The organism is Vagococcus lutrae (assembly GCF_003987555.1).
GTDB classification, from domain to species: Bacteria; Bacillota; Bacilli; order Lactobacillales; family Vagococcaceae; genus Vagococcus_A; species Vagococcus_A lutrae.
Map to the genome: position 1 here is coordinate 1 of NZ_NGJW01000013.1, position 57671 is coordinate 57671.

Annotated in this window: 48 protein-coding genes and 1 riboswitch (1 of these 49 running past the window's edge); of the genes, 39 read left to right on the top strand and 9 right to left on the bottom strand. The window is 36.4% G+C overall.

The genetic code is table 11. The features are described from left to right. Positions 1-185: 185 nt before the first annotated feature. Positions 186-2117: an LTA synthase family protein gene (locus CBF33_RS08565; protein ID WP_126763400.1), complete on the bottom strand. Its 1932-nt coding sequence runs from the start codon at positions 2115-2117 to the stop codon at positions 186-188. Between the two features lie 107 nt (positions 2118-2224). Between CBF33_RS08565 and CBF33_RS08570 the strand changes: the two genes are divergently transcribed. The 6 genes from CBF33_RS08570 (at position 2225) to CBF33_RS08595 (ending at position 8053) form a co-directional block, all read left to right on the top strand. Next, a complete protein-coding gene (locus tag CBF33_RS08570; RefSeq protein ID WP_126763402.1) occupies positions 2225-2947 on the top strand; it encodes a hypothetical protein in 723 nt (240 codons plus the stop codon). 103 nt (positions 2948-3050) lie between these two features. Beyond that, the gene (locus tag CBF33_RS08575; protein WP_126763404.1) at positions 3051-3920 is read left to right on the top strand and encodes an SAM hydrolase/SAM-dependent halogenase family protein; all 870 of its coding nucleotides are present in this window, start codon (positions 3051-3053) and stop codon (positions 3918-3920) included. A 27-nt stretch (positions 3921-3947) separates the two neighbouring features. Then, a complete protein-coding gene (locus CBF33_RS08580; RefSeq protein ID WP_126763406.1) occupies positions 3948-4496 on the top strand; it encodes an ECF-type riboflavin transporter substrate-binding protein in 549 nt (182 codons plus the stop codon). 89 nt (positions 4497-4585) lie between these two features. After that, positions 4586-6292 carry an ABC transporter ATP-binding protein gene (locus tag CBF33_RS08585; RefSeq protein WP_126763408.1) on the top strand — a complete coding sequence of 569 codons (1707 nt, stop codon included), beginning with the start codon at positions 4586-4588 and terminating at the stop codon, positions 6290-6292. Next, a complete protein-coding gene (locus tag CBF33_RS08590) occupies positions 6289-7119 on the top strand; it encodes an energy-coupling factor transporter transmembrane component T family protein (RefSeq protein ID WP_126763410.1) in 831 nt (276 codons plus the stop codon). The genes CBF33_RS08585 and CBF33_RS08590 overlap by 4 nt, the downstream gene beginning before the upstream one ends. Positions 7120-7213: 94 nt before the next feature. After that, positions 7214-8053, top strand: coding sequence for a DUF4767 domain-containing protein (locus CBF33_RS08595; protein WP_126763415.1), 840 nt, complete (start codon positions 7214-7216; stop codon positions 8051-8053). Between the two features lie 35 nt (positions 8054-8088). Here CBF33_RS08595 and CBF33_RS08600 read toward each other — a convergent pair whose 3' ends face one another. From CBF33_RS08600 to CBF33_RS08615, 4 genes are all read right to left on the bottom strand, one after another. Further along, the gene (locus CBF33_RS08600; protein ID WP_126763417.1) at positions 8089-9435 is read right to left on the bottom strand and encodes a uracil-xanthine permease family protein; all 1347 of its coding nucleotides are present in this window, start codon (positions 9433-9435) and stop codon (positions 8089-8091) included. Between the two features lie 2 nt (positions 9436-9437). Then, the gene (gene guaD / locus CBF33_RS08605) at positions 9438-10808 is read right to left on the bottom strand and encodes a guanine deaminase (protein ID WP_211329540.1); all 1371 of its coding nucleotides are present in this window, start codon (positions 10806-10808) and stop codon (positions 9438-9440) included. 185 nt (positions 10809-10993) lie between these two features. Next, positions 10994-11443 (bottom strand): GtrA family protein, encoded by a 450-nt coding sequence (locus CBF33_RS08610; protein WP_244919702.1) that lies wholly within the window; start codon positions 11441-11443, stop codon positions 10994-10996. Continuing rightward, positions 11427-12404: a glycosyltransferase family 2 protein gene (locus CBF33_RS08615; protein WP_126763421.1), complete on the bottom strand. Its 978-nt coding sequence runs from the start codon at positions 12402-12404 to the stop codon at positions 11427-11429. The genes CBF33_RS08610 and CBF33_RS08615 overlap by 17 nt, the downstream gene beginning before the upstream one ends. A 263-nt stretch (positions 12405-12667) precedes the next feature. Here CBF33_RS08615 and CBF33_RS08620 point away from each other — a divergent pair, with 263 nt between their 5' ends. The 4 genes from CBF33_RS08620 to CBF33_RS08635 all read left to right on the top strand — a co-directional run bounded on the left by CBF33_RS08620 (position 12668) and on the right by CBF33_RS08635 (position 18467). Beyond that, positions 12668-15364, top strand: a complete 2697-nt coding sequence (locus tag CBF33_RS08620) for a YfhO family protein (protein ID WP_170167780.1) — start codon at positions 12668-12670, stop codon at positions 15362-15364. A 14-nt stretch (positions 15365-15378) separates the two neighbouring features. After that, positions 15379-16956 (top strand): glycoside hydrolase family protein, encoded by a 1578-nt coding sequence (locus CBF33_RS08625; protein ID WP_126763425.1) that lies wholly within the window; start codon positions 15379-15381, stop codon positions 16954-16956. 99 nt (positions 16957-17055) lie between these two features. Further along, entirely contained in the window at positions 17056-17721 is a 666-nt protein-coding gene (locus CBF33_RS08630) for an ABC transporter ATP-binding protein (RefSeq protein ID WP_237662111.1), read from the top strand. Continuing rightward, positions 17706-18467, top strand: a complete 762-nt coding sequence (locus CBF33_RS08635) for an ABC transporter permease (RefSeq protein ID WP_126763428.1) — start codon at positions 17706-17708, stop codon at positions 18465-18467. The genes CBF33_RS08630 and CBF33_RS08635 overlap by 16 nt, the downstream gene beginning before the upstream one ends. 41 nt (positions 18468-18508) lie before the next feature. Here the strand turns inward: CBF33_RS08635 and CBF33_RS08640 are convergent, their stop codons facing one another. Then, positions 18509-19699 (bottom strand): coenzyme F420-0:L-glutamate ligase, encoded by a 1191-nt coding sequence (locus CBF33_RS08640; RefSeq protein ID WP_126763430.1) that lies wholly within the window; start codon positions 19697-19699, stop codon positions 18509-18511. Between the two features lie 128 nt (positions 19700-19827). Here CBF33_RS08640 and CBF33_RS08645 point away from each other — a divergent pair, with 128 nt between their 5' ends. The 11 genes from CBF33_RS08645 to CBF33_RS08695 all read left to right on the top strand — a co-directional run bounded on the left by CBF33_RS08645 (position 19828) and on the right by CBF33_RS08695 (position 30107). Then, on the top strand, positions 19828-20709 hold the full coding sequence (locus CBF33_RS08645; protein ID WP_126763432.1) for a LysR family transcriptional regulator: 882 nt from the start codon (positions 19828-19830) through the stop codon (positions 20707-20709). 137 nt (positions 20710-20846) lie between these two features. Continuing rightward, positions 20847-21647 carry an SDR family oxidoreductase gene (locus tag CBF33_RS08650; protein WP_126763434.1) on the top strand — a complete coding sequence of 267 codons (801 nt, stop codon included), beginning with the start codon at positions 20847-20849 and terminating at the stop codon, positions 21645-21647. Positions 21648-21670: 23 nt separating this feature from the next. Then, positions 21671-23536 (top strand): BglG family transcription antiterminator, encoded by a 1866-nt coding sequence (locus CBF33_RS08655; protein ID WP_126763436.1) that lies wholly within the window; start codon positions 21671-21673, stop codon positions 23534-23536. Then, entirely contained in the window at positions 23536-24012 is a 477-nt protein-coding gene (locus CBF33_RS08660; RefSeq protein ID WP_126763439.1) for a transcriptional regulator GutM, read from the top strand. Before CBF33_RS08655 ends, CBF33_RS08660 begins: the two co-directional genes overlap by 1 nt. A gap of 5 nt (positions 24013-24017) precedes the next feature. Continuing rightward, a complete protein-coding gene (gene srlA / locus CBF33_RS08665; RefSeq protein WP_126763441.1) occupies positions 24018-24569 on the top strand; it encodes a PTS glucitol/sorbitol transporter subunit IIC in 552 nt (183 codons plus the stop codon). Positions 24570-24590: 21 nt separating this feature from the next. Further along, a complete protein-coding gene (gene srlE / locus CBF33_RS08670; protein ID WP_126763443.1) occupies positions 24591-25598 on the top strand; it encodes a PTS glucitol/sorbitol transporter subunit IIB in 1008 nt (335 codons plus the stop codon). 21 nt (positions 25599-25619) lie between these two features. Then, complete coding sequence (locus CBF33_RS08675) at positions 25620-25976, top strand: PTS glucitol/sorbitol transporter subunit IIA (protein WP_126763445.1); 357 nt, start codon at positions 25620-25622, stop codon at positions 25974-25976. A gap of 11 nt (positions 25977-25987) precedes the next feature. After that, on the top strand, positions 25988-26641 hold the full coding sequence (locus tag CBF33_RS08680) for a transaldolase family protein (RefSeq protein WP_126763447.1): 654 nt from the start codon (positions 25988-25990) through the stop codon (positions 26639-26641). 124 nt (positions 26642-26765) lie between these two features. Further along, complete coding sequence (locus CBF33_RS08685) at positions 26766-27926, top strand: YcjF family protein (RefSeq protein ID WP_126763449.1); 1161 nt, start codon at positions 26766-26768, stop codon at positions 27924-27926. After that, positions 27916-29034 carry a YcjF family protein gene (locus CBF33_RS08690; protein WP_126763451.1) on the top strand — a complete coding sequence of 373 codons (1119 nt, stop codon included), beginning with the start codon at positions 27916-27918 and terminating at the stop codon, positions 29032-29034. The genes CBF33_RS08685 and CBF33_RS08690 overlap by 11 nt, the downstream gene beginning before the upstream one ends. 5 nt (positions 29035-29039) lie before the next feature. After that, positions 29040-30107, top strand: a complete 1068-nt coding sequence (locus tag CBF33_RS08695) for a VanZ family protein (RefSeq protein WP_126763453.1) — start codon at positions 29040-29042, stop codon at positions 30105-30107. 56 nt (positions 30108-30163) lie between these two features. Here the strand turns inward: CBF33_RS08695 and CBF33_RS08700 are convergent, their stop codons facing one another. Continuing rightward, positions 30164-30790, bottom strand: a complete 627-nt coding sequence (locus tag CBF33_RS08700; RefSeq protein WP_126763455.1) for an NAD(P)-dependent oxidoreductase — start codon at positions 30788-30790, stop codon at positions 30164-30166. A 125-nt stretch (positions 30791-30915) separates the two neighbouring features. Here CBF33_RS08700 and CBF33_RS08705 point away from each other — a divergent pair, with 125 nt between their 5' ends. The 11 genes from CBF33_RS08705 (at position 30916) to CBF33_RS08755 (ending at position 44265) form a co-directional block, all read left to right on the top strand. Then, positions 30916-31269 (top strand): winged helix-turn-helix transcriptional regulator, encoded by a 354-nt coding sequence (locus tag CBF33_RS08705; RefSeq protein ID WP_202585074.1) that lies wholly within the window; start codon positions 30916-30918, stop codon positions 31267-31269. An 80-nt stretch (positions 31270-31349) separates the two neighbouring features. After that, positions 31350-31447, top strand: a riboswitch (purine riboswitch). Between the two features lie 88 nt (positions 31448-31535). Continuing rightward, positions 31536-32126, top strand: coding sequence for a xanthine phosphoribosyltransferase (locus CBF33_RS08710; protein ID WP_126763457.1), 591 nt, complete (start codon positions 31536-31538; stop codon positions 32124-32126). After that, a complete protein-coding gene (locus CBF33_RS08715) occupies positions 32119-33441 on the top strand; it encodes a nucleobase:cation symporter-2 family protein (RefSeq protein ID WP_126763459.1) in 1323 nt (440 codons plus the stop codon). The genes CBF33_RS08710 and CBF33_RS08715 overlap by 8 nt, the downstream gene beginning before the upstream one ends. Positions 33442-33599: 158 nt before the next feature. Beyond that, entirely contained in the window at positions 33600-35030 is a 1431-nt protein-coding gene (locus CBF33_RS08720; protein ID WP_126763509.1) for a PTS transporter subunit EIIC, read from the top strand. A 61-nt stretch (positions 35031-35091) separates the two neighbouring features. Beyond that, on the top strand, positions 35092-35700 hold the full coding sequence (locus tag CBF33_RS08725) for a flavin reductase family protein (protein WP_126763461.1): 609 nt from the start codon (positions 35092-35094) through the stop codon (positions 35698-35700). A 150-nt stretch (positions 35701-35850) separates the two neighbouring features. After that, positions 35851-36840: a LacI family DNA-binding transcriptional regulator gene (locus tag CBF33_RS08730; protein WP_126763463.1), complete on the top strand. Its 990-nt coding sequence runs from the start codon at positions 35851-35853 to the stop codon at positions 36838-36840. A gap of 78 nt (positions 36841-36918) precedes the next feature. Then, positions 36919-38310, top strand: coding sequence for a sucrose-specific PTS transporter subunit IIBC (locus CBF33_RS08735; RefSeq protein ID WP_126763465.1), 1392 nt, complete (start codon positions 36919-36921; stop codon positions 38308-38310). Continuing rightward, a complete protein-coding gene (locus tag CBF33_RS08740) occupies positions 38297-39589 on the top strand; it encodes a glycoside hydrolase family 32 protein (protein ID WP_170167781.1) in 1293 nt (430 codons plus the stop codon). The genes CBF33_RS08735 and CBF33_RS08740 overlap by 14 nt, the downstream gene beginning before the upstream one ends. 655 nt (positions 39590-40244) lie before the next feature. Continuing rightward, entirely contained in the window at positions 40245-41507 is a 1263-nt protein-coding gene (locus CBF33_RS08745) for a PTS transporter subunit IIC (protein ID WP_126763470.1), read from the top strand. A gap of 17 nt (positions 41508-41524) precedes the next feature. Continuing rightward, positions 41525-43144 (top strand): sulfatase family protein, encoded by a 1620-nt coding sequence (locus tag CBF33_RS08750; protein ID WP_170167782.1) that lies wholly within the window; start codon positions 41525-41527, stop codon positions 43142-43144. 11 nt (positions 43145-43155) lie between these two features. Then, positions 43156-44265, top strand: a complete 1110-nt coding sequence (locus CBF33_RS08755) for a radical SAM/SPASM domain-containing protein (protein WP_126763474.1) — start codon at positions 43156-43158, stop codon at positions 44263-44265. Positions 44266-44281: 16 nt separating this feature from the next. Here CBF33_RS08755 and CBF33_RS08760 read toward each other — a convergent pair whose 3' ends face one another. After that, positions 44282-45166: a mechanosensitive ion channel family protein gene (locus tag CBF33_RS08760; RefSeq protein ID WP_170167783.1), complete on the bottom strand. Its 885-nt coding sequence runs from the start codon at positions 45164-45166 to the stop codon at positions 44282-44284. Positions 45167-45574: 408 nt separating this feature from the next. Between CBF33_RS08760 and CBF33_RS08765 the strand changes: the two genes are divergently transcribed. The 6 genes from CBF33_RS08765 to CBF33_RS08790 all read left to right on the top strand — a co-directional run bounded on the left by CBF33_RS08765 (position 45575) and on the right by CBF33_RS08790 (position 55578). After that, positions 45575-48886 carry a MucBP domain-containing protein gene (locus CBF33_RS08765; RefSeq protein ID WP_126763478.1) on the top strand — a complete coding sequence of 1104 codons (3312 nt, stop codon included), beginning with the start codon at positions 45575-45577 and terminating at the stop codon, positions 48884-48886. Positions 48887-48946: 60 nt separating this feature from the next. Continuing rightward, entirely contained in the window at positions 48947-49723 is a 777-nt protein-coding gene (locus tag CBF33_RS08770; RefSeq protein ID WP_126763480.1) for a WxL domain-containing protein, read from the top strand. Positions 49724-49811: 88 nt separating this feature from the next. Then, on the top strand, positions 49812-50846 hold the full coding sequence (locus tag CBF33_RS08775; RefSeq protein WP_126763482.1) for a WxLIP family cell surface protein: 1035 nt from the start codon (positions 49812-49814) through the stop codon (positions 50844-50846). A gap of 33 nt (positions 50847-50879) precedes the next feature. After that, on the top strand, positions 50880-54281 hold the full coding sequence (locus CBF33_RS08780; protein ID WP_126763484.1) for a WxL domain-containing protein: 3402 nt from the start codon (positions 50880-50882) through the stop codon (positions 54279-54281). A gap of 27 nt (positions 54282-54308) precedes the next feature. Continuing rightward, positions 54309-54605 carry an LPXTG cell wall anchor domain-containing protein gene (locus tag CBF33_RS08785; protein WP_170167784.1) on the top strand — a complete coding sequence of 99 codons (297 nt, stop codon included), beginning with the start codon at positions 54309-54311 and terminating at the stop codon, positions 54603-54605. Between the two features lie 58 nt (positions 54606-54663). Then, positions 54664-55578 (top strand): WxL protein peptidoglycan domain-containing protein, encoded by a 915-nt coding sequence (locus CBF33_RS08790; protein WP_170167785.1) that lies wholly within the window; start codon positions 54664-54666, stop codon positions 55576-55578. A 74-nt stretch (positions 55579-55652) separates the two neighbouring features. Here CBF33_RS08790 and CBF33_RS08795 read toward each other — a convergent pair whose 3' ends face one another. Beyond that, complete coding sequence (locus CBF33_RS08795) at positions 55653-56510, bottom strand: helix-turn-helix domain-containing protein (protein ID WP_170167786.1); 858 nt, start codon at positions 56508-56510, stop codon at positions 55653-55655. Between the two features lie 246 nt (positions 56511-56756). Between CBF33_RS08795 and CBF33_RS08800 the strand changes: the two genes are divergently transcribed. Beyond that, positions 56757-57671, top strand: partial view of a glycine C-acetyltransferase gene (locus tag CBF33_RS08800; RefSeq protein WP_126763493.1) — the 5' portion only. 273 nt of this gene lie beyond the right edge of the window; the window shows 915 of its 1188 coding nt (coding positions 1-915); it begins with the start codon at positions 56757-56759; its stop codon lies off the right edge, out of view.

The following is a 57671-nucleotide window of genomic DNA, read 5'->3' on the forward strand; positions in this document are numbered from 1 at the left end:
CTCTATGATTCGTAGTAATTTTTTGATATCATTAGACATGAGCATATCGCCTCCCGTTTGGTTTTTTGTCGTAAATTAATCATATAGGAGAACGGTATGCTTTTTAATACCTAAAATTAAGAAAATTGAAAAAGGGCTGATGAATCAATTTTTTGATTCATCAGTCCTTTAAATTATAGAGCCTTTTATTCAGTTATTTGGTAGAAACTGTCAGACAAGTAGTTTTTTCCAGTTGTTTGGTCATATTGAACTAAATTAAAATCATTAATTAACGTCTGTATTTTCTTATTGCTGTCGCTAATCTTAATTTTTTCACCATCCACGATGCAATACTCTTTATCGAACCAAGTAACATTATTACTTAATAGTTCCTCTAGGATCGCATAAAATGGTGAAATTTTACTATTATTAGCTCTTGCCACAATATTTGTGAAGAATTGTGGGCTTAAAGACTCATAGTTTTGATGATGGTTTTCTTTTTTTGTATTATATACAAAAAATTCTGTTTGGTAATAAATAGGATCATTTTTATCAATATTTAGGTCTAAGTAGAAATATGGTAAATGATCTCCATAGAATAAAACAGTAACGTTCTCATCGATCTCATTTAACTTGTTGAGAAAGTTTATAGTTTCATCATCCGTGATGTTTAAACCTCTCATATAATTGTTAATACGTGTGATATTTTCTGGTTTTATCTCGTCATTGTTAACTTCAGAGATTTCTCGGTTATCAAATTCTCTGTAATTAGGACCGTGATTTTGCATCGTGATAATTTGAATGAAATTAGTATCTTTATATTCCTCTAAAGTTCTTAGAGATTCATTGTAGGCTGATTTATCAGAGTAATAATTAGACTCTCCAATTAGTTCTAACTCGGCAAAGTCGTCTTCTGTAATAAAGTCTTTGAAGCCAAATTTATTGAAAGCTTCTTTTCTCCTATATAGATTAGGTGTATAAGGGTGGATAGCATATGCATTAGGATTTTTATACAATTGTAAAATCGATTTAGCTTCTTGTTGTTGAGGAAGTAATGTTGTGTAAGGTATCGTCATTTGTGGATTAAACAAATTTAGATTAAGACTCGTCAAGGAAGAATACTCTATATTAGCTGTTCCTCCTCCAATTGAACTAGCGACCATTGTTCCGCTCTGAGTCTTCTCTTTAATATCTTTAATTTGTTTTATAGGACTATCAGAAATGTTTAGATAGTCTATTTTACTAGGATCGCTAAAGGATTCACTTAAAATATAAATAATTTTTTGTGAATTAAAGCTATCTTCGCGAGATTGATTAATTAACTTACTTTTGTTTAAATAACGATTTTGAATACTCTCTATTTTTTCTTTACTGTAGTCTGGAAGTTCACTCATCGGTTCTGTTTTAGTGTGAAAAAGAAAACCAGTAATGAAACCGTATCTTTGATAAACTATTCTTGGGTTAAAAGAGTACTGTACTTCATCCTCTAAATGGATCATCTTTTTTATGGTATTATTGTAATTAAAATTAATAGATAAGAAAAGCAAGCCACTTGTCGATGCAAGAGTAAATAATCGAATGAATAATAGTGTGTATTTTTTTCTTTTTAAAAATTGCTCTCTTATATCAGGTTCAAGTAATGAATCATAGGCATGAATCATTATAGGACTTACTTTCCAATAAAATAAAACTAATATTGCACAGGTTATTAAAAAATACACGATGTATAAGCTTATAGATTTGGTATCCACCATAGTAAGTAAATCTTTAATATTGAATATTTCTATAAGTTCGTTAGGATAAATAGGTTCATTTCTTTGTAAGAATTTTTGATGATTAGCATAAAACAAACTGAGAATAGAAGAAGAATATATTAGTAAGGAGATTAAATATCTACCTGTTAGCGACCATAAGAATAAAAAAAGTATAATAAGAATACTTGTTTGATAAAGAGCTGATTCAAAGAAAAATAATTGAGTATCAAACAAAGAAAGATCTTCTTGCATACTTTTTTGTAGCAAGTAATTAAAATAAAAAGATATAGAGATAGTACTGATGATAGATAATAAGAACTGTAACAAGTATATAAATAAATATTGAGATTTACTATTACCGACTCGTTTGTTAGTTGAAGACATACAAAAACTCCTTTTTACTAATGTATTCAAATTTTAGCACTTTTAAATATAAAATCAAATGAAAATAAAAAATAGTAGTAGACATAAAATATAGAAGGAAGATAATAGTGGAAATTAAAATCAAGTTATTAGACGGAAAAAAGAAGATATCAATAGAAGATTCATCAAGAGAGTGGTACTTATTGGAAAGTAAAACTAGTCTTAAAAGTTGCGGACTTATATTTATTTTTGACCCACACTATTTAAAAACCGTCTGTCTGACGAATGATTTACCATCAAAAAAACCAAAAGACGAACGATGGTTGTGTTTGCCGTTTAGTGATAGTGAAGTGCTAGATAATATCTACGATAAGATAAAAAAAGAGCCGTTATGGATGGAAACAGACGTTTCTCCTTGGATGAGCGATTTGAAACAACTTTTACCGATACTAGGTTTATCTTTAGAAAAATCCCCTAATAATAAACCAGCGAAAGCACGTCATAAATGGACGAAAGAGATAAAGGATATTCCTTTTAATGTGACGTACAGAGGAAGTAGTGCCACTGTTTATTGGCAAAAAAGACAAGAGATGTGTATTGTAGCTGGAGCTAAACTTGTTCAAGAGGCTCCGCTGAATAAAGATGGGTCAGTAGGGTTTGCTGCTAAAGTAGGCGACAAATTGCGTCTAGAACAAGCAGATAAGATTCAAAACGGCTATACAATAGAAGATGTCATATTAAAAAGCGTTAATGAAGTCGGCTTATTTCTCTATTATGGTGGGACTAATGGCTGGCAAGTGTTGGTGGACTCAGAAGGAAAATCAATCGACGAATGGACAAGAGTTGGTTAATGACGAACTAAAAAGTATATATGCAACAAAACATTCGCTTTATTGTTGAGTCACTGATGATTTCATGATACATTTAAGAAGAAAAGGAAATGGAGTGTGAATTATGACAAATTGTTTAGTGCTACAGACAGATTTTGGTTTAGTAGATGGTGCAGTCAGTGCAATGTATGGGGTTGCGTATACCGTGGATCCGACTATTCGGGTTCAAGATTTAACCCATGAAATTCCACCGTATGATATTTGGATTGCTTCGTATCGTTTATATCAAACGGTTAAGTATTGGCCAAAAGGCACTGTTTTTGTTTCAGTAGTGGATCCGGGTGTGGGAAGTCATCGCCGCAGTATCGTATGTAAAACCACGTCTGGTCATTATATTATTACCCCAGATAATGGTTCCATTACTCATATTCAGCATTACGATGGAATTGAAGAAATTCGTGCGATTGATGAAGTTAAGAGTCGCTTGCCTCATTCAGAAGAAAGTCACACATTCCATGGACGTGATATCTATGCTTATAATGGTGCGCGTTTAGCTGTGGGAGAGACCACGTTTGAAGAGCTAGGGTCACCGATTGAACCTGACACGCTCGTTACGTTGCCTTTAATCGAAGAATCACAAACAGGCACTATTTTGAGAGGCAGTATCGACGTATTAGACGTACGTTTTGGTTCATTATGGTCGAATATCTCATCTGATAGTTTGAAACGCATTAATGTGAAACCAGGCGACCGTGTGCAAGTCACTATCTATCATAAAGAGAATAAAGTCTATCAAAATATTTTGTTATTTGCTCGTTCATTTGCAGATGTCAATATCGGTGAGCCACTTGTTTATATTAATTCACTCGTCAATGTTGGGGTAGCTGTTAATCAAGATTCATTTTCAAAACTTTATCATATTGGGACTGGGATTGACTGGACATTAGAAATTCGCAAGGCACCGCGTGTTATCTATGAAGAAGACGTGTTATAATAATTAAAAAGAATAGGTGGAGAAATCATGAAAAAAGAGTTTTCGGTTCAGACGATTGTCGCCATTGGTATTGGGGCAGCCGTTTTTGTTATTTTGGGTCGATTTGTTGTGATTCCGACAGGATTCCCGAATACTAATATTGAAACAAGCTATCCATTTTTAGCTTTAATTGCGAGCTTATTTGGTCCAGCTGCAGGATTTTTAATTGGTTTTATTGGGCATACGATTAAAGATTTAACAACTTATGGTGCGTGGTGGAGTTGGATTATTTGTTCAGGCGCGATTGGCTTTGCATATGGTTGGATAGGTAAACAGCTAAAATTAGAAGAAGGACTTTTTCCAAAAAAAGATATCATTCGCTTTAATGTTTTGCAAGTTATTAGTCACTTAGTAGTCTGGGGTGTATTAGCACCTGTATTGGACATTTTAATTTATAGTGAGCCAGCGAATAAAGTTTTCACACAAGGTGTGATTGCGGCGGTGAGTAATAGTGTGGCAGTGGGGATTATAGGCACATTATTAATGAAAGCATACGCCTCTTCACGTACGAAAAAAGGTAGCTTAACAAAAGAATAAATATGATAAAATAGAGACAGTGAGAAAGTTGAATGTGAGTTCAACTTTCTTTTCCTATAAGAAAGAAACAAAAGATTTGAGGCTAAAAAATGAAACCTTTAATTGAATTTAAAGATGTGTCGTTTCAGTATCATAGTCAATCTGAACCGACACTTCATGATTTAAATATCGCTATCTATCCAGGTGAGAAGATATTAGTGGTCGGACCAAGTGGGAGCGGGAAGTCCACGTTTGCTCACTGTATGAATGGGTTGATTCCACATATGTATTCTGGTGCGCTAACAGGTAGTGTTCAGGTCAATGGCAAGGATGTTTCGACATCTTCTTTGTCCAGTTTGTCTTTTGATATTGGAACAGTTTTACAAGACACTGATGGACAATTTATTGGGCTAAGTGTTGCAGAAGACATTGCTTTCTCTTTAGAAAATGAATGTGTAGCCCAGTCAGAAATGAAGCATGCCGTAAAGAAAATGGCAGAAACAGTGTATTTAACCGACCATTTATCACATCGACCGCAAGATTTATCGGGCGGACAAAAACAACGTGTTTCAATGGCGGGTGTGTTAATTGATGAAGTGCCAATTTTACTGTTAGATGAACCACTTGCTAATCTTGACCCAAAAACGGGGAAAGAGTCGATGGTGTTATTAGATGAATTGAACGAACAGTACGGTGCGACGATTATCATCGTAGAACACCGTTTAGAAGATGTTTTATACCGAGATGTTGACCGCATCTTAGTGTTTTCTGAAGGTCAGATTATTTCTGATTCATCACCTGACGAATTATTAAAACAATCTTTACTAGCAGATGTTGGAATTCGTGAACCATTGTATATTTCAGCCATGAAGTATGCAGGGGTTGACTTATCGCAAGTTGAAAAAATAGCTTCACTTTCAGACGTGACCGCTCCCAAGCTGAAAACGCAAATGCAAGAGTGGGTTTCAGACTTACCACAACCGCGAGTTATGGAAAAACAGTCACCATTATTGTCTATCAAAGATTTAACCGTTCGTTACGAAGCGCAAGGTAAACCAGTTCTTCAGGATTTATCTGTCGATTTTCATACTGGAGAAATGGTCAGTATTGTTGGAGAAAATGGTGCAGGTAAATCGACATTGTGTAAAGCTATCTGTGGCTTTACGCCTGCTGAATCTGGGCAATTCATGTGGAACAATCAAGACTTCAACTCGCTTTCGATTAAAGAACGCGCCGACTATGTTGGTTACGTCATGCAAAACCCAAATCAAATGATTTCTAAAAAGATGATACGAGAAGAAGTAGGGTTAGGTCTTGTGCTAAGAGGGGTATCCGAAGAGGAAATCGAAGAACGTGTCACTCATGTTTTAAAAGTTTGCGGCTTATACCCATTTCGTAATTGGCCGATTTCTGCTTTGAGTTTTGGTCAGAAAAAACGTGTGACAATCGCGTCTATCTTAGTGCTAAATCCTAAAATGATTTTACTAGACGAGCCGACAGCTGGACAGGATTTAAAACATTATACTGAAATGATGGATTTTCTATCGCAGATTAGTCATCAAGGGGTAACTGTGGGTATGGTCACACATGACATGCATTTGATGTTAGAGTATACCGACCGAGCGATAGTGATTGGTGAGGGGCGAGTGTTAGCAGATGATATTCCCGCCCATATTCTAACAAATCATCAATTAGTAGAGAAGGCGTCGTTAAAAGAAACGAGTCTGTTTACGTTCTCTCAGCAACTAGATATGGCTGACCCTGTCTCGTTTACTGAAAAATTTATTGCATTTGATCGGGAGGCGAGATTAAAATGAGTCAGACCCAGTTATTAGGCTATATACCAAAGAAGACAGTCATTCATCAGTTGAGTGGTGCCTCTAAACTTTTGGCGTTAGTTTTTCTATCAGTTGCCACGATGACAACGTATGATACACGTTTTCTCCTAGCGATGAGCCTTTTATCCATCGTGCTATTTCGACTATCTCATATTAAATGGAAAGAGATTTCCTTTGTCGTGAAGTTCGTAGCCGTGTTTTCTCTGTTAAATTTAATCGCTGTCTATTTGTTCTCACCTGAGTATGGTGTATCTGTTTACGGAACACGTCATGTGATATGGGAAGGTGTCGGACGTTTTACTTTAACACAGGAACAACTTTTTTATGAATTTAATCTGTTATTAAAATATATCGCGTCGATTCCTATTGCCTTGATCTTTATTTTGACGACGAATCCAAGTGAGTTTGCTGCGAGCTTGAATAAGATAGGTGTCAGTTATAAAATTAGTTATGCGGTTGCCTTAGCGTTGCGCTATATTCCAGATGTTCAACGTGATTTTTTTGATATCTCAATGGCACAGCAAGCTAGAGGTATTGAATTATCCAGAAAAGCGCCTTTTCGAGCGCGTGCTAAGGGGACGGTGGCGATTGTATTTCCATTAGTTTTATCAAGTATCGAACGCATTGATGTCATTAGCACCGCGATGGAGTTGCGCCGATTTGGGCGACATAAAAATCGAACATGGTATTCTGCTCAAACGTATCGGTTCCACGATTATTTTGTCATAGGTGTTTCGTTAGTACTACTCATTATTTCCTTTAGTTTATTTAAAGTAAATCAAGGGCGTTTTTATAATCCATTTTAAATAAAAGAGACACTTCAGTTTAGATAGCTAGATTGAAGTGTTTTTTTATTATAGAATAGACTCAAGGATTAAATTTGAGAAAAGAGGTTGTGAGATGAAACGATATATCGCAGTGCTATTAGTAGTTGTGTTTACTTTAGTTGGGTGTCAGCAACCCACCAGTGAACAGACGGATAAACAAGCTAAGACGGATGGACAAGAGTGGTATGCATCGGCTTTGGCTAAAGGCAAAGAAGCCATTATTGATGAAGAGTATGACAAAGCTCTCGCGTCTTTTGATTTGGCCTTAGAGTATCAAGCGAATGATGCCGAAGCGACCTTATTAAAAAAGCAAGTCGAATGGTATCAAAAAGGGCAAAAGTTAATGGAAGAAGGGAAAGAAAAGGAAGCAGAGGATGTTTATATTGATTTAATTACGTCAAAAAATGGTTCGAAAACATTGAAAAAGCAAGCAGAAGAGCAACTGGAGATGTGGGGAAAAGGAGAGCGTAAAACAACTTCTACTACATCGGAAAAGTCACCAGTATGGAATGATAACAAGCAGAAAGCTTTAGATGAGTTTATCAGTGAATGGGAACAAAGCATGGACCAACATTATGATAAAGCCTACCCAAATGGTCAAACGATTAATTATTATGGCGTTAACTTACCCGGAGATTTTGGCGATCTATCGCTTTCAGTTAATGGTCAACCTGTTTCGATATCGTTGATTGGAGAGAATCAGTCGACCACTTATCAAGTGGTGGCGATGTATTCTAATATAGAACGCGATTATCCTCGCTCAAGCTATTGGTACCTCTTTACGTTAAAGGATGGCACTCCTAAAATATTGGTGACAGCTCAAAATCAAGGGAATGAACAACAAACTATTGACTTTACTGAAACACAAAATGCGGCATTGATAGAAGGATATCGGAATATAGTGAGTAATTAAAAAGGAAAGCTCCTAGCAAACAGGAGCTTTCCTTTTTAATTTGGAAGTAATTTATTCAAAGTAATCGCTAAGAGCGAAGCAGTGGCAACAGGTGAGCTAAATAAATATTGAATAGTCTGAGGTAAGCTACCAACGTAGTCTTGTGGAATAAATGTTAAAGCAAGTGTCATAATCATCGGTAAAGCGATAATATACATTTCACGTTCACCGATAGCGACATTTTTCATCACTTGTAAGCCACTTGTTGCGATAATACCACACACGACAACAAATACCCCACCAATAACAGCTGTAGGAATTGCTGAAATTAAAGCAGATAACTTGCCTGAAAATCCAAACAAAATGAACCAAAAACCTGCGGCAGTAAGCACCTTACGACTTGCCACACCTGTAATTGAAATAATTCCCGCATTGGTCGAGTAACCTGTCACAGGGGTAGATCCAAGTAAGCTCGAAACGACACAGCCTAGTCCTTCTCCTAACACGCCGCGATTAAGCTGCTCATCAGAAAGAGGCGTATCGCATACTTGACTAACAGCAAACCATGTTCCAGTAGTTTCAGCCATTAACACGAGATAAATAATTAACATTGTGACGGTTGCGGATAGATTAAATGAAAAATGAAAATCTTTAAACGGTATCGGCATTAAGGAGAACCAACTTGCTTGCTTTACAGCTGATAAATCGAGAATCCCCATAAAATTAGCTAGAAGAGAACCGCCAAATAAAGCTAGAATGACTGACGTAATTTTTATGTAGCGTCCTTTATTTGGAAATACACTAGCAATCATGACACTTGCAACTAAGATAAAAGCAGAAAATACCGCTAAAATAATATTTTGATTAAGGGAAGAACCTTCACCAATAAAAATATTATTATTTAACGCAACTGGCATTAATGAAAGTCCTACGATGAAAATAATGGTGCCACCAACAATAGCTGGCACAAAATGTCGAATGATTTTAGTGAAAACACCAGTAAAACTTAATAGAACGACCAACAAAGCGCCGATTAAAGACGCGCCTAGAACACTTGCCCAACCTTCGATACCAGAACCGTTAGCAAAATAAATCCCCGCAATCGCTCCAATAGGAATGAAAGAAGGCCCTTGTCCGACAGGCAGTTTCATACAAAAATGCGATTGAATAATCGTGGCGATACCTGCGGCTAAAAAAGTAGATTGTATTAAAATAGAGGTTTCTTGAGCTGAAAGACCAATGATGGAAGCAATAATAAATGGCACAACATAAACGTCCATGGCTAATACGTGTTGAATCCCAAGTAGTGCGGCTTGAAAGGGGGATACGGACTCATTAGGGCCTATCAGTAAACGTGAGTCTGTGTCAGCTTTAATAGATTGATTTTTAATGGATTGTTCCATGATTAAACTCCTTTTTGATGGACAAGTTCACCTTGTACCCAAACTTTTTGTATATTGGTTGCTTGTATAAGATATAGCATGCTTTCTAAAATTTCTTCTGGTGCGATATTCGATTCGAAGAAAGGCATTGGATTGCCGACATCTTGAGTGTCAATAACTAAAGCATCCCAAGCGTAGTTTTTTTCAAACTTTCCAATTGGCAAGGAAAGAGCTTGCCCACCGCCAGCCGTAGCATGATAAAAGGATTGGATTATCGAAATCTTAGATTCTTTTGTCCCTCTTTCTGCTGCAGTTTTTTTGGGGTCGACGCCTTCGTCTAAATAGCGAGAAGCCATAACTGTTTGTCGTATATTTTCAAAAAGAGAAGGACTAAATCCACCACTAATATCGGTACCTAAACCAATATCGAGATGATAATCGTTTGCGAATTCTGCAAGCGGTAAAACAGCGTTGGCAAAATAAGCATTTGAAATGGGACAATGGGCAATTCCCGTCCCATTTTGTTGGAAAAGTAAGGCATCCTCGTGGGCGAGATGATTACAATGAGCCATGACTGCTTTATCACCTAAAAGTTGAAATGAGTGAAGTGCGTGTGCGTCATTTTGATTAAATCGTTCTTTCACATAGTGATGTTCCCAATCGCTTTCACTACAGTGTGATTGAATATGAACATCATACTTCTTGGCTAGCTTACCTAAACCATGCAAAGCTTCGTCGGTACAGCTCGGGATAAAGCGAGGTGTGACGACTGGATAGACGCCTTGTTTGGTTTTTTTGTGAAGAGCTTGGACGTCCTGAATAAACGATTCGGTATCAGCAAGAGCAGATTCAGTTGATGCATCACGATAAAAATCAGGGTTCATGATGGGATCGTCCATGACGACCTTACCTACTAGCCCTCGCTGTCCTTTTTTTGCACAAATTTCAGCTAAACGAAAAGAAGCTTCTTTATGAATAGAAGCAAAGTAAAGTCCAGTGGTTGTTCCATTGGCGAGTAAGTGTGAGACGAGATTTTCATATACAGTCGTTGCATAGTCTAAATCTGAAAAGCGTGCTTCTAGCGGAAAGGTATACGTTTGTAGCCAATCTTCAAGTGGCTTATCTAAAGCGCGTCCCGCTTGTGGCCATTGTGGAGCATGGATATGGAGGTCTACGAGGCCGGGAATAAGATATTGCCCATTTTTCAATTCTACAAATACCTTTTGTTGTTTAGCTAAAGCAAGTTGTTGTGAGTATTCTTTGTCGGAAGGTTGTGAGATGTTGACAATCTTGCCTTCGAAATCAATAAAAAATAGTGAATCGGCTAAAAATTCTAGTTGTGAGCGTGACGAGGTGTAAAAAGCATTCCCTTTAACTATAAGCGAATAATTCATTATAATCCCTTTCTTTTGTTCGTTTTATTTTAATCATATATCTATTCTACAATAAAACAACAAAAATTCAACAGTAAAAACGAACAAAAGCACTATAAGTAGTGTTTACCATTACTTATAGTGCTATGATAATATGATAAGTAGATTGCAATGACTTTTGATATATTTCAACTTATTGAGCTTTTTTAGATTTCATAGTTATTTTTTTTAAAAATAAAGAATTTGCTAAAAAGATAATTAGCGATTAAAACAACAACGTTAGCTAGTATTTTAGAAATAAGCGGTGCGATGTGTAAAAGACTAATCATGATAAACATTGCCAATAAATCCATAAACAGACTCAATAAACGAAACCCAAAAAAAGAAGCTATTTCGCGATATAAATCTGTTAAGGTGCTGTGTTTGCTCTCAAAAACATAAAGTTTATTTGAGATATAAGCAAATAAAACAGAAAAAATCCAGGCAATGATATTAGAAACAGTATAGTTGATACCAATTTTTTCATTAAAAAGCCAAAAACTTACGATGTTAATCACTGTGGTAATACCACCCATGATAAGGTACATCAAGATCGCATAATATTCTTCATTCATAAAACTGAATTTTAAGATGAATTTTTTAAATTTTTTCATCATGATGGTTATTTTCCTCCAAGTCTTTAACTTCTTGTTTAAAGTAGTCTTGAATTAAATATGGAGGCCGATTTTTTGATTCTATAAAAATACGTCCAATATATTCACCTATAATACCTAAAAATATAAGTTGTGTACCACTTAGAAATAAGATGAGAATCACTAATGATGGATATCCTGGAGTTGGGTTATCAAATAATAGTGTTTTAATTAAAACATAGATCATATAAATAAAGGAGATGAGCGCAATGATTAGACCGCTAATTAGTGAAAAACGTAAAGGCTTAACAGAATTAGAAACAATACCATCGATAGCCAGACGTAATAGGGAATTAAACTTCCACTTTGTTTCACCAGCAAAACGTTCATTTGCTTCAAAAGTTACTTCTTTCTTTTTATAACCTACCCACATGTATAATCCTTTTGTGTAACGTTCAGATTCTCTTAATTGTTTGATTCCATCTATACATTTTCGATCCAGTAATCTAAAATCTCCCACAGACTCTAAAACAGGGAGTTTAGAAAACATACCTAAAATTTTGTAATATAATTTTGAAAAAGCTTTTTTATAAAATGGTTCACCGTGACGAGCTAGTCGCTTACCATAAACATCTTGGTAGCCTTTTTCCCATTCTGAAATCATGTTTGGTATCACTTCAGGTGGATGCTGTAAATCTGCATCCATAATGACCATGGCATCTCCTCTAGCATGGTCAAAACCAGCCAGCATGGCAACTTCTTTTCCGTAGTTACGGGATAAGTCAACATATTGTACGCGAGAATCAACTTGAGCGAGCTCTTTTACTAGATCTAAAGATGTATCAAAACTACCATCATTTATAAATAGAAATTCAAATAAATATTTAGTTTTAAAGGAATTCGCTAATTTTGTTAATTCTTTATGTACAGCGTAAATATTTTCCTCTTCATTGAAAAAAGGAATACAAATTGTGATGAGTTTCATATAAACCTCCTAATTGTATCTTATAGAATAATGAGTTATAAACCATTATATCAATTAACATGTGATAATGATAGATAGTGCCTTCTGATAAATAAATTTTTAATAATTGAGTCTCTAGATAGAAATAAGATATCTTCTTAGATAAAAAATAAATAGATAACTAAAAAATTAGATTCAATGATTTAATAAAAGGTTTAAATTCATTGATATATAGGTTATATTAAAGAATGAATAAAAAGATAAATAAAAAGGGTGGTTTATTAATGGAAAGACCTAATAGAGAGAATATTTTTTTAAAATATATAGGTTTATTTTTTGTTATCACTTTAGTGATATATCTTCCCTATATATTGAATCAGAAAAGTCTTATTGGCGTTTATGATGGCTTATCTCAACATTATGTAGCATTAGGAAATATCAAAGAGTTTGGGATGAACATTTTAAAAGGTAACTCATTAGCAATTTGGGACTGGAGCATAGGGATAGGTGCTGATAAAGTTCAAAGCTATAGTTATTATGGTATTGGGGACATCTTTTCTTATATAGCTTTATTTTTTAATAATATGGAAGTAGCTTTTAATGTCATGATGTTGAGTAAGGTATTTTTTGCGGGATTGGGAATGCTAATTTTTTTAAAAAACAAACAAAAGTATTCTGATATTGCATTATTATCAGGGGTGTTAGTTTATACTTTTTGTGGCTACGTTATACATGGCTCTGTTACTCATCCAATGTTTTTGACACCTATGGTTATTCTTCCATATTTCTTATACAGTATAGATGCATTTTTATCTAATAAACATCCTTATTTAGTTTCAATAGTATTATGTTGGGCGTTGATTAGTAACTTTTATTTTGCGTTTTTTATTATTTTATTTGGTGCTATTTATTTTCTTCTCGAAAACTATCTGTCTGAGGACTCTATTCGGGATAAAAATATGAGGTTTTTAAAGATTATTCCTTATCTGATTTTGGGGTTGGGTATGTCCGCATTATTTTTTGTCCCAGCTGTATATGCGTTCATTCACTCTACAAGGGCTGATGTCCCCTTTGCTAATGGAATAAAATATTACCCACTTGATTACTATGTTAATTTGTTTAAGGCATTTATACATCCTCCGAAGTTCAGAGAATTTGATTTTCATGGAGGATATGCAATAATTTTTGTCCCAGCTGTTCTGCAGTCATTATATCATTTTAAACAAAATATCAAATTAAACATAGGATTGATAATAGGGTTAGTAGGTTTAATGTTCCCATATATCTCAGCGGTTATAAACGGATTTAGTACTCCATCTTTGAGATGGACGTTTATGTTTGCTTTGTTATTCGCTGTGGCTACTACAAACTTCATAATGTCAATGAATGAAAAAGAAAAATTAACACGAGTTGAATTTGTCTTTCTAGTAACTTTTACTTCAATGTTTGGAATTATAGCAATATTAGGTACAGAATTAAGCTTTTACAAGAATATTTATGATTTGATGTTAGTAGTCGTATTGTTTATAATTATTTTTATTCTGTATAGCGTTTATAATGCGAACCTTAAAGTGTCAACAGCTAGTTATATGTTGTTTATACTAATAATATTTAATGTCACAATTAATGGAAATTATTACCATCATCCTGAGGGTGTTGGCTATGTCAATGCCCATATCACAAGCGGAGAAGCATCCAATCTATATAAGGAATACTTTGCTCAACGGGAGTTAGAATTAAACATAAAATCTAATGATTTTCAACGAATATCTATGACTAGTGATTATGGAAAAGGAAGCCAATCAATAGATAGGATGAACGTCGGAGATTTTTTAGATGTTAACATGCTAAGTTCTTATTATAGTTTACAAAATGAACATCTAGGAGCGTTTTCGTCAGCGATGGGTAATAAGCAGGCAACCTTGGCTGAGCCTATTAAACAATTGGATAACCGCACTATTTTAAATAATTATTTAGGCGTTAGCTATATATTTGCGAGAAAGGGAATATCCGATAATGTTCCAGTATTGTATAAACAATATAGAGAAAATGAAAAAGCTGTTTCTATTTATAAGACTGATACTAATTTCCCGTTGATTTACACAATGGAAACACAATTCAAAGAACAAAACGATGGAAATCCACTCCTAGAAGAAACAAAATTAACTCAAGGGACTATTGTTCCAGAATTGCTAGATGAAGTAAAGACTGGAAAAGTTAATCAATCATCTTTAATGACTGTTAAGAGTCAGGAGATTCGGCACATTAAAGCGAATCATTATCAAGTGGATTTTAATTTAAAAAATAATGAGACTGATATGCAAGAAGTCTACATAGTATTAAAAGGAATGAAGATAAAAAATCCAGATTTCAAACGCAGTAGTGAATTACGGTCAAATCTGAATCAATGGCAATTTCAGCCAACAGGAAGCACTATTAATATTAGAAGTGCAGATGATGACTTAGCAGATTTTTATGAGTATAGTCCATTAAACATCTCATCATTTAATCCACATGAAGATCTTTTACTCAGATTAAATGATGAAAAAATAAAAGAAGGAAATAATACGCTTGATATTTTTATTAGTGGAAATCGTGAAGTTTCTTTTGAAGCAATAAAAATTTATAAAAGAAGTTTTGATAAACGTTTATTGAATGATATGTTGGATATTCAAGAGAAAGGTATAAAGGATTTACAGATCATGGGAGATGCTATAACAGGAAAAATATCAACATCTGCGCATAGTATTTTAACAAGTTCAATCCCTTATACTGCGGGTTGGAAACTTAAGGTTGACGGTGTAGAAACACCCATTATGAAAGTGAATTATGGGTTTGTAGGAGCAAAAATTGAAGATGGAGAGCATGAAATTGAATTGACTTATCAATCTCCTTGGCTGATGCAAAGCCTTTTAATAAGCATTTCTTCTATCATCATGTGTATTGTATTAATAATAAAGATAAACTTTTTAACTAAGTAAGAAAGAGGTAAAGCATGAAAAAAAAGTTTTTAGCTATCTTAGCTGTGTGTTTACTACTAGCAGGCTGTCAAAAGATATCAAAACAGGATGTTATAACAACAGAGGCTGAGGATATTTCTGTAAAGTTTAATCAAGTCAATAGTGAAGAAAGAAATAATCCTGATTTAAAAGAATTTGATATGTCCAACTTAAAGCACGGAAGATACAAACTCAAATCTGAGGTCCCTCAACATGTAAAAATCCTGTTGGGAACATCTAATTATGTTCAGCCTTTTGAACTAGATAAAAATGGTTTTATTACATACTTAGAAGATGGTATGACTATTCAAGTGGAAAATGGAGATTATTTTAGTTTAGAATATCTAGGAGAAGATATAACTTATAAATATGATAATGTAAGAAATGGCGATTTTTATCCAGGGCTTTATTATGAGGATAAAGAGGAATTTCCTTATGGAAGATATATTCTAAAAAATAATAGTGAGGAACCTTCAATAATTTACCATGGAACATATGGATCTGTGACTAGAGATATTATAGGGCCAAATAGTTATAAACAAGTTGAAATATATGGAAAAGATCGTATTCAAGTTGATACCAAAGATTCTGTTCAAGTTCGTAGAATGCCTGATAGAAACTCTACCGAGCGTCTATTCTTGCCTACTGCCTATGGTAACATAGATGTTATTCATCCTTCGGTTGTAAAATTAAAAAAACCTATAAATGGGTATGCGTATTGGCTAGCAGGTACCCCATTTTACAAATCAAATGCAGCTGAAGAGAATCCGCATATTTATGCTAGTAAAGATGGCATTCAATGGGAAGTTCCAGAAGGTTTAACTAATCCTATTGATGATAAACCAGGAAAAAAAGAAGATTTATCACGTTATAATTCTGACACACATTTAATATATGATGATAGTAGCGAAACTTTATTATGTTTTTATCGAGAATATGATGGAAGCAAGGATAATAAGGCCAATATCATTTATAGAGAAAGTAAAGATGGTGTTAACTGGTCAGATGAAACGATTATTTATAATGGACCACAAGTTTTATCTCCAGCTATTATAAAGGAAGATAACAAATACCGTATGTATTTTGTGAATGAAAAATATCAGGTGATAGAAATAGAGTCTACTGATAGAATGAAACAATGGACGGAAGAGCGTATTATTGAAACAATATATTCGGAGGGAAATTTACATAACTGGCATTTAGATGCTCAAAAAGAGAATGACGGAAAATATGGATTGTTGATATCATCTTTTCTGGCGGATGAAAATCGTCAAGCAATGGATGTTGGGAGCACAACACCTAATCGACAAACGATGTCACTATACTATGCTCAATCTGAAGATGGTTATGAGTTTTCAGAATTTAAGAAAGTACTGACACCACGTCCTGACTCTAGTCATTGGGATAATAGAGGGCTATATCGAAGTTGTTATATTATGGATGGCGATAAATACATTGTTTATTATACGGGGTTCTCTACAACTGGGAGAAAAGGAACAGGTATCAGTTATGGTGAAAATATGGATGACTTACAAGGTTTAGACAGTTCGCACTTGGATGATTTTTATAAATAGAGTCTATCGAAAATAAATGTTAATATAGTTATAGTAAACACTATCATGAATGTAGAAAGTTTATGATAGTGTTTTTTATATAACAGGGGAGTGACACATGTGGAAAGTATACTAACGTTAAACCATGTCAGTTTCAGCGTGCCTGAAAAAGACATATTGAAAGATGTACAACTAACTATTAAACCGGGCGATTTTATCACTATTTATGGGCCTTCCGGAAGCGGAAAGTCTACTCTATTAAAACTGATTGGGACATTATTAACCCCAACTGCAGGTGAAATTCAGTATAAAGGTCAAGCCGTAAGTGAGTTACCAATTACCGAGTATCGTCAGGCAGTTTCGTATGTTTTTCAATCACCACAGTTATTTGGTGAAACGGTATTAGATAATCTTTCTTTTCCTTACGAGATTCGTCAAAAAGAATTTGATAAAGACCGTGCGTTAATGCTTTTAAAAGAGGTACAACTAGATGAATCGTATTTAAATAAAGCCATCACGGAGTTGTCTGGTGGCGAAAAACAACGAATTGCGCTAGTACGTCATCTGTTGATATTACCTGATGTTTTGTTACTAGATGAGATTACGAGTGCATTAGATGAGGCGAATCGTTTACATGTACAAGCCTTTATCAAACGCTTGCAAGAAGAAAAAGGATTAACCGTCTTATGGATTACACATCAGCCACAAGAGTTAGAACAAGCAAATCGCCATATTGAAGTGGTTGATGGAATCGTGAAGGAGGTAGAAGTATCGTGGGAAATTTAGAGATTTCAAATACGTCATTGGCATTTGCGACGGTTTTAATTGCAGTTGCCTTAGTCATTGATTATAAAGAGCAGTTAGGATTAGGAAAAGATATTTTTATTGCGGCGATTCGTGCGGTTATTCAATTATTCATTATTGGCTATGTTTTAAGTGCGATATTCAAAGTGGATAATTTATGGGTGACACTAGCCATGGTGTTGTTTATTGTAGTCAATGCAGGGATTAATGCTGGGAAACGAGCGGAAGGGATAGAGGGAGCTTTTCAAATCTCGCTGATTGCTATTGGAGCCGGGACTTTTCTGTCGTTGTTTATTTTATTTATCACCGGGACATTAGAATGGACTCCTTCTCAAATTGTACCGATTACGGGGATGATTGCGAGCAATGCGATGACCGCGGTAGGTGTTGGTTATCGTCAAATGCGGTCGCAATTTAATGACCAACGTCAACAAATTCAAGAGAAATTAGCCTTAGGAGCGAATTTAAGACAGGCTTCTAATCCTATTATTCGTGAGAGTATAAAGGGAGCAATGGCACCAAGTATTGACCGTACCAAAACAGTTGGGCTAGTAAGTTTGCCAGGGATGATGTCTGGTTTGATGTTTGCAGGAATTGATCCGACGATGGCTATTCGCTATCAGATTGTGGTAATGTTTATGCTCATTGCGACGACAGGGTTTTCAACAATGATTGCTAGCTACTTAGTATACAAGAAGTTTTATAATGAACAGTGGCAATTAAAATAAGAAAAGACGATAAGCAAACCTACTTGCTTATCGTCTTTTTATTAATTTGTATAGTTATCAAAATAACCTTTAATGTAAACGAATGGTGTTCCTTTATCGCCACTTCCTGATGTTAAATCAGAGAGAGAGCCAATTAAGTCTGTAAGACGACGAGGTGTAGTACCTTGTGCTTCCATAGCGCCGACTAAGTCTTCGTCTTTGTTTTGAATGTACTCAGAGATAGCTTCTTGTAAAGCTTCTCCACGTAAATCAGCGAAGTTATTATCCGCTAGATATTTTAGCTTGACTTCGTTAGGTGTTCCTTCTAATCCAGCCGTATAAGCTGGGGAAACGACAGGATCAGCAAGTTCCCAAATTTTTCCAACAGGGTCTTTAAAAGCACCGTCACCGTAAACCATCACTTCGACGTTTTTACCTGTTAATTCAGCCAACTTAGCTTGGATTCCGTCGACAAGTGGTTGTGGGTTATTTGGGAATAGTTTGACGCTATCTTCTGTTGATTTGTTAGACCCAAGTAAGCCGTATTGTTCGTTATAACCACTACCGTCAATTGGAGCAGCTAAGATATCGTCCATTGCGAATACTTTTTCTGCGCCGTTTTCATTTAAAATACGTTTAGTACGGAAACGTGAATGAATATCACATGTTAAAACACTCTTAGTGTAATCTAAAATTGTTTTGGCATTATTTGAGAAGATGACTTCACACTCTGCACCTTCAGCTTCGATTAATGATTTATAGTAATCAATATAGTCAACGCCTGTAAAAGTATGTTTTTGATAGCCGAAATGTTGACGAAACTCAGCTTCTGTTAACACATCAGTCCAAGGGTTGATGCCTTTTTTATCTAAATCTTCTAAGTCAACTAAGTGGTTGCCAACTTCATCTGAAGGATAGCTTAGCATAAGGACCACTTTTTTCAAACCACGTGCCATACCACGTAAAACGATTGAGAAGCGGTTACGACTTAGGATTGGGAAGATAATCCCTACAGTGTCGTCACCAAATTTCGCAGCAACATCGGTCGCGATGTGGTCAACGGTTGCGTAGTTTCCTTGTGCGCGGGCAACGATTGATTCTGTAATTGTGACAATGTCACGATCTTCGATTTCAAATTTTTCCATTTTAGAGGCAGCTAATACAGTGTCCACGATAAGTGTTTCTAAATCGTCCCCTTGATTAATGATAGGGCCGCGTAGACCTCGTACTGTTGTTCCGACGATTCTTTCCAATAGTCTCTCTCCTTCAGTGTGAATGTTCGGCATTCAACACAATAAGTTTTATTACTTGTTTACTATACACTAAAAACATGGTATAAGTAAAATTAATAGTATTAATATAGGGTATAAGGAGAGGTTATATGATAGGGAAATTAGATTTGTATCGCATCTTTCAAGTTGTCAGTCAAAATAAAAGTTTTTCCAAAGCAAGTCAAGAACTATTTATGACACAGTCTGCTGTTAGTCAGAGTATTTCAAAGTTGGAAATGGAATTGGGTGTGACGCTCTTTTATCGCACGCCTAAAGGGGTAACACTCACGCAAGAAGGAGAGATGCTTGAATCATACACACGTCAAGCATTGACAACCATTCGTGCGGCAGAAGACCGTTTGTTAGACTTTCAAGAAATGAAGACAGGAGAATTACGTTTAGCGGTGGGAGATACAATTGCTCGGTATGTTTTGCTTCCTTATTTAGAAACCTATCACAGTCAATACCCTCAAATAAAATTAAAAATTCTCAACGGGACAACGGCGGAAATTATCGCTTATATTAAGGCGGGAGAGGCGGACGTTGGGTTGTGTCATTTGCCTATCGAAGAGTCGCAAATGGAGATTTATCCGTTTAAAGAAATTCACGATGTGTTTATTACTAGTTCTAGTAGCAACCTAGCCTTAGATAAAAAGTGGTCGTTTCAGGCTGTGGCGGATTTACCGCTTATCTTATTGGAAAAGCAATCAAACTCGCGAACTTATGTTGACCAGTTTATGACAAGTCGTGGCGTGACATTAAAACCCGTCATAGAGTTAGGTTCCTATGATTTAATTACAGAATTTGCCAAAATTAATTTAGGGATTTCTTGTGTTGTGCAAGAATTTGTAGAAGAATACCTTGAAAAAGGCATCGTCAAAAAGCTCCCTTTATTAGAAGAAATTCCACCACGTCATATTGGCGTCATTCATCTTAAAAATATGCCGCTACCTCAAGCTGCACATGTCTTTATTGATCGTCTTAAAAAGTGAGTTATTTGTATAAAATAACTCACTTTTTTTAGATTAGTTCACAAAATTGTATTGTCATCTAAAAATAACTGTATTAAACTCACTCCAGAGCTTCTTTATACTGTGAGTATATCATTCAGTAGAAAGGAAGCGTTAGCGTGGAAGATTGGTTAGGAATTGCAGGCAAAGTAGTGATAGTGACAGGAGGATCATCAGGAATCGGTGCAGCTGTTGTTCACTCTTTATTAGAACAAGGGACATGTGTGGTTAACGCGGATTTGAATCCAAGTCAAGATGAGCATGAAAACTTAATGTTTGTGAAAACAGACGTAACATCACTTGCTGATGTGAAAAATGTGGTAGCACAAACGAAAGAACGTTTTGGACGTCTTGATGGAGTCGTCAATAATGCTGGTATCAATATCCCTCGTTTACTTGTCGATGCAAAAGAACCAGAGAGTCAATTTGAGTTGTCGGAAAAGGTATTTGATAAGATGTTTGCTATCAATCAAAAAGGGGTTTATTTAATGTCACAAGCAGTCGGACGTGAGTTAGCAGCTCAACAGTCTGGTGTCATTATTAATATGTCCTCTGAAAGTGGATTAGAAGGTTCGGAAGGTCAAAGTGCGTATGCCGCTACGAAAGCAGCAGTTAATAGTTATACACGCTCTTGGGCAAAAGAGTTAGGAAAACATCATGTCCGTGTCGTTGGGATTGCTCCAGGAATTATGGAGGAAACTGGATTAAGAACCATTGAATATGAAACAGCTTTAGCTTACACACGTGGTATCACGGTTGAAAAATTGCGTGAAGGATACAGCAGTACGTCAACAACACCGTTAGGAAGAAGTGGTAAGTTAACAGAAGTAGCAGATTTAGTGTGTTACTTATTATCAGATCGTGCAAGTTATATTACAGGCGTTACCTATAATGTGGCTGGAGGTAAAACACGCGGCTAAGACATGATTAAGGAGGAACAATTGTGTCTTTAACAAACAAGTGGTATGAAATTTTAAATATCTTATTAGTCAAACGTCGCGTAACAGTAGAAGAATTGATGACCTTGACAGACTTGTCTAAACAAACGTTACGCAAAAATATTCAACTGCTCAATGACCGTTTACAAGAAACGGCTCAAATCGTAGAAGAAGGTAAATATTTTGAGTTGAAAGTCGCTCACCTAGACCGGTTTCAATTAATCATGTCAGGTAAGTTGAAAAAAGAAACGGATTTTAACTCAGCGGGTAAACGAATGGCTTACATCATTCGAGCGTTAATCGATGCACCTGATTATATTCTAATTGATGATTTGTGTGACGAGTTACAAGTCAGTCGAGGGACTGTCAATAAAGATATGCGGGAGATTAAAAAAGCAATTGGGCCATATGGTGTAAAAATCGTCGGGATACCCAATAAGGGGATGCAGATTGTCGGCGATGAGTTTCACTTTCGTCTTGTCGTTTTGAAATTTGTTTATGATTATTACAGTGATGATTATCCGTTGACGCGTGATACGTTACAGTGGGCGGATAAATTAGCGAAATATTATAAACTAGATCAAGTGACGCTAGCTTTATTAAAAAAGGTAATAGGTGTCAGTGTTCATCGTATTTTGAAAACGAATCCAATGACGCAGCCTATTGCTTATTATAAAAACTTTGAATATCAGACTCCGATACTAGAGGACTTTATGATTTTTGTTGAAAAAGAATATCGACTAACATTGGGGCGTTATGACCAAGACTTTTTATCTTTTCCAGTTAATACGAGAACGACAGCGATGGTTTCAGATGCAAGTATGAAACAGCATGAAGCAGATGTGCGTGAGATTTTTGATGAGATGATGTTAGAAATTCAAAACAATTTTATGACGAAAATCGATGAAGAAGCGTTATTTGAAGCGATGAAGTATCATTTAATGTTCATGTTAAATCGAATTATCTTTCATATAGATGTGTACGATTTGTTTATGGATGAGATTCAATTGAAGTATCCTTTTTCATTTGAGCTAGCTAAAGTTGCAATGAAAGCGGTTGAAGATGATTTAATGGTCACCGTCCATGAAGTAGAAATAAGTTATCTTGCCATTTATTTCGAATTAATTATGCAAAAGAAAAAAGGGCGTAGTCAAGATAAAAAAGTCGCAATTGTGTGTAGCACGGGGCGAGGTACGGCTACTTTAATTCACCGTCAATTAAGAGAGGTCTTAGGTGCCGACGTTGAAATCGTCCAGTATTCCGAAACGGATTATTTAGAGATTGATAGTGCGGAGTATCTCGCTATTTTTAGCACGTTACCTTTGGAAAGTCGAAATGGTAAGCCAGTGATACAGATTACCAATCTATTTGATAACGAATTGTTAATAAAAGAATGGCGTAAATTAGATGAGCAGCGATTGTTGACTAAAGATATTGTCGATTTTTCATTTGTTATTTTAGACAGTCAGAAAAGTTACTTGGAGAATGTCGCCACGATGATTGAAGAATGGATAGAAGTAGAGAAGCTAGCTCCTGAATTTATGCCGTTGTGGCAAGAGCGAGAGCGTCGCCAAACGACGATTTTTGATCAAGGAATTGGTTTTCCACATACGATTAATAAAGGGTCAAATGAAATTGTTTTTCGAATAGGTGTATTCCCTGAGAAGATTCATGAAGGAAAACAATATGTAAAAATCGTATTTTTAGTGGGGATACCAGAGTACATTAACGATGAGATTGAAAAAACATTGATGGCCATTTATGACTTGATTTTTTCAATTGGGCAAAAGAAGGAATATGTCGCGCAGATTAGTCAGTGTCAAAGTCGCGAAGACGTTTTGGCGTTTTTAATGAGAGAGGAGCTAAGTTAATGCCATTTATATATGTATTTGGAATTGTTGCAGTATCGGCTTATTTATTACAAGGATTTCTTGGCTTTTTACAAATTAAACACTTTACGAAAGTTTATGGTGAAATGCGCCGCAAAGGACGTGTCGCGATTGGACGTAAATCAGGTAAATTTAAAGCGGGAACCATTGTCATGATTGCCATAGATGAAGCGGCGAATATCTTGGAAGTGAAAAAAATTCAAGGAACGACCGTCTTAGCTAAATTTAAAGATATTAAGGGATTGGAAGGGATGTCGATTACAGAATTGACGCCAACCTTGCCGATTTTAGCGAAAGAAAACAAATTGACGCAAGCAACCGTTATGGATGCCGTACAGACGTATCAAAAAGTGATGAATGGTGAGGTTATTGAAACGCCACCGACACCGATGATGTCGATGAGAAATCAAGCGATGATGATGAAATACAGTCTACAAAATAAATTTAAAAGGAGTTAAAGACAATGATTTATATTACAAAGTTTGCAGAAGGGTTTATGAACCTGTTCCAAACAGGTGCCGAAACGTTTATTAGTTGGGTCACGGGAATTGTTCCGGTCGTATTAATGTTATTAGTTTTAATGAACACACTGACAGCGATGTTAGGGGAAGAGCGTGTAACGAAAATTGCTAAAGCGTCATCCAAAAACGTGTTTACTCGTTATTTGATTTTGCCTTTTGTAGCAACATTCATGTTAGGAAACCCTATGTCATTTACACTAGGACGCTTTTTACCAGAGTTTTATAAGCCAAGTTTCTACGCAGTAACAGCACAAGCTAACCACACAAGTAATGGTCTTTTCCCACATATTAACCCAGGCGAGTTATTTATCTATCTTGGAGTAGCACAAGGGATTACGACACTTGGTTTAAATCAAATGGATTTAGCAGTTCGCTATTTATTAGTCGGATTAGTGATGAACTTTGTAGGTGGTGTGGTAACCGACTATACGACAAAATATGTGTGTAAACAACAAGGCACTACGTTGAGCAAAGAAACAAAAGTCATTCATTAATTAAAAAGGAGCGTATCAATCATGAGCCAATATAGAAGTATAAAAATTAAAAAAGGATCAGGCGGATATGGTGGTCCCTTAATCGTGACACCGACTGAGAAGAAAAATAAGTTTATTTATGTAACAGGTGGCGGAGAGCGTCCAGCGATTGTAGATAAAATTGAAGAATTAACAGGCATGGAGTCAGTCAATGGCTTTAAAACATCTATTCCAGATGACGAAATTGCCTTAGCAATCATTGATTGCGGTGGTACATTGCGTTGTGGTATTTATCCGCAAAAAAATATCCCAACCATTAATATTGTCCCAACAGGCAAAAGCGGTCCTTTAGCGAAATATATTACGGAAGATATTTATGTATCCGCAGTAGATTTAGCGCAAATTTCGTTACTTGATGAAGAAGAAGCAACTAGCACAAAAGCAGCCGCTTCAGATGAAGTGAAAGCAGAAGCTACGCCAAAATACGATACAAATAAAAAACTAACAGAGAGTATGAACAAACCTGGTTTAGTGGCACGTATCGGTATGGGAGCTGGGAAAGTCGTTGCAACTTTTAACCAAGCAGCACGTGAGGCTGTTCAAACAGTTATCACAACGATTTTACCGTTTATGGCCTTTGTGGCATTGCTTATTGGGATTATTCAGGGGTCAGGAATCGGAGATGTTTTCGCTAAGATTATGGCGCCACTTGCTGGTAATATCTGGGGCTTGATTATTATCGGATTTATCAGCTCACTACCATTTTTATCACCATTATTAGGACCTGGTGCTGTCATCGGACAAGTGATTGGGACGTTGATTGGGGTAGAAATTGGTAAAGGAAATATTCCGCCACAATTAGCGTTACCTGCGTTATTTGCGATTAATACGCAAAATGCGTGTGACTTTATCCCTGTTGGATTAGGACTTGAAGAAGCTGAACCAGAAACGGTAGAAGTTGGGGTACCTTCTGTCTTGTATTCTCGTTTCTTAAATGGTGTTCCTCGTGTCGTAGTAGCTTGGTTAGCAAGCTTTGGTTTATATAGTTAAAAAAGAAAGTTGGAATGGAAAATGGAATTATTGACAACAACAATTAAGAGTATCGGCTCTCAAGCCCACATGTTTGAAGAAGAAAACATGCTTATATTATTCGGTGACAATGCGCCTGGTGATTTAAAGGATTTTTGTTACATTATTGACGTGAAACCTCTTGCTTCAGAAATTGAAACAGGCATGACACTGTCGATTGACAATCAAGCGTATACGATTACAGCAGTGGGAGATGTTGTCACTAAGAATTTAAGCGATTTAGGCCATATAACCATTAAGTTTGACGGCAAAACAGCGGCAGATTTACCGGGAACTTTGCACGTTCAAGGTGCTGCTTTCCCAGTGATTGAGGCAGGCGCAACATTAACCATCTCATAGGAGGGGTAACGATGTATCTTGATACAGCAAATATAGACCAGATAAAAGAGTTACAGAGCTATGGTTTCTTAAAAGGTGTGACGACCAATCCGACATTACTTGCGCGTGAGAAACGTCCGCGAGTGATACAACTTAAAGCGATTGCGCAACAATTAAAACCAGAAATGACACTGTTTATTCAACTGGAAGGATTAAGCCACGAGGCATTGTATCAAGATTTTTTACAGTTGGAAGCGACGTTTTCTAAAGTCAATCGGTGCTATAAAGTGGCGTTAAATGAAGCAGGCTTACAGACGATTGCTAGCATTAAGCAGTCACACCCTGAAACCTCTCTTTTAGCCACAGCCATTTATTCAGCTGAACAAATGTATTTAGCAGCATTGGCTGGCTGTCAGTATATCGCTCCTTACGTTAATCGCATGCAAGTCGCAGGGATTGACCCTTATGAAGAAATTCATTTAGCGCGTACATTTATTGACCAAAAAGACTTAACGGCTCAGATTATGGGAGCTAGTTTTAAAAATACTAGACAAATTAAAAAATCGTATCAGGCGGGGGCTCATGTTACGACAGTTGTCCCTGACGTGTTAAAGCAAATGTCTACGCAACCAATTGTAGAACAAGCGATTGCTCAGTTTGAAAAAGATAGCCGTAGTCTTTCGTAATGAAAACAACATCTTTGGCCTAAAAGGTTAAAAGATGTTGTTTTTTTGTCGGAAAAAGGCGTTAGAGTTTATAAAAAAACGCTAGATACGTTATGATAGAGAGAAGAAAGGGGGCATCACTCTTATGAAACAATCATTCAATCCATTATGGCAATTGTGGTTAAAAAACAATGCAAAGAAAAAAGATAGTGACTCAGAAGAATTATTTGACTTGATGAAAGAAGCTTTTAATACCGTGACGATTTTAACAGCTGGCAAGACAGGTGTCGGTAAAAGTACCTTAATCAATACCGTTTTTAGAGAATCTTTAGCGGAAACGGGAGTTGGTAAGCCAGTCACAGCGCATTTAAATTATTATAAAAAAGAAAGTGTCCCTATCGCTTTATATGATACGCAAGGGTTGGAGTTGTCCAATCGCACGCAAAAAAGCGCCATGAAAGAAATTATCGCGAAAGTAGAAGAACTTTATCATCAAGAGGAGCAACGTGTCGACTTAATCTGGTATTGTGTTCACACACAGAGTAAACGTTTAGAAGCGTTAGAAGAAGAATTTATTGCGTCGTTATCGACTTACGCTCCAGTTGTTGTCGTGATGACTCATTATTATGGTACAGACGAAGATGAAACGTTTAAGCTCTATTTAGAAGAAACACTATCAAACGTGCAAGAAGTTGTCCCTGTACTAGCAAAGGAAGTGTCATTAACTTCTGATATACAGTTAAAGGCACACAGTATGCCGTATTTAGTCAGTGTATCAGAAAAACTATTACCTGTTTCTCAGCAACAAGCTTTTGCAAATGGGCAGAAAGTGTCCATCGCTATTAAAACTAAACAAGCCAAACGTGTTGCTGACCGCTATGCTTTAACAGCGGCAGGTGTTAGTACTACGCCGCTTCCGTTTGCTGATGCGACTGCTTTAGTTAGTTTGCAAGTTGTGATGTTAGCGCATCTCACGGTGATTTTCGGTATTTCTGTAAGTAAGTCGCTCGTTCTTGGGGTAAGTTCTGCAGGACTAGGTTCTCAAGGAGCACGTTTGATTGGTAAGTACCTTTCAAGCAGTCTGGCTAAATGGGTGCCAGGGGGCAATGTGACAGCGACGGTTATTAACAGCACAATCGCGCAACAAGTCACGTTAGGATTGGCGACGACTTATACAACGGTACTGACCAAAGTAGCAGAAATGGAACAAGCTGGCCAGACAGTGAGCGAGGAAGAATTGATTCGCCTAACAGAAGAAGCTTTTTCAAAAGACTCTCTAGAAAGTGAGCAAACCGATGAAAACTAAACCGAGTATTTCGCAACCGATGAATATTTTAGTAATGGGTAAAACAGGCGTTGGCAAAAGCACCTTGATTAATGCCATTTTTGGTGAAAGTGTCGTAGAAACGGGCATTGGTCATCCGGTGACCCAACATATCCGAAAAGTTTCAACCGACACTATGCCACTTAACATCTACGATACAAAAGGATTGGAATTAAAAGCGTCCGACCGAACAGCCGTGCTAGAAGAAGTCACGGAGTTAATCGTCCACTTATCTGAAATGAATAAAGAAACAGACTATTTGCACATGGTTTGGTATTGTATCAACGCACAGACGCATCGACTAGAGACAGAAGAAATTAGTTTGATTGAAACGCTAGTACGTGACTTACCCGTGGTAGTGGTGGTAACCCAATCATATGGTGATACGGCACAAGCGTTTATAGAAGAAGTGAATGAACAATTAACTCATCTCGAAGTTCCGATCGTGCCAGTTTTGGCAACACCTTTAAAATTTGCTGGTTTTGAATTACCTTCGTCAGGTTTAGAAACATTAATAGATGTTACCGACGATTTATTGCCAAAAGCTATGAGTCGTTCATTTATCAACGCACAAAAAGTGCATTTACAAAAGAAACTAGCAGCGGCAAATCAACTGACAAAAGGTTATTTGGCGGCGACATTTACGACCAGTTTTGTTCCCATACCGTTTGCCGATGCCGTTGCATTAGTGCCGATACAAGTGGCCATGTTAGCGCAAATTACAAAAGTGTTTAACTTTCCGATTAAAAAAAGTGTTTTGACGTATTTAGTTTCAGCATTGATTGGGACTAGTTTGACAACGATGATTGGACGGTATACAGCCAGTGCCTTATTTAAACTCGTACCAGGCGTAGGAAGTGTGGCAGGTGGCGCTATCAGTGGTGGTGTGGCTGCAGGGATGACACAACTTTTAGCCAGTAGCTATATACATGCTTTAATGTTTGTATCCGAAGAGGCAAAAAATGGTCAACAAATTGCGCCGAAAGAAGTTATTCGTTTAACAAAAGAGTATTACCAAGCCTCTTTTAAAAAAGAAATGAAAAAATGGCAGAAAAAAACCTCTCATTCAGAGGATGAAGGAAAGGAATAAGTGATGTGGAAGTTTATATGACGCCGATTATCGCGGGGATCGTTATGGCGTTTATCATCGCCTATGTGACGTTCGTGCCGGTCATTATTTTGCAATACCGACGTCACGGAGATGTCAGCAAAATTAAAAATTTAGTCGGTTATTCGTTTATTTTATATATGTTATGTGCGTATTTTTTAGTCATCTTACCTCTACCAACGCGAGCAGAGGTGGCTCAGTTAACGACACCGTATTATAATCTCGTCCCGTTTAAATTTTTAGAAGATATTCAGCAACACTCAGGTTTGTCTTTAAGCAATCCTCGCACTTACATAGGTGCACTGAAAAGTCCGAGTGTTTTTACTGTTTTATTTAATATCTTATTAACCTTGCCGTTAGGTGTTTATGGAAAAAAATACTTTCGTTTATCTTTTTGGAAAACGATGTTACTAGGATTTAGTGTCAGTCTGTTTTTTGAATTAACACAGTTGAGTGGTTTGTATGGTATCTATCCTCGACCGTATCGTTTATTTGACGTGGATGATTTATTAATGAATACGTTAGGAGCAGTGGTAGGGTATGGTGTGGGAAAAGTCATGAATCCTTTACTGCCAGAAGAACATTTATCAATTCCAGATCAGCGTATCACCATTCTTCGTCGGTTTTTGGCCTATTATATTGACACACTAGTGATTGGTTTGATTGTTGCGGTGATAAGTGGCGGGTTACAACTAATTGGCCGCCCAATATCAAATGACGGTATCAGTTTGGTAGTTTGGTTTAGTTATTTTGTTTTTTTACCATTGATTTTTTATCAGACAATTGGGCAAGGTGTTTTAAAAATAGAGCTACGCGCAACGACTGGTCATCTTAGTTTGGCAAAACTTTTAAAGCGTGCCTTATTGATGGGGATAGTTGTGAAATTAAATCCTTTGTTAATAGAATACGACTTTTCCTTTGGACAGGGCATAAATGTGGCGGCCTTAGTGATTCAATTAATTTTCATGATAATCTTGCTTAGCCAAGTCGTCCGAAAGAAAGAACAACTATTTTATGATCGATGGAGCAACCTGATCTTAGTGCCTAAAAAATAGAGAAAAAAATCTCGTCTACTTGCTAGACATTCAAATAGACGAGTGACACTTATAATTTAGCCTCTAACTGATAGACGCTTCTGCTGTGGTTGGTTCTCTAGGACAAGTTCGACCATAGCTTTGGCATAGTCAGCATAGCTAATGTAGCTATTACCATTTTCGTCTGTCAGTAAAAGGTCTTCTCCAAAAACATAATGACCAGACTTAGCACCTTCTGCATCAAAGTTTGCTGCGGGACTTAGGTACGTCCATTTGAAGTCATTTTGCATCTCTAGATAGGCTAGGCCATCTCCCATTGCAGCAGCCAAAGGGAAATAATCTGAGGGGAAGTCAGGTGTATCTTTGAGCTGTTGTTGACGGCTTTCATCAACGTATAAACTTCCAGCTCCGCCGACTACCAAGAGATACCCGCCTGTTTCACGTAGTAAATCATGAAGATATTTTAAAGACGAAGTATGTAGTGGTAGTGTTTCAGGTGTCCAAAAACCAGTGGCTAAAACAATAGTGTCAAAAGGTTTTAAATCTTCTGCTGTTAACTGAAATAAATCTTTAAATATGGTGTGTTGAGCCTTTGTTTCATGTGAATGGCGAACGATTGCCGTAACCTCTAAGTTTTTTTTCACTAACTCATTTGTGATTAGACTTCCGACTTTACCGTTTGCTCCAATGACCGCTATTTTCATGTTATCCGCTCCTTTTATTTACTTTTTGTAAGTACATAATAACCATATCGTTTTTTATATTTGTTGTAAAGTACGCACTTTATTGTGTGTTAGTTTCTTAAAAGTAACTAATAGTAAAGAGAGGGGTGAGGATTATACTGCTACCTTCAGAAGAGTGCCCAGTTGAGCTAACATTACAATTGATTGGTAATAAATGGAAATTTTTGATTATTCGTGACTTATTAGAAAAGACACAACGTTTTGGTGAATTAAAAAAGTCATTAGCACCTATTTCCCAAAAAGTATTAACACAAAATTTACGTGAACTAGAAAAAGATGGTTTGATTATTCGTAAGGTTTATCCAGAAGTACCACTTCGTGTTGACTATCGTTTAAGTGAGTTAGGGAAAACACTAGCTCCTGTTTTAGCCATGATGCACGAATGGGGAGAATATTATAAAATAGAAAGAAAGTTAAAAACGAATGATTTACATGTATAAAATTAAAAATGTTTGTTTATTTAAGTTTTTCATATGATTTTCTATTGCGTTTTCATGAAAAGTAGTGCATAATGACAGTATCAATTAAATATACTTTCACTTATATATCGTCGAAATAAGGTCGACAGTCTCTACCTGATACCGTAAATATCAGACTATAAGTTAAAATAAGCGTGTGAAGAAACGTACGCCTTTTTTTGCTTGTAGTCAAAAAAGGTGTACGTTTTTTTTGTCGATAATAAGGGAAAATATCGAAGGAGATTAACATGAAACAGCTGCAAGAGAAAATTTTAAAAGAAGGTACTGTGTTAGCTCAAGGGGTTTTGAAGGTAGACCGCTTTTTAACCCACCAAGTAGATCCTCAGCTCATGGCCGCTATAGGTCAAGATTTTGCGAATTATTTTGCGGAAGAAAAAATTACGAAAGTCGTAACGTTAGAAGCTTCAGGTATTACGCCTGCTGTCTTTACAGCATTGTCACTCGACGTACCAATGATTTATGCACGGAAATCTAAAAGTTTAACATTAAGTGATGAATTGTTAACATCAAGTGTCTATTCGTTTACGAAACAAGTGACAAGTGATATTTCGATTTCACGTCATCTTTTAACAGAAGAAGATACAGTCCTAATCATTGATGACTTTCTAGCCAATGGTCAAGCAGCTAAAGGGTTGATAGAGCTTTGTCAACAAGCAGGGGCAAACGTTGCCGGTTTAGGTATCGTGATTGAGAAGTCCTTCCAAAGCGGACGTCAACTTTTAGAAGACGATGGCATCCATGTTTATTCTCAAGCACGTATTGCGTCATTAGATAACGGTGAGATTACTTTTGTAGAAAAGGAGACTATCCATGGATAAAAAACGAGCAACGCAACAAAATGCTGTGTTAGGTTTACAACATTTATTAGCGATGTATGCCGGAGCTGTAGCCGTACCGTTATTAATAGGTGCCGGTTTAGGATTTAATCAAGAACAAATGACCTATTTAATTTCGATTGATATTTTCATGTGTGGTGTCGCAACATTATTGCAGTTAGTCGTGAATAAAGTCTTTGGTATCGGTTTACCGGTTGTGTTAGGCTGTGCGATTCAAGCTGTTGCCCCTTTAATATTAATTGGTAATAGTCATGGGGTAGGCTCTATGTATGGTGCGATTATGGCATCAGGCGTTGTGGTATTCTTGATTGCTGGTTTCTTTTCTAAAATCAAAAAATTATTTCCACCGATGGTTACAGGTATTGTCATAACTGTTATTGGTTTAACACTTATTCCGGTAGCGATTAGTAAAATGGGTGGGGGCGACCTTTCTGCTGCTAATTTTGGTAGTAGTACATCACTGTTTCTTGCCTTTACGACCATTGCCTTAATCGTAGGGGTTCAGCTGTTTGCGAAAGGATTTTTACGTTCAGTCAGTGTTCTAGTTGGTTTACTTGGCGGAACGTTGCTTGCGAGCTTTTTAGGACAAGTGAACTTGTCGGCAGTGAGTCAAGCACCGGTTTTTCATATGCCACAGCCTTTTTACTTTGGCAAACCGACATTTGATTTAATGCCTATAGTGTTAATGGTGATTATTTCGATCGTGAGCATGGTGGAGTCGACAGGTGTTTACTTTGCGCTAGGTGATATTTTAGACCGTAAGATGACTGAAGATGATTTAAAACGTGGTTATCGTGCAGAAGGATTGGCTGTCCTGTTAGGCGGTATTTTTAATACATTTCCTTATACAGCATTTTCGCAAAATGTCGGCTTAGTTCAATTATCTGGTGTCAAAACCCGTCAGCCTATTTTCTTTTCTGCTATCTTTTTAATGATTCTCGGCCTATTTCCGAAGGTTGGTGCTTTAGCGCAAATCATTCCAGAACCTGTTTTAGGCGGAGGCATGTTAGTCATGTTCGGTATGGTCGCGATTCAAGGGATGAAAATGTTAGCAAAAAATGATTTAAACGACGAAAGAAATCTATTAATTATGACGATTTCAATTGGATTTGGTTTAGGATTCAACATGATTCCAGAACTTTTCCAACAATTGCCTGAAACTGTGCAAATGTTTACTGGAAACGGGATTGTCATCAGTAGTTTGACAGCTGTCGTGTTAAACGCCCTCTGTTTTGGCTTTGAGGATAAAGAAATTTCGCAGCCTGTGATAGAACCAGAAGTAAATGTAACACATTAATAGAGAACAAAAGAGACTAGAATCCCCCACGTTCTAGTCTTTTGTTTTATAATTTAATAAATAAAAAAACAAAAAAACTATCTTTTTTGAAAACAATCGATTAAAATGAACGAGATGTATTCACCAATGAGAATGAAAGTAAAGGGGTGAAATAGGTGATGCAGAAGAATTATAAACAGTGGGTTTTATTATTAGGTGGTCTTGACAATATAGCAGAAATTACGCATTGTACGACACGATTAAGGATTTTAGTTCATTCGATTGAGAAAGTTAATTTAGATGGGTTTCGTCAGGATCCAATGATTATCGAGTCTTTCATTAAAGGCGGTCAAGTGCAGTTGGTCATTGGCACACATGTTGAAAAAATTTATCAAGAATTGATTGAAGTAATGGCAGAGTTAGAATATGAAAAGAAAAGTATGCCTCTAACGAAATCAAGTGAGAAACCTTCATCACAAAGCTGGTTAGTTAAAATGATGATGACCATTTCCAGTTTGTTTGCGCCTTTGATTGGTATTTTAACAGCAAGTGGGTTATTAAAAGGACTGTTAGCCATTAGTGTCGCATCAGGGTGGCTTGCACAAGAGAGTGGTCTTTTTATGTTGCTTTATGCGATGTCAGATGCTGTTTTTTATTTTTTGCCTGTTTTGATTAGTTTATCTGCCAGTAAGCGATTTAAAGTGCCACTTGGTTTAGCAGCTGTTATAGGTTTAGCACTTGTCTATCCAACATTGGCGCCTGCTGCTTTGAAAGTTCATGAGCCTTTAATAGTACTATTTAAAGATACAGTGGCGGAATTGCCAATTTATTTCAAATTATTGGGGATACCATTAATCTTGCCACAATATGCAAACGGTATTTTACCTTCAATTGGTGCTATTTGGTTAGCGTCTAAGTGTTATCCATTCTTTGAAAAGCGCATTCCGCGTTTGTTACAGTCTTTTGTCGTTCCATTTCTTACCCTGATGAGTGTGTTATTCTTAACCTTTTTATTTTTAGGTCCGTTTCTAACTATCATTGGGAATAGTATTGCACTCGGTTTAACGGCTCTTTACGAGTGGCATCCAATAGTTGCAGGTTTTGTTTTGGGTGGTGTCTGGCAATGGTTAGTAGTTATGGGATTACATTGGGCCCTTTTGCCTATCGGATTGTTAAATTTAGGGATTTTAGGCTATGATCCGCTACTCGTTTTAATGACGGGCACTTGGATGGCGCAATCGGCTGCCGTAGCAGGAGTTTTATTAAAGGAAAAATCAAAGGAATTGAACAGTATTGGGATTCCAGCATTGTTATCAAGTCTATTTGGGATAATCGAACCGAGTCTATATGGGATTGTGTTACCACGTAAAAAAGTCTTTTTTGTAACAACCATCGCTTCTGCTAGTGCGGGTATGATTTTAGGTTGGTTAAAAGTCAAAACCTATACAGTAACAGGTTTTGGTTTGTTTTCTTTAGCCGCTTCTATTCATCCTGAGACGGGTATTGGTATAGATTTTTACGGACGTGTTTTAGCGGTTTTAATCGCAGGTGTCATCGCCTTTACAGGTAGCTATTTTGTGACGAAAAAACCGAATACGAAAAGCAAATAAATCGACCTTTTTTCTAGAATAGACTACAATTAATTCGAATTCGAAATAAAGGAGTATATAAATGATTACATTAAAACCAGAAGATTTAAGCACTCAAGATAATTACAAACTACTTGTAGGTTCTGTTATTCCACGTCCGATTGCGCTAGTCACGACGCAATCTGAAGAAGGACTTGTCAATTTGGCTCCCTTTAGTTTTTTTAATGTTGTCAGTTCCAATCCACCTGTTTTATCGCTATCTGTCCAACGCATGAATGGAGAGATGAAAGACACGGCGCGTCATTTGCTGGCAACGAAGGAAGCGGTTCTCCATATTGTCGATCAAGAAAATGTGGCAGAAGCTAACAAGACAGCAGCGACATTACCTGCTGAGATGAGTGAATTGAGCGTTTCAAATTTTGAAACAATTCCTTCAGATGTTGTCCGAGTACCTGCGGTTAAACCAGCGAAAGCGCGTTACGAAACGACTGTTTTAGAGTACGTTCCAGTCAAAAAAGAGGAGATCGTAACAGCCGATTTCTTTTTACTAGAAATTAAAGCCTATCATCTGGATGAGACGATTTACGAAGCGGGTCGTATTAATCCTAAAACGCTAGGAGCAGTAAGCCGTTTAGCTGGAGATAACTACGCTGAGATTGGTAAATTATTTAGTATCGCTCGACCAGAATAATGTCATACTACTTTTAATTCTAAAGAACAAACTCAGCCTGTTCTCTAGAAATTAAAAGTAGTTTTTTATTTTCAAAATAGGATTTTAGCTGTCCTCGGATAAAAAGGGTGGTATGATAAAGAAAAGATAAGATGAGAAAGAGCGACGAATATGAAAAATAAACAGTATTTAACTATACAAGATATTGCTGATTTAGCAGGTGTTTCTAAAAGTACGGTTTCACGTTATTTAAACGGTGGATCAGTAGGGAAAAAGACGCGTCAAAAACTAGAAATTATTATCGACGAGTACGATTATCAACCCAATATGTTTGCGCAAAGCTTGAAAGCAAAACAAAGTAATATTATTGGGGTTGTCGTCCCACGTTTGACGTCATATTCCGTACATGAGTCGTTAAAAGGGATTGACCTTTATTGCGAAGAAAAAGGGTATACGACGTTGATTGTGAATACATATCAGGACAGTCAGAGAGAAATTCAAGCGTTAAAAACATTTGGACAGCAAAATGTTGCAGGAATTATCTTTTACGGCAGGGTGATAACAGAAGAACACCTTGATGTGATAGAAAGAATCGCTATCCCGGTGGTCGTCTTAGGCCAAGAGGCGCGAGATATTCCTTATGTGATATACAATGACTATGAGGCGGGACGTCAAATCGGCCAATACGTTTCACGTATGGGGCATCAAAACGTCTTATACTTTGGGGTGACAGCAGAAGATAAGGCAGTCGGAGTTTCAAGACGTCAAGGAGTTATAGACGGTCTTCAATCTGGAACGAAAGTGGAAGAAGTGAAAACTGGTTTTTCTATAGAAAATGCCTATCAAACAGGTATGCGAGCTCTGTTAAGTACGCAAGCGACTTATGCTATTTGTGCAACAGATAATATTGCACTAGGCGTTTTAAAAGCTGCCCGCCAATTAGGAATAGAAGTGCCAACAGACTTGTCAATCTCTGGGTTTGGTGGTTATGCGATGGGCGAAGCTGTTCATCCAAGTTTAACAACGATTCATTATGATTTTCAAAAAGCAGGGGATTTAGCTGCTCATCAATTATTAGAGGTTATCAATAAGGAACCGTTTTCAAGTCCGGTCGTTGTAGATTGTCATTTAGAAGTGAGAGAATCAACAATTAAACATTAAAAGACTGGACAAACGCTATAAATGCGTTTACAATAAAACGGAACCGGTTTTAAAAATACTTTTTTAAAGGAGAATAAAATGGAGAATCGTGAAATTGCGAAGCAAATTGTGACGTATGTTGGGGGACAAGAAAATATTAAATCCGTGGCACATTGTGCAACGCGTTTAAGAATTGTGGTGTATGAAAAGGATAAAATACAAGAAGAGAAAGTCAATGAATTACCAAAAGTTAAAGGGTCATTTTTCAACTCTGGACAGTTTCAAATTATTTTAGGTACCGGTACCGTTAATAAGGTCTATGATGAATTTAATCAGTTACATGTTTCGACAGCCTCTCAGGCTGATTTAAAAGAACAAACAGAAGACGAGCAACCTGCGTGGAAAAAAATGATTCGGACATTTGGTGACGTATTTGTTCCTATCATTCCTGTCTTAGTCGCAACTGGACTTTTTATGGGATTACGCGGATTGTTAATGCAAGAACAGATTTTAGCTGTTTTTGGCATGACGCCTGATCATATTAATAGTAACTTTATAATGTTTACACAGATTTTGACAGATACTGCGTTTGCTTTTTTACCAGCTTTAGTCGCGTGGTCTACGTTTAAAGTATTCGGTGGTTCACCAGTGATTGGGATTGTTTTAGGGTTAATGTTAGTGAACCCTGCTTTACCAAATGCTTACGCAGTAGCAGCAGGTGATGCAGCCCCGATTATGTTTGGTTTTATCCCTGTAGTAGGTTATCAAGGGACAGTTTTACCTGCCTTTATCGTCGGACTATTAGGAGCTAAACTTGAAAAGAAAGTCCGTCAAGTAGTGCCAGAAACGCTAGACTTATTGCTAACTCCTTTTGTGACGTTACTAGTGATGAGTGCTTTAGGATTATTTGCAATAGGGCCTGTTTTTCACTCACTTGAAACAGTCATTTTAAACGCTGCTGAAATTGTTTTAGCTTTGCCTTTTGGTTTAGCTGGTATCATTTTAGGTTTCTTTAATCAATTAATTGTTGTAACAGGCGTTCATCACATCTTTAATTTTTTAGAAGTCCAACTATTAGCGAATACAGGTGCCAATCCGTATAATGCGATTATTACCTGTTCTGTTGCCGCTCAAGGTGGTGCCGCACTAGCGGTTGGAATGAAGACAAAGTCTAAGACGTTAAAAACACTTTCATTTTCATCTGCAGTTTCTGCCTTTTTAGGAATTACTGAACCCGCTATTTTTGGTGTTAACTTACGTTACGTGAAACCTTTCTTCATGGCGTTAGTGGGTGGTGCTGCAGGAGGCTTTATTGCCTCTATCTTACAGTTAGCAGGAACAGGGATGTCTGTGACCGTTATTCCAGGAACACTGCTTTATTTAAATGGTCAATTATTTGGTTATTTATTAGCCAATGGTGTTGCGATTGCCGTTGCCTTTGCTTTAACGTATATGTTTGGCTTTAAGGATGAGGCTCATGCAGTATCGTAATCTTGACCGTCCACAGTGGCATGTCTATCCAGAACAGGGATTGTTAAATGATCCTAACGGTTTAGTCTATTTTAAAGGCCAGTATCACGTTTACTATCAATATAATTTTCGTGATACGACGCATCATTTTAAAGCGTGGGGACATCGCACGAGTTCAGACTTGTTGACTTGGTCGGAAGAAGATATTCCGCTCGTTCCAAGTGAGTGGTACGATAAAGACGGTTGTTATTCAGGTGGGGCATTTGTAAAAGATGATTGTCTGTATCTCTTTTATACTGGAACGGTGATTGAAGAAGACGGCTCGAAATCAAGTTACCAATGTTTGGCGACTTCGACAGATGGGTATCATCTTGTAAAACAAGGCCCGATATTACCTCATCCGGAGGGCTATACACGTCATGTACGTGACCCTCAAGTGTTTCAAGGCACGAATGGTCGTTACTACATGTTGCTAGGTGCGCAGACAAATGATTTGCGTGGGACGACGTTGACGTATCAATCTGACGACTTACATACATGGAAGTTAATGGGTGAAACCGTCCCTTCAGTGTCTTTAGATAGCTACATGTGGGAGTGTCCTAATCTAGTGAGATTGGACGAATATGATTATTTTATCTTCTCTCCGCAAGGGTTACCGAAAGAAGCAGAACGTTTTCGCAATGTTTTTTCTACGACATATTATGCGGGACGCTTTGATGAAGAAACAGGTTGTTTTACGCCCTTTACACCATTAGAAGAGTTAGATAAAGGCTTTGATTTCTATGCCCCACAAGTGTTTAAAGGCCCGCATAATGAGTCCATTATGTTTGGCTGGGCGGGAGTCCCAACGCCTGAAGAAGAATCAGCGATTCCGACGATAGCAAAAGGTTGGGTACACACCCTGACAGCAGCGCGTTTGCTAAAAGAAAAAGATAAGCGTTTGGTTGCTTTACCAGTTATTCCCGATCAACTTAAAACACTGTCCGAAGAAAAAGATTCATGTGTGGTCATTTCGCAGTGCAGTGGCGCAATGAGTTTAAAGCCACAGAAAGATGAGTGGTGCTTGACAAGTGATAGTTGGCAGCTAATCTATCGTGAACAAACCCTAAGCTTGTCTCGCACAAATTGGTACTCAAAATATCAAGAAAGTCGTATGGTGTATCGAGGTCAGATAGACACACTTTTAGTAACGTATGACGCACATATCGGAGAAGTTTATATTAATGAAGGCATGGCAGTTGCAACATTTAAGTTTTTTTCAGATAAAAACAATATGACTGTAAAATATTGCTTAAAGTAAATTATCTATGCAACTATAAACGTATCAATCATTTAAAGTAGTGCCATCAATTAAATCATGGGGCTAAAAAAGAAGCACTTAAATTTATGATGAAATATCATAGATTTAGGTGCTTTTTATTTGAAATAAAGATGGTTATTTTCTAAAACTGTTTATCAAATTATTATTCTATAGTACAGAATAAAAAGTGCATTAATTTTTTGTATCAATCTATATACTTTAGCTACCATATAAATCACAAGTAGATATTAGTCGTTACTAGAAGAGTTATATAGTTTAGTTCAAAATATAAATGTTAAAAAAAGAAAAAATTTCTATAAAACAAAATAAAAAAACAAGAATAGCTTTTGGTTATCTTAGCATAGTGTTGTTTCTACTAGCGTTGATTAAGAATTAACTTATCGTTACTTAGAAGATAAATTAACAAAAGACACGGAACTTACTTATATTAGGTTAATAAAATAACCTACTAATAATAAAAAGTGTTAAAATTCTAAAAATGTGAAAAAGATTTGAACTTTACTATGATGTATGTGGTGGACACTCTTTTGGATACGTATTTTGTATGAAACATAAGGGGTTATCCGTTTACAAAACAAAATAAAGATGATAATATTTTTAAAAATAACTAAAACGATAAAAGGGAGGTTGATCTATGAAATGGATTATCGATGTATTTTTATTTCCAGAATTTATTATGGGGATCATTATTTTTATAGGCACGAGCTTGTTAGGAAGGATGTGGTCAGAAAGAATTGAAAGTACTGTTCAAACGATACTTGGTTTTATGGTATTACAAATTGGCTCGATGGTGGTTATTAATAGTCTGACACCTTTTTCAGAAATGTTTGACAAGGCATTTGGATTGACGGGATTAATGTTAGAAGATAATGCGGTATCACAATTTGTCCAAATTACTTTAGGAAAAGAAACGGCTCTTATACTAGTTATAGGCTTTGCCATGAATATGCTACTTGCTAGAATAACACGTTTTAAATATATCTACCTAACAGGAAATATGCTGTTCACATCAGCAGCTATTTTTGCTTTGACACTTAAACAATTAGGTCTTTCTTTAGGTTGGATTGTTTTAGTTGGTGGGGTTATTCAAGGAGTGTACAGTATTATTTTCCCTGCTATTAGTTATCGTTCAGTTCAAGCTGTGACGAAAGAAAAAGAACCTCTAGGAATGGCTTTTCCAGGAAGTAGCTTGATTGCTTTTTCAAGTGCAATAGGTGGACGTATTGGTAAGAACTCCGCTGATGCTGAAGAGATACCATTTCCTAATAGGCTCGCTTTTTTAAAAAATCGTTCAGTTACAATGGCATTGGTAATGAGTTTGATTTTTACAGTAACATCTTTTTTTGTGGAAAAATCAGAAATGTTGGAGATTTCTCAACATATTCATCCGGTTATATTTTCGATCGCAACAGCGTTAGAGTTTACGGCAGGAGTAACATTAATTTTATATGGCGTAAAATTATTTGTTCAAGAACTTGTTCCTGCATTTAAAGGGATTAGCGAACGGTTAGTGCCAGGAGCTAAAGCATCTGTCGGGGTGCCTATTTTTATGCCTTATGGGGAAAACTCTCTTTTAATTGGATTTATTGTTGCGTTTATCGTGAGTGTTTTAACTTTATTAGTTACAAAGTCTTTAGGAATCGTCATTTTACCTTCTGTTTCGGCTCTCTTTTTTGTAGGGGGAGTAGCAGGTATTTTTGGAAATCGACGAGGAGGCTGGATAGGTGCTGTAGTATCTGCTGGGATTACAAGTTTATGTCTTTCTATCACCGGAATATTAGCCTATAAAATTTTAGAATTAAGTCACTTGGATTTAACAGGTTTAACATTAGGTTACCCAGATATTGTTTTAGTGGTTATTTTAATAAAGATTGTTGGTAAATGGATTGGATTATAAGTAGAGGAGAGATAAAGATGCAAAAAAAACCAAATGTCATATTAATTTTTGTGGATGATGTAGGTATAGGGGACTTATCTTGCTTTAACAGTCATTCTAAAATTCAAACGGCACAGTTAGATCGTTTGGCTGAAAGAGGAATGCGTTTTGAAGACTCGCACTCGATATCAGCATTATGTACACCTTCACGTTATGGTTTGTTAACTGGTACATATAGTTGGCGTTCCCCACTTAAAAGTTATGTTTTACCGGGAGATTCTTTACCTTTGATTGAAGAAGGACGGAGAACCATGGCCCAAATGTTTAAAGAGAAGGGGTATCAAACCGCTGTCGTTGGTAAATGGCATTTAGGTCTTGGATGGCAATTAAAGCCAGAAAAAGACTTTGAAAAATTTAATTTAGATCCTTCAGACTATGGACAACCGAAACGTCAAATGGGTAGAGCCGGTGATTTTAATATTTTATCTGGTATGTACGATATGGAAGGGTTAGATATCGATTATAGTCAACCTATTAAAGATGGGCCACTTGCGAGAGGATTTGATTATTTTTATGGTACTCCTGCTTCAATCGATCAACCCCCATATGTGGTGATTGAAAACGATCGGGTTTTAGAAGAACCGACTTATATTAGCGGACGCGCTAATATTGATCGTCGTAGTGGTGTTCATCAACAAGAATGGCAAAATGGGGTCACTGCACCAAGCTATGATCATACAGCATTACCAAGACAAATGCAGGATAAAGTTTTAGAGTTAATGGAAAGTTATAGTCAATCCGATGCTCCGTTTTTTATCTACTATCCTGTTCATATTGCGCACGGGCCGATTCTACCGGACGAACCATTTGTAGATAGTTCTGGTATTGGACCTTACGGTGATATTATTCTACAGTTGGATTCGTATGTGGGAGAAATTCAAGATAAGTTAGTTGAATTAGGGGCGGACGAGGATACCCTAGTTGTCTTTACGAGTGATAATGGCGCGAGTGCTGTTGCTGATTTTCCACATTTGTTAGCGCATGGGCATAACCCAAGTGCACATTTCCGCGGTGAAAAGTTTGATATTTGGGAGGGAGGACATCGTGAACCAACAATTATGACGTATCCCAATTATATTCCTGCTAATAGCGTATGCCAAAGTTTAGTCGCTCATACTGATTTTTATCGTACTTTTGCGGACCTTATTGGGTATGACATTTATCATGATGAAGCAGTGGACTCTGAATCTATGTTAGATATGTTAAAAGAACCTAATCAATATGGACGTGTCAATCTCATTGTGACTTCTGCGAATGGGGCTTTTTCTATTCGTAAAGGACCTTGGAAATTAGAGTGTACAGCAGATGAAGGGTCGAAAATTCCAGAAATTAATGATCCCGAAGCTTTCCAACCATCACAATTGTATCATTTAGAAAGCGATCCTTGGGAGCATCATAATGTGATTGAAGGGCACCCTGAAATAGTGAGCATGTTGATTAAAGAAATGACACAAATTGTGAAAAAAGGCCGTTCGACACCTGGACCGATACAAAGGAACGCAGCTAATCCTCCAACGTATGAGTGGCATCAATTAGCTTGGATGCCAAATTATGAAGACTATGTAGAAGAACTTAATCAGACATATCAAGAAGAGTAGGGGCAATATCTATGAAACATATCACAGTTCTAATTAAACCTGCTTCTTCCGCCTGTAATATTCAATGCCAATACTGTTTTTATGCGGATGTTAGTTCTCACCGCGAAGTGAAAAGTTTTGGGCGGATGAATCAAACTACGATGAAAAAAATGATAGCAAACATTTACCAGGATTTAGAAGAAGGTGATGAGGTAACATTTGCTTTTCAAGGGGGGGAACCAACTCTTGCAGGCTTAGCTTATTATCGACGTTTTGTTGAAGAGGTTAATAAACAAACCCCCACGTGTCGTGTTCATTACACCATTCAAACCAATGGCATGTTGCTAAATGAACGTTTTGTTCGTTTTTTTAAAGAACATGATTTTCTTATTGGTTTATCGCTAGATCCACTTAAAGAACTACATGATCGTAATCGTATAGATACAAAAGGAAACGGAACATACTCGCGTGTACTACGAGCTAAAAAGTATCTAGATGCTTATGAAGTTCCGTATAATATTTTGTCTGTCTTAACTGCACAGGCTGCTCGTCATCCTCAAAAAGTGTTTCATTTCATTCAGCGAGAGAATATTCGACACATTCAATTTATTCCTTGTTTGGATGATTTAGATAAAGGAAAGGAAAACCCTTTTATTTTGACACCTGAAGGATTCGCTCATTTTTATAAAGAATTTTATCCGTTATGGAAAAAAGAGTGGCAAAAAGGAAACTACATCAGTGTAAAATTTTTGGATGATTTAGTGACGTTACTAAAAGCAGGTCGAATGTGTGCTTGTGGGATGTTAGGGCAATGTCAAATTCAATATGTTATTGAAGCTGACGGGAGTGTTTATCCTTGCGACTTTTACGTTCTTGATGAGTGGAGATTAGGTAATATTACGGAACAAACACTCCGTGAATTGTTTGGAAGTGTGCCAGCACAAGCATTCCTGACAGAAAAAAGATCGCTATCTTCAATGTGCCAAAGCTGTCCGTTTTTTAAAATGTGCCGTGGAGGATGCAAACGTTTGAATGATGCAATGTATGTGAATGAGACCAATAGTTATTGTGGATATCAAGATTTCATGACACATTGTTTAAGCGATTTGTTAAATACTACAGAAGAGCCGTTTCTTGTTTAAACAAGAAACGGCTCTTCTAATGTTCAATATTAAAATCAGAAAATGAAAAATTAGGGAGATCAATCCCTTCTTCGTGAATGGCATCAATATAAGCTCCTAAAAAATCACGCCGAATTTGTTTTTGATCAAATACATCCGTGTATACCACACTCCTGATAAATAGGTTTCCAACGCCATTATCCATTACCCCTAAGACTCGTGGTTTTTGAGAAATGCGTTCGTCTTGTTGTTGTAGCAATTTATTTACATCTTCCATTATTTGCTCAATTCGATGGATGTCACTGTTTGGGAGAATCCGGACATCAATAGTGACACGTCGGTCATAAAGTGAAAGGTTTTTTACAATATCAATCGATCCGTTAGGGATGAAAATAGCTGTACCGTTATCCGAGCGAATTTGAATACTACGTAGTCCAATTGAAATGACGGTTCCTTCGATATCGTCTTTAAGCTGAATGTAGTCACCTACATTAATTTGTTTTTCAATTAAAATGAACAATCCTGTAATGACATCTTTAATTAAACTCTGTGACCCTAAACCAATGGCCGCCCCAGCAATCCCAGCCCCAGCTAAAATAGAGTTTACAGGCACATCAAAAGTTGAGAGAATACCATAAATTAAAAAGAATCCTAATAAATATCGATAGATATTTGAAATAAGAGAATTCATCGTTTTCATTCGGCCTTTATTTCGACTATTTTCCTGTAAAGTATTCTTAATAAAATAAAGTCCTCCTTTTTTTAAGAGAAAATAGACAAAAATTAAGAACACTAATGTAGCAAATCGATGTAGGAAAGAGATGATAATTTCCTCCCATTGAATCGAATGCAAAGCGATGACGATGTCATTTTTTATTCGATAAAATGTAGAGGAAATAATATGACTATCCAGTAAGAACATGATAAATACCTCCTTAATTCGTCGATACATATATTTATTTTATATTTTTTTATTCATATTGGTCAAGACTGTTTTAAAGAAATTTAAAAGGTTAATCTGTTAAAAAATGTGAATGTTTAATTAAAGTTATATGATGTTATTTTTTTTAGAAAAACATATATCAATAGCTATAATATCTAATGTTTAAATAAAAAAGAGTTCTTTTTTGAATTATTAAATAGACATGAAATAATCATTATTATTTAATCATAATTATATATTTCACAATAGTAATAGATTACTAATCTATTGCTTTATATGCTTTTTGTGAAAGTCAAATCGCGTAATGTTAAAAAAATATGCTTTACTTTTTCAAAAAACATACCTAAAATTAATATATGAATAAAAGATGGATGTGAGGGGGAGCAAATGATAAAACAGAAACGATTTTATATATTACTTATAATCTTAGTTTTTTTAATATTAGGCTTGCAAACAGCCGCTTATGCAGAAGAACCGATTTTAGAAGAAACTAGATCGAGTACGTTGGTCACTTGTGAGGATGATAATAGTGAATCAGAGTCAACGGAAACAACTTCTGTAATAAATTCAACAGAAGGTAGTGCGAGTATTCAGAATCAGACTCAAGAAACAATTCGTGAAGAAGATTCAAAGGTTACGGAAATGGTGACAGACACATCATCTTATCCAACAGAATCCACAATTTCTGAATCACCTAATATGCTTTCGCCACCAACAACGCCTTTTATTCAAAATGAACTTATAAGAGTATTAAAGTTTAACTTTAAAGGAGATGCAAAATATGCTCAGTTAAATAATACTAATAGTGATATTATCATGACGCCTAATCAAAAGCATAAAAAAGGAAGTATTTGGAGTATAACGCCTGTAGCAGTTTCCGGTGATATCTCTATTAGTGCAGAACTGAAGTTTGGAAGTACTGCAATTCCAGCGGATGGAATGACTTTTGCCATTCAAAATCAAGTACCTAGCTTTTTAGGGAGAGATGGCGAGGCATTAGGATTATATGATCAGTTCACGCAAGGAAGATTATTAAATGGGTTAGCAGTTGAGATGGATACCTATTTAGATAATGGTGCAAAAAGTCCAGGAGCAACAGGTGTCTATGAAAACACGAATGATGAATTAATTGCTTCAGGTGACCGTTCAGGTGGACATATTGCATGGGTAGACGCCAATGGATTTAATTATAAAAATAATGGTGGACACGTCGTTCATCATGATACGTATCATTTTCCAGCCACTAATAGAATTGCCAATAATCAATGGCATAAATTTAAAGCAACATGGCGTGGAAAAACAAAAAAATTAGAGTATGAATTTGATGGAATTAAAGGAGTGGCTAATGGCAGTTCGATTCAAGGAGAAATAATGTACTGGGGGTTTACTGCAGCAACCGGAGAATTTTCGTCTGAGCAAAGAATTCGTAATATTACTCAGACCATTCCAACTCCTGAGCCTGAAAAACCCGCAGAAGGCACAATACAAGTAGAATATCGTGATGAAAATACTAACGCAAATATTCGGAAAACTGATAATTATTCGGGAACGATCGGAACAAGTAGAACGATATCTCCACCTGCAATAGCAGGTTACAGCTTTAGCACGAGTGATCCTACAAACAGAACGGTTATGTATAGTAATCCTGCTAAAAAAGTAATTCTATACTACAAAAAAAACACGGTACCACCCGAAAATAAGCAAGGCACAATACAAGTAGAATATCGTGATGAAAATACTAACGCAAATATTCGGAAAACTGATAATTATTCGGGAACGATCGGAACAAGTAGAACGATATCTCCACCTGCAATAGCAGGTTACAGCTTTAGCATGAGTGATCCTACAAACAGAACGGTTATGTATAGTAATCCTACTAAAAAAGTAATTCTATACTACAAAAAAAACACGGTACCACCCACAAAGCAGAAAGGAAAAGTTCTGTTACGATATCGAAGTGTTCTAAATGTCAATATTATTCTGTTACCTGATAAATATGTAGAAGGTGAAGTAGGAATGAGCGAAAAGTTTACCCCACTTCCCATTTCCGGTTATGAACACTATGATACAACACCAGCTAATGGAATAGGAACTTATAAAACAACTGATTATGAAGTGATTACTTTTAGATACTTACCTTCTCAATCTACACCGGAGCAACAAAAAGGAGAAGTTCGTTTAGAATATCGAGATTATGATAATCAATTACAGCTAATTAGTAAAAGTCAAATCTATACCGGTAACGTTGGAACGACCCAAACTTTTGCACCAATATCAGTGGAAGGCTATGAGTTTTATTTCTCCAATCCCTCACCAGCTTCGGTAACATATAGTGACAGTCAACAAACCATTGTTTTTTATTATAAAAAAAATCCTCCTCTTGTTCAAAAAGGGTGGGTAAAGATAAAATATCGTGATTGGGATGATAAAACGAAAGTATTAGCACCAGATAAAATAGAAGAAGGAATTGTTGGAATGCAACAACGATTCTATCCAATCGAAATTCCGGATTACACTTATTATGGTTCTAATCCTACCAACTCTGAGGCCGTGTTTAAAAATGGGTCATTAGACGAAGTTGTGTTTTATTATACCAAAAATAAGCCAACGATTAAGCAAGGGAAGATAATACTTGAGTATCGTGATTATTTAACACAAAAAAAAGAATTAGCACCATCTGAGACGAGGTTAGGTGCAGTGGGTAAAACGGAAACATTTAATCCTATAGAGATTGAAGGTTACGAATTTTATCAAGCGAACCCACCAACTCAAACAACCACTTATTCTGAACAAGGAAATAAAGTGATTTTCTACTATCTTAAAAAAATGGTAGTTAAAGGGAAGATAACTGTTGAATATCGAGATAAGAAAACGGATGAAGAAATAAATCCTAAGGATGATTTTGAGGGTGATGTAGGGACAAGTATTGAAATAAATCCTATATATATAAAGGACTATCTTTATTTAGAATCACAACCACCTTTACCAACTGATCATAAAGTGACATTTTCGCAAGAACAAATAAAAATTGTTTTTTACTATCAAAAAACTGGGAATCCGGTTGAAAAAACAGGAAAAATAACTATTAAACATATCGATATAGAAAACCCAACAAAAATATTAGAGACAGAAACAATTGAGTGGCCGATAAATAAAATTTATAAAGGACAAGAAAAAAACTTTTCTGATTATGAATTTATAAAAGCCGAGCCGCAAAACAAACAAATAGAATTGAAAAATGAGAATGAAGAAAAAGAGTTACTGTTTTACTATCAAATGAAAAAACTGATATTTGTCTCAGCTCCTCATTTAGATTTTGGTAACCATCCTTTATCTAAGGGATACCAAAATTATGAATTAGAATCATTAGATCAGCCATTAGCGGTTCAAGACTTTAGGGAAAATGGTTCAAAATGGAAAGTAGAGTTAAAAGTAACGCAAGATTTCACCTCGCGTAATGGTCGATATAAATTACCTAACGCTTTTTATTATAAAGACAATATAATAGATTACTCTTTAACAGAAAACGTCTCGCTACTAATTTTTGAACATGAGACGACGAGCAATCAAATCGTCAAGATTTCAGATAATTGGCAAGCTAATCGAGTAGGTCCTCACTTAAAAATTAGAGGAGAACAAAACGTTTTACCTGTTGCATACGAAGCACAATTGACATGGAGCCTATCATCGGTTCCATAGAACGCACTATTCTCTATCGAAAGATAGGTTTAGATAAAAAAGATAAATGGAGGAAAACAAATGAAAAAATCACAAAAAATATTAGGAACGGTATTATTGTCAACAATGGTATTAACAGCTTTACCAACGCATTCGTTTGCTGCAACAAAAGACTATAATACAACGGGTAAAGTTCAATTTTCAGAACCACAATCACCAGTAGACCCATTAGACCCAGAAAAACCTGAAAAGGAAAAGCCTGTTGTTCCGGAAAATCCAGGTACACCAACGTCTGGTCCCTTGTCTATTGATTTCGCCTCTAGTCTAGATTTCGGAAAAATAACTAACGAACAGCCAGCTAATAACGCAACTGTTTTAAAAGGTTTTGCTAAAGGGCAAGTTTTAACAACGGGTATGACAGGTGGTAAAGAAACAGTAGCAAATTATGTTCAGGTAACAGATCACCGCTCGTTAAATGCAAGTGACCAACCTAAAGGATGGAAACTATCTGTCAAGCAAGTGGGCAATTTCAAATATAGTACCTTAGATGATTTAGGGACTGGGACAAAAATTACGTTTAATAATGCAAAGATAGAAAATGAAAAGAACAATAATAGTGCGATCCCTTCAGTAGTAAAAAGTAGTTTTGAGATTCAACCAGGAACATCACAAAAAGTAGTTGGTGCAAAAGTAGGAGAAGGATGGGATACATGGACATATCACTTCGGAACTAAGAGTACAGCAGCGAAATCAATCGAATTAGAAGTGCCTTATTCAGAAGTTAAGACAGCCATTCCTGAAAAAACTTATCAAACAAGTATCGTTTGGACAATTGACGATACACCTGAAAATCCATAGAAATATGTATGCTTGAGAAAATAATAGAGTGGTTAGGGAAATCCCTAACCACTCTTCGGTCTGTCAATAATATGAAAGGAATGATGGTGTGAAATTACATCAAAAAATGATTTATATGGTAGTGATTGGATTATTATGGTTGGGAGGAGCTGTCACATCGGTTAGTGCAGAATCGTTAAGTTTTAATGTGAAGCCGGTTTATCCAGAGAATCAACTAGATAAAGACGTGACATATTTTCATTTGCAAACGACCCCTAATATGGAGCAAACACTCACTATTGAGGTGACAAATGTTGGTTCTGAACCGTTAACAATTGAGGGACTACTTTATACCGCCACAACTAACTCTCTAGGAGTTATCGAATACGGTGAATCCTTAACAGAAATTGATGAAACTGTACCCATGAAACTAACAGATGTGGCTACTTTACCACAAGCAGAAATGACCATTGCCCCTGAAACAACAGAAGCTTTTCCAATTCATATTCAAATGCCTGAAAAATCATTTGGTGGTATCTTATTAGGTGGAATTACGATTCAAGAAAAAGACGATGAGAAGGATGAGGATAAGTCAAAAGAAAAAACATCGACGGGAGCCGTCATAAAAAATAAATTTAACTATCGATACGCATTGATGTTAGAGGGAACTGAGCCACACCCAGAACCAGAGGTAAAGTTAACGAATGTGACAGGTTCCTTAGATCATGAGCGAAATGCGTTTATCAGTGAACTTCAAAATCCCAATGCATTGTTATTACATTCATTATCGGTAAAAAGTGAAGTGCGAAAAAAAGGTGAAAGCAGTATTTTATATCAAGATGAGATTCAAGATGGACAGTTAGCACCTAATAGTACTTTAAACTTCCCTGTCTTCTTAAAAGGAGATAAGTTTGAGCCAGGAACGTATAATGTCAAATGCTATGTGTCTGCGGAAGGGCAACAATGGGAGTTAGAACAAGATGTTACCATTAATGAAGAAACAGCTAAAAAAGTCAACCAGAAATCAGTCGATATACCTGAGAAAGACTATACAATGTGGTATGTTGCTTCAGGTATTGTAGTTGCTATTGTCATAATAATTATTGTCTATAAAATGTTACACCACAGAAAAAAGAAAAAGTAGTAGGAGGGTTTGTGAACTAGGAGGTAGTTCAAAATGAAGATAAAAAAAGCTGTGTCATTATTAAGAAAGATCGTATTGATAGGATGTTTTCTTCCAGTTTTAAATAGCTATGCTGCAAGTATAGACGTATTTAATATTTCCGCTGTTCAAGAAGAGATAGTTGCAGGAGATATCGCATTGTTTAATTTGATTTTAACACTTAATCCAGAACAAGAATCGACTACAGATTATGAATTGATAGTTGATTTACCGGAATCTAAGGGCCAACTATTGAATACTGATAATGAACTACAGATAGATGGGGTTACACCTACAAAAGAAGGCTATCAACTTATTTACCATTTTAAAAAGGGGACGCCTATTGGCTCCTATAAAATAGTTTTAAAGTGGCGTACTGAAAATGGTGCTTATAAAGAAAATGAGAAAATCAATATCAGAGGGACATTAAAAAAAGAAGCTAGTTTAGTAGCTGAATCGACAGATGAGTTAACAGTGAATAGCTCGTTTAGTATGAATATCTTAACTGCTCTCGAAGAACATCTCAATCCGCGAGAAACACAAGCAACACCATGGGCTGGTGATGAAATTATCTTGAAAGTCTCGGCAAATGTTCCTTTTAAAAATAAAGGGATGAGTTTTATCAAACCGTCATCTCCGATAATGATTGAATATACATTAGACGAAAACATCGAGTTTCTACAACCAGAGCCAGGCACTCCTGCTCCTAAGGTTATCGAACACAATAAAACAATTTGGGAGTTTGCAGCGCCTAGTATCGAAGAGCAAGTGAAAGCAACAGAGAATGTATGGTCACAAGAATTGTACTTTCGAGTAAAGTTTAAAGATAATGCCCCAGCTTTTAAAAAACTCGTTAGTTCCGTTCAAGGGAAAGCTGAAACCCTGACTAATCAACCAGTAGTCACGGCACCATCACAGTTTACAATTATGCTATCGACAGACGGCAGCACCTATCCTGAATATAGTGGGTATGGTATTTTAGGATTGTATAATTGGGGGCCAGAGGATGGAAAAGGTAAAATACATAAAGGAGGACGTAGTAAAGATCCGTCGGTATATAGTAATGCTACATTGGGGTTTGGGATGAGACCAACCGTAGGTCACGCCTATACAGAAAATGCGAGCAAATCCTTTCAATTTTATAAAGTGCGATTTGACGTTGACCCTCACTTGGACGTAACATCTGTTTTTTTAGGGAAAAATTTCTTCCTGGTTAGTGGTGAAACAGAAATCCTTCCAGCTTTTTTTAATCCGATTGTCAATTTGGATATTTTGTATGAAGGGGAGACCACGCCCGTGCGAGCATTGACCCATTTAAACCCAAATATTTATTATTCGGCACTTGAAATGAATATTGATACGAGTAAGACAATTAAGTCGTTGCTATTTGACTTTGAATTTGCACCATCAGGCTTATTTATAACAGATGGTATTTTATACTATACGAAAATAAAAGATAGCTATAAGGACTACATTGGAGAAGTTAAGAGTGAGATGACGGTGGAACTTTCTGGAGAGAATAGAGGAGAGGATATTGTCCACTACACATATAGCAAAAATGGTGCCTACAATCATTTAAAAGGTGCTTATATTGATAATCCATCATGGGCGAATGGAGCAGCATCTAGAAACGCTCATATTGTTGAGGAACCACAATTTGATCGAAAAATTCTAATGACAGAGATTGATATTGAAAACCAAAAAGAAAATATTGTATCAGTTCCTAATCAAGAAGTGAGTGTGAGTTTGAAGAATGATGCCAGTTCTTTTGAGAGTTTTAAAGGACCTTTTACAAGTTACATCCTCTTACCTGAAGGAGTCCATTATGATGACCAACAACCGTTTATTGAGAAAGTGACGGATAATTATCAAGGTCTTTCACAAGAAATGCTTAAACTGACGTGGAGCGAGCAAGAAATGCAACCTAATTCGAGCCGACAAGAAAAATTCCACGTGAATATTATTGAACAAGAAGCTAAAAGTAATCTTTTGTTTGAGCTTTATACTTTTTCAGAAGACGATGAAATAATTGCGCCTAAGACAAATCAACCTATTATGACAGATACAATCCAGTTAAAGGATGAATCAGATATTAATAGCAATGGAGATACAGATGAAATGGTATTTGTATCTGGCAAACAATATTCCTTTGTCAAAAGTGGAAAAGTGAAACCGCGTGTAGCTTTCAAGAATTGGAAAGAACCGCTAACGGATGAATTAGCGATTAATTTTAATCATCTGAAACAACCTGTTACGCAAGTATATTATTTTGATAATGTGACAGATAGTCATTTTGATCAATTAACATTGATAGGACAAATTCCTAATTTAAACAGCTATGATTTAGTTAGAAACATAACAATGTCTAATGAATTTTCAACGACCTTGACGGGAGAGATTGTTTTACCGGCAGAATGGCAAGATAAGGTAGATGTTACCTATTGTGAAGATGAATATCCTGCTCTTGCTAATTTAATCGATAAACACACGGTCTATCCGTCAGGCATTAGTCAAATAGAAAATCATGCCCATGCTCAAGCTGGCACATGGAAATCGGCAGATAGTGTCCAAGATTTTAGTAAGGTAACACATTTTAAAATTGAGAAAAAAGAAGAAATCGAAACGATTTCAGGCCGTGGTATTAAAGTAAGCGTCCCATTAGCGATGCCTTTGTATTTCCCTAAGAAGGATGTGGAGGCATGTTTGACCAGTGGAAACTTTGTAGTTGGTGTTAATGATTTATATCCTGCTCGGTCAAATATAGGGAAACTTAAAATAGAACGTCAACTACCAGTACCACCTTTAAATCCCTTAGAGCCGATTATTAATCAGCCGGTTCAACCTATTGATCCAACTCCGTTACCTTCTGTTGATAAGAGTGAATTAGCAATCAATTATGCCTCTCATTTTGATTTCGGTACGCATGAATCGTCTAAAGAAGCTAAAGTTTATAATGCTTTAGGTCAAAAATTGAAGAATAAAGCAGGACTTTTCCCTTATTATGCACAAGTAACTGATGCACGAAGTATGGAAAGTCATGCAGGCACAGGTTGGAAACTAACTTTAACTCAAAGAGGCTTAATGCGTTTTGGAACAAAAAACAAGCATTACTTATTAGGATCAAAAATTCGATTTAAAAATGGAGAGATAATACCTGAAAAAGACAATCAATATGACAAACCAAGCGTTGTTGAATCGGCCTTTGAATTTATGCCGTTGACACCAACTCAAGACGTGACAGTGAAATTAGTGGAGGCCAGTGACGGACAAGGATATGGAACATGGTTATATCGCTTCGGCTCAAATGAGGAAGCGGCTACTAATAGTATTTCTTTACACGTTCCTGGTCAAACGAGTGTTTATCCTGGAACGGCTTACCAAACAGACTTTATTTGGACGTTGAGTGATAGTTACTAAAATCGTAAGAAAGGAGAGTGAATGTGGATGAAACGAGGTATGAAAAAAATGATACTTATCATAGTCTTAGTGGTTTTGAATTATGGAGGAGGAGCACTACCTGTTGCGGCAGATAGTTACACGACTCATGGAAGTCTTTCATTTTCAAAAACAACATCAAATGGTCCGTTACTTTCTCACGATAAAACTGAAACTAAAACTAAATCTGAATCAGGGCGTTTACCTCAAACTTCAGAGATAGGTCAGCGGTGGTGGCTACTGGGTGGCAGCTTGATTATCGTAAGTGGAGGTGTGATGTGGTATCGGAGTAAAAAGGAAGCATAAAATTGTTAACTATATTATATTAATTTGTTACGTCATTTTTTTGATGACCATGAACTCTATGAGAGTGAAAGCAGATGGTTTTTCTATCGATGTCAATTGTGAAGCATCCACGCGTCAAATCGATACTCGTCTAGGTTATTTTGATTTGAAGAATGACCCTAATCAAGTAGAAACATTAAGGATGCAGGTCACGAATTTGAAAGAAACTCCCGTTGAGCTATCAGTTCATTTTTACTCAGGTTCAACTGCTACTTCTGGTACGATTGTTTACGATAAGGTTGAATCATCATCGGAAAATAGCATGAACTTAGAAAAGTATGTGAAGTTGAGTCGTTCGACGATAAAGTTAAAGCCTTTAGAAACTCAAACGATAGAAGCGGATTTAACATATCCTGAAGATTTTAAAGGGTTATTGTTAGGAGGGTTTCGCTTTGCTGAAGTTAAGAATGAAAAAAGCAAAGAAGGAATCCATCAATCTTTTGAAATGGTTAAAGGATTAGTCATTCATGGGTCTGAAGAATACACTCAAGCGGAACTCGTAGTAGAAGAAGCTGTTGAAACGGCTCTTCAAGGAGAGTCTGTGATTACTTTAAATATTAAAAACCCGATAGGTTATGCTGTAAAGAATGGATATTTATCCTTAACGGTATTAGAAGAAGAAAGTGGTAAGACAATATTTGAACATAAACATTCACATATCGAAATTGCTCCTTTTTCCACATTACCGTTTCAGTTTTCTGTAGAAAAAACACTAAAACGTGCTCATACTTATCGCCTAGTAGGAGAATTACAAGTAGGAGATTATCATTTACCTATTGAAAAGAACTTTGAAACATCGCAGCAAAAAGAAAAGCAAGAAATACCTATAGAACAAAAAGAATCTTCTATATCTTTCCCGTTCATATTATATGTTGTTCTATTATTTATTATTTTATTAATAGTAATGGCTATCATATGGTGGCGAAAGAAATAAACGTTTATTTCTTTCATGAAATTAAAATCAATCAGCCTTGTTTCTTCTGATTTTAGAAGAAACAAGGCTGATTTTTATTCGTTAGCTTCCATTTCAAGCGCCTGATTGCGTAATTGTCTGAAAGAGTGTATACATTCAAAAGCTTCTTCAATTTTTTCGGGTTTCTGTGAAACGATTCCTTTAAGCAAAAACAACTCGTCGAGATAGTAAGAGACTTGTCGTTCTTGTGCCCATTGAATTCCCTGATTAACGATATCTTTTGCTAAGTCATACTCTTGATAGCGTGTATAAGATAAGCCAATCGTGTAAAAAACACGTACTAATTCAATATTTAAACGTTTACGTGAATGTTGTTGTAAAAAAGTGAAAGAGCGAGATAAATTAGACACGCCCATTTCTGTTTTATCCATTGCTAAGTATGTTTTGCCTATTTCACATAGAATAAGGACTTCCATGTCAGTCACGAAGTCTTTGTCATGACTAAAAGTATATGCTAAGCTCTTTTGGAAAATTTCGAGTATTTCTTCCGGTGCTTTTTGTTCCAAATAGGATAAAGCGCAGGCGTAATAGTAATAAAAAATTTGCAACTCATCATCGGTCTTTAAAGATTTGTTAGGATTGAAACTTTCTATAATTCGTAACAATTGGTGGTATTGTTGTGTTTGATGTAAATAACGCATTTGTTTTAAAACATCTTTGGTTTGGTTTTTACTATGTATAAAAGTGGTATCGTCAGAAGAAACGATATCATCTAATGAAACATTTAAACGGTGACAGAGTTGTTGCATGATAACAACATTAGGAATAACGTCGTTGTTTTCAATGCGGCTTAGCATCGCTTGCGAACAAATATCATGTGCCAGTTCTTTTTGAGATAGATGCTGATGCTTACGTATTTTCTTTAATTTAGTGCCGTATGTGTAGCGATTCACCGATTTTCCCTCCTGTTTTTTGGACATTATTAATTAGAATAGTATTATTCTAACTTATTTTTCTAGTAATATCAAACAATAGTAAAGTAAGAATGTTATAAAATATAGAAATGACTAAATTGATAACAAATTATTTCAATGTGATTAAAAAAAGAACAGAATGACGGGTGCCCCCTTACACTTTGGTTAAAATTTGTTACAATAGGAAGGGGGTAAACTGAGCAGAAAGAAGGAGGCTATTATTAAATGAGTAAAGAATTAGAACAATTTTTAGCTGAAGGATTAGCAGAGCTGAAAGATAACGGTATGTACAATGAAATCGAGCCGTTATCCAGTCCCAATGGGCCGATGATTCAAATTGGAGAGAAAGAGTTAATTAACTTGTCTTCCAATAACTATCTAGGATTGGCAACAGACACATCGCTAAAAGCAGTAGCAAAAGAAGCGATTGATGAATGGGGAGTGGGTGCAGGGGCCGTCCGCACGATTAATGGGACGCTTGACTTGCATTTAGAGTTAGAGCAAGAGTTAGCGAAGTTTAAAGGAACCGAAGCAGCCATTGCGTATCAATCTGGATTTAATTGTAATATGGCAGCTATTTCAGCTGTGATGGGGAAAGGCGACGTGATTTTATCGGATGAACTAAATCATGCGTCTATTATTGATGGCTGTCGTTTATCAGGTGCTAAGATTGTTCGTGTGAAACATTCGGATATGGCCGATTTACGTCAAAAAGCTCAAGAAGTCAGAGAGTCGGGTCTTTATAAAAAAGCCATGTTTATTACAGATGGAGTCTTTTCAATGGATGGAGACATTGCAAAGTTACCAGAAATTGTGGAGATTGCGAAAGAGTTTGACATGATGGTATATGTGGATGACGCACATGGGTCTGGTGTTTTAGGTAAAGGGCATGGAACGGTAAAACATTTTGGTTTAGAAAAAGAAGTGGAATTCCAAATTGGAACGTTATCAAAAGCAGTAGGCGTTGTAGGTGGTTATGTTGCTGGAAGCCAAGCGTTGATAGATTGGTTGAAAGTCCGTTCGCGTCCGTTTCTTTTTTCGACTGCCGTCACACCAGCAGATGCAGCGGCAGCTACTGCAGCTTTGCGTCGTATAGACGAGCATCCTGAGTTGAATGAACAACTGTGGGAAAATGCGCGT

What these genes read in the sequence shown, in the direction of transcription:
- CBF33_RS08565 (WP_126763400.1), bottom strand. Translation starts at nt 2,117, where the DNA reads ATGTCTTCAACTAACAAACGAGTCGGTAATAGTAAATCTCAATATTTA.
- CBF33_RS08575 (WP_126763404.1), top strand. Translation starts at nt 3,051, where the DNA reads ATGACAAATTGTTTAGTGCTACAGACAGATTTTGGTTTAGTAGATGGT.
- CBF33_RS08580 (WP_126763406.1), top strand. Translation starts at nt 3,948, where the DNA reads ATGAAAAAAGAGTTTTCGGTTCAGACGATTGTCGCCATTGGTATTGGG.
- CBF33_RS08585 (WP_126763408.1), top strand. Translation starts at nt 4,586, where the DNA reads ATGAAACCTTTAATTGAATTTAAAGATGTGTCGTTTCAGTATCATAGT.
- CBF33_RS08590 (WP_126763410.1), top strand. Translation starts at nt 6,289, where the DNA reads ATGAGTCAGACCCAGTTATTAGGCTATATACCAAAGAAGACAGTCATT.
- CBF33_RS08595 (WP_126763415.1), top strand. Translation starts at nt 7,214, where the DNA reads ATGAAACGATATATCGCAGTGCTATTAGTAGTTGTGTTTACTTTAGTT.
- CBF33_RS08600 (WP_126763417.1), bottom strand. Translation starts at nt 9,435, where the DNA reads ATGGAACAATCCATTAAAAATCAATCTATTAAAGCTGACACAGACTCA.
- guaD (WP_211329540.1), bottom strand. Translation starts at nt 10,808, where the DNA reads ATGAATTATTCGCTTATAGTTAAAGGGAATGCTTTTTACACCTCGTCA.
- CBF33_RS08610 (WP_244919702.1), bottom strand. Translation starts at nt 11,443, where the DNA reads ATGATGAAAAAATTTAAAAAATTCATCTTAAAATTCAGTTTTATGAAT.
- CBF33_RS08615 (WP_126763421.1), bottom strand. Translation starts at nt 12,404, where the DNA reads ATGAAACTCATCACAATTTGTATTCCTTTTTTCAATGAAGAGGAAAAT.
- CBF33_RS08620 (WP_170167780.1), top strand. Translation starts at nt 12,668, where the DNA reads ATGGAAAGACCTAATAGAGAGAATATTTTTTTAAAATATATAGGTTTA.
- CBF33_RS08625 (WP_126763425.1), top strand. Translation starts at nt 15,379, where the DNA reads ATGAAAAAAAAGTTTTTAGCTATCTTAGCTGTGTGTTTACTACTAGCA.
- CBF33_RS08645 (WP_126763432.1), top strand. Translation starts at nt 19,828, where the DNA reads ATGATAGGGAAATTAGATTTGTATCGCATCTTTCAAGTTGTCAGTCAA.
- CBF33_RS08660 (WP_126763439.1), top strand. Translation starts at nt 23,536, where the DNA reads ATGCCATTTATATATGTATTTGGAATTGTTGCAGTATCGGCTTATTTA.
- srlA (WP_126763441.1), top strand. Translation starts at nt 24,018, where the DNA reads ATGATTTATATTACAAAGTTTGCAGAAGGGTTTATGAACCTGTTCCAA.
- srlE (WP_126763443.1), top strand. Translation starts at nt 24,591, where the DNA reads ATGAGCCAATATAGAAGTATAAAAATTAAAAAAGGATCAGGCGGATAT.
- CBF33_RS08675 (WP_126763445.1), top strand. Translation starts at nt 25,620, where the DNA reads ATGGAATTATTGACAACAACAATTAAGAGTATCGGCTCTCAAGCCCAC.
- CBF33_RS08680 (WP_126763447.1), top strand. Translation starts at nt 25,988, where the DNA reads ATGTATCTTGATACAGCAAATATAGACCAGATAAAAGAGTTACAGAGC.
- CBF33_RS08685 (WP_126763449.1), top strand. Translation starts at nt 26,766, where the DNA reads ATGAAACAATCATTCAATCCATTATGGCAATTGTGGTTAAAAAACAAT.
- CBF33_RS08690 (WP_126763451.1), top strand. Translation starts at nt 27,916, where the DNA reads ATGAAAACTAAACCGAGTATTTCGCAACCGATGAATATTTTAGTAATG.
- CBF33_RS08700 (WP_126763455.1), bottom strand. Translation starts at nt 30,790, where the DNA reads ATGAAAATAGCGGTCATTGGAGCAAACGGTAAAGTCGGAAGTCTAATC.
- CBF33_RS08710 (WP_126763457.1), top strand. Translation starts at nt 31,536, where the DNA reads ATGAAACAGCTGCAAGAGAAAATTTTAAAAGAAGGTACTGTGTTAGCT.
- CBF33_RS08715 (WP_126763459.1), top strand. Translation starts at nt 32,119, where the DNA reads ATGGATAAAAAACGAGCAACGCAACAAAATGCTGTGTTAGGTTTACAA.
- CBF33_RS08720 (WP_126763509.1), top strand. Translation starts at nt 33,600, where the DNA reads ATGCAGAAGAATTATAAACAGTGGGTTTTATTATTAGGTGGTCTTGAC.
- CBF33_RS08725 (WP_126763461.1), top strand. Translation starts at nt 35,092, where the DNA reads ATGATTACATTAAAACCAGAAGATTTAAGCACTCAAGATAATTACAAA.
- CBF33_RS08730 (WP_126763463.1), top strand. Translation starts at nt 35,851, where the DNA reads ATGAAAAATAAACAGTATTTAACTATACAAGATATTGCTGATTTAGCA.
- CBF33_RS08735 (WP_126763465.1), top strand. Translation starts at nt 36,919, where the DNA reads ATGGAGAATCGTGAAATTGCGAAGCAAATTGTGACGTATGTTGGGGGA.
- CBF33_RS08740 (WP_170167781.1), top strand. Translation starts at nt 38,297, where the DNA reads ATGCAGTATCGTAATCTTGACCGTCCACAGTGGCATGTCTATCCAGAA.
- CBF33_RS08745 (WP_126763470.1), top strand. Translation starts at nt 40,245, where the DNA reads ATGAAATGGATTATCGATGTATTTTTATTTCCAGAATTTATTATGGGG.
- CBF33_RS08750 (WP_170167782.1), top strand. Translation starts at nt 41,525, where the DNA reads ATGCAAAAAAAACCAAATGTCATATTAATTTTTGTGGATGATGTAGGT.
- CBF33_RS08755 (WP_126763474.1), top strand. Translation starts at nt 43,156, where the DNA reads ATGAAACATATCACAGTTCTAATTAAACCTGCTTCTTCCGCCTGTAAT.
- CBF33_RS08760 (WP_170167783.1), bottom strand. Translation starts at nt 45,166, where the DNA reads ATGTTCTTACTGGATAGTCATATTATTTCCTCTACATTTTATCGAATA.
- CBF33_RS08765 (WP_126763478.1), top strand. Translation starts at nt 45,575, where the DNA reads ATGATAAAACAGAAACGATTTTATATATTACTTATAATCTTAGTTTTT.
- CBF33_RS08770 (WP_126763480.1), top strand. Translation starts at nt 48,947, where the DNA reads ATGAAAAAATCACAAAAAATATTAGGAACGGTATTATTGTCAACAATG.
- CBF33_RS08780 (WP_126763484.1), top strand. Translation starts at nt 50,880, where the DNA reads ATGAAGATAAAAAAAGCTGTGTCATTATTAAGAAAGATCGTATTGATA.
- CBF33_RS08785 (WP_170167784.1), top strand. Translation starts at nt 54,309, where the DNA reads ATGAAACGAGGTATGAAAAAAATGATACTTATCATAGTCTTAGTGGTT.
- CBF33_RS08790 (WP_170167785.1), top strand. Translation starts at nt 54,664, where the DNA reads ATGAGAGTGAAAGCAGATGGTTTTTCTATCGATGTCAATTGTGAAGCA.